General features: G+C 47.1%; 42 protein-coding genes, 2 tRNA genes and 1 pseudogene (2 of these 45 running past the window's edge). 23 read left to right on the forward strand and 22 right to left on the reverse strand.

What is annotated here, in order from left to right; all coding sequences use genetic code 11:
* Positions 1–7,918 carry the 5' portion of a hypothetical protein gene (locus K2Y22_00925; GenBank protein MBX9876997.1) on the reverse strand. The gene continues 986 nt to the left of window position 1, outside the view, so the window shows 7,918 of its 8,904 coding nt (coding positions 1–7,918); it begins with the start codon at positions 7,916–7,918; its stop codon lies beyond the left edge, outside the window.
* A 336-nt stretch (positions 7,919–8,254) separates the two neighbouring features.
* The gene (locus tag K2Y22_00930; GenBank protein MBX9876998.1) at positions 8,255–11,296 is read right to left on the reverse strand and encodes a hypothetical protein; all 3,042 of its coding nucleotides are present in this window, start codon (positions 11,294–11,296) and stop codon (positions 8,255–8,257) included.
* 696 nt (positions 11,297–11,992) lie between these two features.
* On the opposite strand from K2Y22_00930, the gene K2Y22_00935 reads away from it, so the two are divergent.
* The 4 genes from K2Y22_00935 to K2Y22_00950 all read left to right on the forward strand — a co-directional run bounded on the left by K2Y22_00935 (position 11,993) and on the right by K2Y22_00950 (position 15,908).
* Entirely contained in the window at positions 11,993–12,586 is a 594-nt protein-coding gene (locus tag K2Y22_00935) for a tyrosine-protein phosphatase (protein ID MBX9876999.1), read from the forward strand.
* A 92-nt stretch (positions 12,587–12,678) separates the two neighbouring features.
* Entirely contained in the window at positions 12,679–13,284 is a 606-nt protein-coding gene (locus K2Y22_00940) for a tyrosine-protein phosphatase (GenBank protein ID MBX9877000.1), read from the forward strand.
* A gap of 41 nt (positions 13,285–13,325) precedes the next feature.
* Positions 13,326–14,303: an ABC transporter ATP-binding protein gene (locus K2Y22_00945; protein ID MBX9877001.1), complete on the forward strand. Its 978-nt coding sequence runs from the start codon at positions 13,326–13,328 to the stop codon at positions 14,301–14,303.
* Positions 14,304–15,908: an NAD(P)H-hydrate dehydratase gene (locus K2Y22_00950; GenBank protein MBX9877002.1), complete on the forward strand. Its 1,605-nt coding sequence runs from the start codon at positions 14,304–14,306 to the stop codon at positions 15,906–15,908.
* Here K2Y22_00950 and K2Y22_00955 read toward each other — a convergent pair.
* The 4 genes from K2Y22_00955 to K2Y22_00970 all read right to left on the reverse strand — a co-directional run bounded on the left by K2Y22_00955 (position 15,905) and on the right by K2Y22_00970 (position 19,473).
* Complete coding sequence (locus K2Y22_00955) at positions 15,905–16,360, reverse strand: universal stress protein (protein ID MBX9877003.1); 456 nt, start codon at positions 16,358–16,360, stop codon at positions 15,905–15,907. The two genes, K2Y22_00950 and K2Y22_00955, sit on opposite strands and share 4 nt — an antisense overlap.
* Positions 16,361–16,369: 9 nt before the next feature.
* Positions 16,370–17,416, reverse strand: a complete 1,047-nt coding sequence (locus K2Y22_00960; protein MBX9877004.1) for an inorganic phosphate transporter — start codon at positions 17,414–17,416, stop codon at positions 16,370–16,372.
* A 114-nt stretch (positions 17,417–17,530) separates the two neighbouring features.
* Positions 17,531–18,493 (reverse strand): LD-carboxypeptidase, encoded by a 963-nt coding sequence (locus K2Y22_00965; protein MBX9877005.1) that lies wholly within the window; start codon positions 18,491–18,493, stop codon positions 17,531–17,533.
* A complete protein-coding gene (locus K2Y22_00970) occupies positions 18,490–19,473 on the reverse strand; it encodes an LD-carboxypeptidase (GenBank protein MBX9877006.1) in 984 nt (327 codons plus the stop codon). Before K2Y22_00970 ends, K2Y22_00965 begins: the two co-directional genes overlap by 4 nt.
* 124 nt (positions 19,474–19,597) lie before the next feature.
* Between K2Y22_00970 and K2Y22_00975 the strand changes: the two genes are divergently transcribed.
* The 6 genes from K2Y22_00975 (at position 19,598) to K2Y22_01000 (ending at position 26,363) form a co-directional block, all read left to right on the forward strand.
* A complete protein-coding gene (locus K2Y22_00975) occupies positions 19,598–20,797 on the forward strand; it encodes an acyl-CoA dehydrogenase family protein (protein ID MBX9877007.1) in 1,200 nt (399 codons plus the stop codon).
* 3 nt (positions 20,798–20,800) lie between these two features.
* A complete protein-coding gene (locus K2Y22_00980; GenBank protein MBX9877008.1) occupies positions 20,801–21,208 on the forward strand; it encodes a hypothetical protein in 408 nt (135 codons plus the stop codon).
* Positions 21,209–21,253: 45 nt separating this feature from the next.
* On the forward strand, positions 21,254–22,174 hold the full coding sequence (locus K2Y22_00985; protein MBX9877009.1) for a polyprenyl synthetase family protein: 921 nt from the start codon (positions 21,254–21,256) through the stop codon (positions 22,172–22,174).
* Between the two features lie 16 nt (positions 22,175–22,190).
* Entirely contained in the window at positions 22,191–22,733 is a 543-nt protein-coding gene (locus tag K2Y22_00990) for a divergent PAP2 family protein (GenBank protein MBX9877010.1), read from the forward strand.
* A 291-nt stretch (positions 22,734–23,024) separates the two neighbouring features.
* A complete protein-coding gene (locus K2Y22_00995; protein MBX9877011.1) occupies positions 23,025–23,570 on the forward strand; it encodes a hypothetical protein in 546 nt (181 codons plus the stop codon).
* A gap of 228 nt (positions 23,571–23,798) precedes the next feature.
* The gene (locus tag K2Y22_01000) at positions 23,799–26,363 is read left to right on the forward strand and encodes a hypothetical protein (protein ID MBX9877012.1); all 2,565 of its coding nucleotides are present in this window, start codon (positions 23,799–23,801) and stop codon (positions 26,361–26,363) included.
* A gap of 8 nt (positions 26,364–26,371) precedes the next feature.
* On the opposite strand, the gene K2Y22_01005 is transcribed toward K2Y22_01000, so the two are convergent.
* The 3 genes from K2Y22_01005 to smpB all read right to left on the reverse strand — a co-directional run bounded on the left by K2Y22_01005 (position 26,372) and on the right by smpB (position 31,182).
* Entirely contained in the window at positions 26,372–28,087 is a 1,716-nt protein-coding gene (locus K2Y22_01005) for a hypothetical protein (protein MBX9877013.1), read from the reverse strand.
* Positions 28,088–28,191: 104 nt separating this feature from the next.
* A complete protein-coding gene (locus K2Y22_01010; protein MBX9877014.1) occupies positions 28,192–30,633 on the reverse strand; it encodes a family 10 glycosylhydrolase in 2,442 nt (813 codons plus the stop codon).
* Between the two features lie 27 nt (positions 30,634–30,660).
* Positions 30,661–31,182, reverse strand: coding sequence for an SsrA-binding protein SmpB (smpB, locus tag K2Y22_01015; protein ID MBX9877015.1), 522 nt, complete (start codon positions 31,180–31,182; stop codon positions 30,661–30,663).
* A gap of 155 nt (positions 31,183–31,337) precedes the next feature.
* On the opposite strand from smpB, the gene K2Y22_01020 reads away from it, so the two are divergent.
* The 5 genes from K2Y22_01020 (at position 31,338) to K2Y22_01040 (ending at position 36,343) form a co-directional block, all read left to right on the forward strand.
* The gene (locus tag K2Y22_01020) at positions 31,338–32,372 is read left to right on the forward strand and encodes a GNAT family N-acetyltransferase (GenBank protein MBX9877016.1); all 1,035 of its coding nucleotides are present in this window, start codon (positions 31,338–31,340) and stop codon (positions 32,370–32,372) included.
* Positions 32,373–32,567: 195 nt separating this feature from the next.
* Positions 32,568–32,957, forward strand: coding sequence for a 30S ribosomal protein S12 (rpsL, locus tag K2Y22_01025; GenBank protein MBX9877017.1), 390 nt, complete (start codon positions 32,568–32,570; stop codon positions 32,955–32,957).
* Positions 32,958–32,981: 24 nt separating this feature from the next.
* Positions 32,982–33,452, forward strand: a complete 471-nt coding sequence (gene rpsG / locus K2Y22_01030) for a 30S ribosomal protein S7 (protein ID MBX9877018.1) — start codon at positions 32,982–32,984, stop codon at positions 33,450–33,452.
* Between the two features lie 230 nt (positions 33,453–33,682).
* On the forward strand, positions 33,683–35,758 hold the full coding sequence (gene fusA, locus K2Y22_01035; protein ID MBX9877019.1) for an elongation factor G: 2,076 nt from the start codon (positions 33,683–33,685) through the stop codon (positions 35,756–35,758).
* Between the two features lie 171 nt (positions 35,759–35,929).
* On the forward strand, positions 35,930–36,343 hold the full coding sequence (locus K2Y22_01040; GenBank protein ID MBX9877020.1) for a hypothetical protein: 414 nt from the start codon (positions 35,930–35,932) through the stop codon (positions 36,341–36,343).
* Here K2Y22_01040 and K2Y22_01045 read toward each other — a convergent pair.
* The 6 genes and pseudogenes from K2Y22_01045 to K2Y22_01070 form a co-directional block, all read right to left on the reverse strand.
* Complete coding sequence (locus K2Y22_01045; protein MBX9877021.1) at positions 36,340–37,245, reverse strand: hypothetical protein; 906 nt, start codon at positions 37,243–37,245, stop codon at positions 36,340–36,342. The two genes, K2Y22_01040 and K2Y22_01045, sit on opposite strands and share 4 nt — an antisense overlap.
* A 16-nt stretch (positions 37,246–37,261) precedes the next feature.
* Positions 37,262–38,443: a DUF1501 domain-containing protein gene (locus K2Y22_01050; GenBank protein MBX9877022.1), complete on the reverse strand. Its 1,182-nt coding sequence runs from the start codon at positions 38,441–38,443 to the stop codon at positions 37,262–37,264.
* Positions 38,441–38,521, reverse strand: a pseudogene (locus tag K2Y22_01055) (twin-arginine translocation signal domain-containing protein). The gene K2Y22_01050 and the pseudogene K2Y22_01055 overlap by 3 nt, the downstream one beginning before the upstream one ends.
* Before the next feature lie 13 nt (positions 38,522–38,534).
* Positions 38,535–39,863, reverse strand: coding sequence for a DUF1800 domain-containing protein (locus K2Y22_01060; protein MBX9877023.1), 1,329 nt, complete (start codon positions 39,861–39,863; stop codon positions 38,535–38,537).
* Between the two features lie 59 nt (positions 39,864–39,922).
* Positions 39,923–40,519: a hypothetical protein gene (locus tag K2Y22_01065; GenBank protein MBX9877024.1), complete on the reverse strand. Its 597-nt coding sequence runs from the start codon at positions 40,517–40,519 to the stop codon at positions 39,923–39,925.
* Positions 40,520–40,609: 90 nt separating this feature from the next.
* Positions 40,610–41,086, reverse strand: a complete 477-nt coding sequence (locus K2Y22_01070) for a hypothetical protein (protein ID MBX9877025.1) — start codon at positions 41,084–41,086, stop codon at positions 40,610–40,612.
* 193 nt (positions 41,087–41,279) lie between these two features.
* Here K2Y22_01070 and K2Y22_01075 point away from each other — a divergent pair, with 193 nt between their 5' ends.
* From K2Y22_01075 to K2Y22_01085, 3 genes are all read left to right on the forward strand, one after another.
* Positions 41,280–44,162: a hypothetical protein gene (locus tag K2Y22_01075; GenBank protein MBX9877026.1), complete on the forward strand. Its 2,883-nt coding sequence runs from the start codon at positions 41,280–41,282 to the stop codon at positions 44,160–44,162.
* 26 nt (positions 44,163–44,188) lie between these two features.
* On the forward strand, positions 44,189–47,101 hold the full coding sequence (locus K2Y22_01080; GenBank protein ID MBX9877027.1) for a hypothetical protein: 2,913 nt from the start codon (positions 44,189–44,191) through the stop codon (positions 47,099–47,101).
* Between the two features lie 93 nt (positions 47,102–47,194).
* The gene (locus K2Y22_01085; protein MBX9877028.1) at positions 47,195–48,382 is read left to right on the forward strand and encodes a M23 family metallopeptidase; all 1,188 of its coding nucleotides are present in this window, start codon (positions 47,195–47,197) and stop codon (positions 48,380–48,382) included.
* A gap of 5 nt (positions 48,383–48,387) precedes the next feature.
* Here the strand turns inward: K2Y22_01085 and K2Y22_01090 are convergent.
* Positions 48,388–48,460 (reverse strand) — tRNA-Val (locus K2Y22_01090).
* Positions 48,461–48,610: 150 nt separating this feature from the next.
* Positions 48,611–48,682: transfer RNA gene (locus tag K2Y22_01095), tRNA-Cys, on the reverse strand.
* A gap of 127 nt (positions 48,683–48,809) precedes the next feature.
* Between K2Y22_01095 and K2Y22_01100 the strand changes: the two genes are divergently transcribed.
* On the forward strand, positions 48,810–49,808 hold the full coding sequence (locus tag K2Y22_01100) for an ABC transporter permease (GenBank protein MBX9877029.1): 999 nt from the start codon (positions 48,810–48,812) through the stop codon (positions 49,806–49,808).
* On the forward strand, positions 49,795–50,712 hold the full coding sequence (locus K2Y22_01105) for an ABC transporter permease (protein MBX9877030.1): 918 nt from the start codon (positions 49,795–49,797) through the stop codon (positions 50,710–50,712). The genes K2Y22_01100 and K2Y22_01105 overlap by 14 nt, the downstream gene beginning before the upstream one ends.
* On the opposite strand, the gene K2Y22_01110 is transcribed toward K2Y22_01105, so the two are convergent.
* A complete protein-coding gene (locus tag K2Y22_01110) occupies positions 50,666–51,808 on the reverse strand; it encodes a trypsin-like peptidase domain-containing protein (protein ID MBX9877031.1) in 1,143 nt (380 codons plus the stop codon). The genes K2Y22_01105 and K2Y22_01110 overlap by 47 nt on opposite strands.
* 117 nt (positions 51,809–51,925) lie before the next feature.
* Here K2Y22_01110 and K2Y22_01115 point away from each other — a divergent pair, with 117 nt between their 5' ends.
* From K2Y22_01115 to K2Y22_01125, 3 genes are all read left to right on the forward strand, one after another.
* Positions 51,926–52,411, forward strand: a complete 486-nt coding sequence (locus tag K2Y22_01115) for a hypothetical protein (GenBank protein MBX9877032.1) — start codon at positions 51,926–51,928, stop codon at positions 52,409–52,411.
* A gap of 89 nt (positions 52,412–52,500) precedes the next feature.
* A complete protein-coding gene (locus tag K2Y22_01120) occupies positions 52,501–53,100 on the forward strand; it encodes a hypothetical protein (GenBank protein MBX9877033.1) in 600 nt (199 codons plus the stop codon).
* 119 nt (positions 53,101–53,219) lie between these two features.
* Complete coding sequence (locus tag K2Y22_01125; protein ID MBX9877034.1) at positions 53,220–53,930, forward strand: hypothetical protein; 711 nt, start codon at positions 53,220–53,222, stop codon at positions 53,928–53,930.
* Positions 53,931–53,936: 6 nt separating this feature from the next.
* Here the strand turns inward: K2Y22_01125 and nuoB are convergent, their stop codons facing one another.
* The 4 genes from nuoB to K2Y22_01145 all read right to left on the reverse strand — a co-directional run.
* Positions 53,937–54,644, reverse strand: a complete 708-nt coding sequence (gene nuoB, locus K2Y22_01130) for an NADH-quinone oxidoreductase subunit NuoB (protein ID MBX9877035.1) — start codon at positions 54,642–54,644, stop codon at positions 53,937–53,939.
* Positions 54,645–54,717: 73 nt separating this feature from the next.
* The gene (locus tag K2Y22_01135) at positions 54,718–56,202 is read right to left on the reverse strand and encodes an NADH-quinone oxidoreductase subunit C (protein MBX9877036.1); all 1,485 of its coding nucleotides are present in this window, start codon (positions 56,200–56,202) and stop codon (positions 54,718–54,720) included.
* A complete protein-coding gene (locus K2Y22_01140; GenBank protein ID MBX9877037.1) occupies positions 56,199–57,620 on the reverse strand; it encodes a hypothetical protein in 1,422 nt (473 codons plus the stop codon). Before K2Y22_01140 ends, K2Y22_01135 begins: the two co-directional genes overlap by 4 nt.
* Positions 57,617–57,671 carry the 3' end of a hypothetical protein gene (locus tag K2Y22_01145; GenBank protein MBX9877038.1) on the reverse strand. 596 nt of this gene lie beyond the right edge of the window, so only the last 55 of its 651 coding nucleotides appear in the window; its start codon lies beyond the right edge, outside the window; the stop codon is at positions 57,617–57,619. The genes K2Y22_01140 and K2Y22_01145 overlap by 4 nt, the downstream gene beginning before the upstream one ends.

Below are 57,671 nucleotides of genomic sequence, written 5' to 3' on the forward strand. Positions count from 1 at the left end.
CGTTGTTAACAACAGCAAGTGATCCTGTACCGGGAGTGCAAGTCTCCAGCAAGATCATGCCACCGGTACCGGTGCCGCCGTTAGCGGCAACTGTCTGCCCGGCATTTACTTGCTGTCCGCCACCATTTTGCAAATTTATTCTGCCGCCGTTTACTGCTCCATTGGCAAGGATGCCGCCTAAAGACACATTGGTGCCCACTGCCGTGCCAATTACGAAAACATCGCTGCAGCATGTTTTAACAGTAACCGTGCCACCACTGCCGATCGTGTTTGAAGCATCAATACTGCTACCATTACCGTTGAGCCCCAGAAAGCGACCAAAATTAGTGGTAATAGTTATTGAGGCACCGTTTCCAACATTGGTGCTAGTGGCACTAACCTCATCAGTTTGAACAACATTACCGGCAGTCAGGTCCACGTTGCCACCGACAGCACCACCAGAACCGTTTGAGACAATTGATCCGGTTGTAATACTGGTTAGAGCATTCATAGACACTGAACCTCCGGCGTTACCGGCGCCGCTACCATTGCTGGTAATATCAAGAGTGGTTATTGAGCCGGCAAGAGCGCTTAAGACAATATCACCACCATTGGCAGCACCCGAGGAAAGATCAATATTTACTGTTGCAGCTAAATTTCCAGCCGTGCTGGTCAGAGTTAAAAGAGTTGCCGCCGCCGCCGAACTTAGAGTCAGGTCATTCTGAGCAGTAATTGTTAGAGTATTACCGGCGACGGCCCCGGTAACATTTATAGCACCACTTGCTTGCACAGTGACATCACCTGCTGCACCAGCCGAGCTCACGCTTAGATTGGTAGCCGTTACAAGAATAGGGCTGGCACCTGTGCCAATGTCACCTGAACCGGAAGTTAGATTAACAGTTGTTGCCGTAAGCGTCGACGCTCCTGATCTTGTTATAGTGCCGGAACCATTTGCCGATAAGGTAATTGTTGTAGCTGATGCATTCGCCCCGATAGTAATCGCTCCATTAGCAGCAGTTGTCTGCAATTGAAGCGTCCCACCAACTAATGACGAACCCAAGGTAATTCCATTGGGTTCATTCACAAAGGCACTACCGGTTGTATTCATCGTTACGATACTGGCCGAAGTCTGCAATGGAGTCACACTGGAACCAATGTCACCAGAACCTGATACCAAATTCACAGTGGTCGCCGTCAGTGTGAAGGCTCCAGAACGATCAATAACACCTGCGCCGTTTGCAGTAAGGTTCATAGTGGTCGCGGATGAATTTGCACCAACTGTGATTGAACCATTGCTTGCCGTGACCAGCTGCAGTGTCCCTGTTATCGTTGACGCTCCCAATATCACACTGTTTGCTTCGTTGACAAATGCTCCACCAGTAGAACTTACAGTCAGCGTTCCGGCTGCTGTCTGAATTGGTGTTCCTGAAGAACCAATTGCTCCCGATGTGGATACTAAACTTACGGTTGAACCGGTAAGTGTGAAATTACCTGTCCGACTTATCGTCCCTGTGCCTGCCGCAGTCAACGTCAACGTCCCTGTCGCGCCGGCATTCGCCTCAATCGATATGGCACTGTTGGTCGTTGTGGACAACGACAGCGTCCCTGTTGTCAGAATCCCGCCTATGGTGACGGTGCCTGCTGCCGCAGTCGTCAACGACAGCGTGCCTGTCACATTTGATGTGCCGACTGTTATAGCATTAGATTCATTTAGAAACGCGCTGCCGCCGGTATTTGCCGTCACTGTCCCGGCTGTTATCTGAATCCGCGTTGCCCCTGAGCCAATATCTCCTGTCCCAGATGTTAGATTTACCGTCGCTGCCGTCAGCCTTACTGCTGCTCCACTTCTCGTTATTGTCCCTGTGCCATCGGCCGTTAAATTCATCGTGCCGGCCGATGAGTTGGCATTGTAAATAATGCCGCCATTACTACCAGCTGCCGTCGCCAGCTGCAATGTCCCTGTTACAGTCGAAGCTCCTAATGTAACACCATCAGCTTCGTTTACGTAGGCGCTACCACCGCTGTTCAAAACTAATGTCCCCGCCGCTGTCTGCATCGGTGTTGCTAACGAACCAACTTCCCCGGTGCCGGCTGTTAACGTAATAGTACCTGTCGAATTCAAAGCAAAATTACCAGACCGACTAATTCCTCCGACTCCACTTGTCGATAACGTTATCCCTCCATTTCCGGTGAGGTTAGCCGCTACCGTGATATTGCTGCCACTATTGGTTGTCACTGACAATGCCCCAGTTCCTGTGTTGACTGCATTTATTTGAATACTTCCTGTCTGTGTTAAGGTAACCGCCCCATTTCCTGTTGTTGCCGTCAACTGCCCAACGGCTGTATTAATGGTCGAAGCACCAGTCCCAGCATTTATCGTAAGCAAACCAGTGCAATTAAGTGATCCAGCGCCACTAATTGTGCCAGCCCCTGCCGTCGTCAGTGTGATACCACCATTGGCTGTCACTGACCCGGTTACCGAAATATTACTGCCGCTCACTGCCGACACCGTTAACGTATTTGCTGATATTGGTCCCCCTAACGTTATTGTCCCTGCTCCTGTCGTGACAAGCGACAAAGCCCCGCCCACTGTCGACGATCCTAAAGTTATCGCGCTTGCCTCACTGGCATAGGCGCTTCCTGTCGTATTCATCGTCAATGTCGTAACTGAAGTGAGCATCGGTGTCCCAGATGAGCCAAAATCTCCAGACGCCGACACTAAATTCACCGTCGTTGCCGTTAGTGTAAATGCTCCTGATCTGTCAATTACTCCACTACCATCCGCTGTTAAATTCATCGTCGTTGCCGATGCATTGCCTCCTACTGTAATAGAGCCATTGCTTCCAGTAGCTGTCACCAACTGCAACGTCCCTGTTATAGTCGACGCTCCTAAAATTACGCTATCTGTTTCGTTGATAAATGCTCCACCGGTTGAACTGGCAGTAATTGTCCCTGCCGTTGTCTGAATTGGCGTGCCTGATGAACCAATAGCTCCTGATGTGGACACCAAACTTACTGTTGATCCGGTCAATGTAAAATTACCAGTCCGGCTTACAGTCCCACTACCTGCTGCCGTCAAAGTCAGAGTTCCAGTAGCACTGGCATTGGCTTCAATTGAAATGGCGCTGTTGGTGGTTGTGGATAGCGATAACGTCCCTGTCGTCAAAACTCCGCCTATCGTCACAGTGCCCGCTGCGTTGGTTGTTAAATTCAACGTCCCTGTCACATTGGATGTTCCAACTGTTATCGCATCAGCCTCATTTAAAAAAGCGCTGCCGCCCGTGTTGGCTGTTACCGTCCCAGCGGTTATCTGTATTCTTGTACCAACCAGTCCAATATCACCTGAGCCGGAAGCTAAATTAACCGTTGTTGCCGTTAAGCGCACATTGTTGGTACGAGTAATTGTGCCGGATCCATCGGCAGTTAAATTCATTATGCCGGCACTGGATGCCACAGCGTAGTTTATGCCGCCGTTACTGCCTGTGGCAGTCACCAATTGCAAGGTGCCTGTAACTGTCGACGCTCCTAAAATAACGCTATCCGCTTCCGTCACATAGGCGCTGCCGCCACTGTTCATGGCTACCGTAGCAGCTGCGGTCAGCATAGGCGTTGCCAGTGATCCAACTTCACCTGTGCCGGCTGTTAAGGTGACAGTTCCTGTGGAAGTCAGCGTGAATGCCCCGGACCGGCTTATGCCGCCGGTACCACTTGTCGATAGCGTTATGCCACCATTAGCTGTCACACTGTCTGCTACCGTTATATTACTGCCACTAACGGTTGTCACCGACAATGCCCCAGTTCCAGTGTTAACGGCATTCAGTTGAATACTTCCTGTCTGCGTTAGCGTTATACCGCCGTTGGCAGTTGTCCCTGTCAATTGCGCCACTGCCGTTGTTAAGGTAGATGCCCCTGTGCCGGAGTTAATCGTCAACAACCCAGTTGAACTTATTAGCCCAGCGCCTGTTTTTGTCCCTCCTGCCGCCGTCGTTAACGTAATGCCACCATTAGCAGTCACCGAACCTGTAACTGATATACTGCTACCGCTGACCGGTGCTACAGTCAACGTATTTGCCACAACTGGTCCTGCCAATGTAATTGTGCCGGCCGCTGTATTTACCAATGATAAATCCCCACCAACGGTCGATGCTCCCAGAGAAAATGCATTTGCCTCACTGGCATAAGCATTGCCGCTTGTGTTCAACGTCAAGTTTGTAACTGACGTTAACATTGGTGTACCGGAAGTACCAAAGTCTCCGGATCCCGATACCAAATTCACGGTCGTTGCCGTCAGGGTGAATGCTCCCGATCTGTCAATAACACCTGTGCCATCCGCGGTAAGGTTCATAGTAGTAGCTGATGAACTTGCACCTATTGTGATTGAGCCGTTGCTTCCAGCGGCCGTCACCAACTGCAATGTTCCCGTTATCGTTGATGCTCCCAAAATCACGCTATCTGTTTCGTTGATAAATGCCCCACCTGTGGAACCGGCCGTAACCGTCCCTGCTGTTGTCTGAATTGGCGTACCCGAAGAACCAATTGCCCCAGATGTGGATGCCAAGCTCACAGTTGATCCCGTCAGTGTAAAATTACCTGTCCGGCTAACTGTCCCTGAGCCGGCTGCCGTCAAAGTCAATGTACCTGTTGCGCTGGCATTAGCTTCAATTGATATGGCGCTGTTTGTGGTTGTGGAAAGCGATAGCGTACCTGTCGTCAACACACCGCCTATTGTTACGGTGCCTGCTCCCACTGTCGTCAACGACAACGTCCCTGTCACCGTCGATGTTCCGACTGTTATCGCATCCGTCTCATTTAAAAACGCGCTGCCACCCGTATTTGCCGTCACTGTCCCCGCCGTTATCTGTATACGCGTGGCGGCTGCTCCAATATCTCCTGTCCCTGATGTTAAATTTACCGTCGTTGCCGTTAGTCTAACGGCTGCACCACTGCGAGTTATTGTCCCTGTGCCGTCTGCAGTTAAATTCATCGTGCCAGCCGATGAATTCGCATTGTAAATAATGCCGCCATTGCTGCCTGTTGCCGTCGTAAGCTGTAAGGTGCCTGTCACAGTTGAAGCTGCTAATGTGACACCGTCAGCTTCACCAACATATGCGCTGCCACCACTGTTTAAAACCAGCGTCCCTGCCGCTGTCTGCATCGGTGTTGCCAACGATCCCACTTCACCTGTGCCGGCTGTTAAATTAACCGTCCCTGTCGAATTCAAGGAGAAATTACCTGTGCGGCTTATTCCACCGGCACCGCTTGTCGATAACGTTATCCCTCCATTGCTTGTTATATTCGCTGCTACGGTAATATTGCTGCCGCTACTCGCCGTTACCGATAACGCACCGGTTCCTGTGTTGACTGCATTTATCTGAATACTTCCTGTCTGTGTTAGCGTTATTGCCCCATTGGCTGTCGTCCCTGTCAATTGCCCAACCGCTGTTGTTAACGTTGACACCCCGGTTCCTGAATTTATCGTAAGCAAACCTGTTGAACTTATTAGCCCAGCGCCTGTTTTGGTGCCTGCACCAGCTGTGGTCAATGCCACGCCACCATTTGCCGTCACTGACCCTGTTATCGAAATATTGCTACCACTCACTGCCGACACTGTTAGCGTATTTGCCGAAACAGGACCAGCTAACGTTATTGTTCCTGCCCCTGTCGTCACAAGCGATAGAGTCCCACCCACAGTTGAGGCGTCAAGACTGACAGCACTGGCTTCGCTGACGTAGGCACTGCCTGTCGTGTTTAAGGTCAAGTTTGCCGCACTGGTTAAAACTGCAGCGCCGGAGGCACCGATATCTCCCGAGCCTGAGATCAGGTTGACCGCCCCTGACGTCAATGTACCGGCTGAGCGCGTAATTGTCGCGCTGCCTGTAGCTGTCAGAGTTATACTGCCGGTACTGCCGGTGCCGTTGGAACTTACACTATTGGCGATGGCAATACCACCAGTACCATAATTGGTTATCGATACAGTGCCGCCGCTACCGGCACCTGTGGCTGTGGCGGTTATGGATCCGGCAACACCATTCACGGCCGCTGATCCTATGTTGAAAGCAGTCGAACTGTTAGTAATAATACTGACAGTGCCGGCATTGTTACCCGCGGCAGGGCCGTTATTGCTAATAACTACTCCTGCGCTGCCGATTCTAGCGGTGCTGCCCGTGAAAATCTCAACCGTCGAGGCACGAGCAGTTATGTTCCGAGTTGAAATTTCACCTGCTTGAGTGACTACATCCGATCCCGAACGCGTGGCATCAAAGGCACCGGAATCAGCTTGCACTAATCCTGTTGTCGAATCAAATTTGATACATGGCGAGCAAGATGCCGCGCTTGTTGAAATAGTCGGCGTGGAAGAATAAAGTTTCACGTTGCCGGTGTTGGCAGCACCAGCGGCATTACTTATTACACCAATATTAATCCCAACACCACTTGTTGCTCCTGCAACCATCAAAATGTCGCCATTGGTGCCGGCGCCACTTCCTGCTGAAGATATAGTCACTCCAACAGGCGTGCTTATCGTACCGCTGCCAGCAAGCGAACCCTCATAAGCAACCAGGGTGATTTTGCCGCCGTTGGCACCGGCAAGGGTGGTAGCTGTGGATAGCGAGGTTATAGGCGTTCCTGTCACCAAATCAATTTTGCCACCGAAAGTTGACGGCCCTGTAATTTCGTAATTGCTGCCGTTCAGGCTGACATTAGCTCCTGCCACCATAAGCAAGTCACCGCCAGGGTTTGTTGCGTTGCCTGTGGTAATAGCTCCGGCACCGGCTGCTGTAACTATGTTCTTTTGAGCAACAATTGTCAGAGGCTGTCCCGGCGCCGTGTTATAAGCAACGCTGATAGTTGCATCACCGGCCGTATTTACAAGCAGCGGATCACCTGTCACTACCATATGACCAATGCGTAAATTGTCCGTTGCTGCAACTACATAAGCCGAGCCTCCATAAATACTGGTTAGGGCGGTCAGCTGTTTTACATTTACACTGGCTGCACCATCGCCGGAATACAAATTCAGTTCTTTGGCAAAAACGTCACCACCGGTAAGCGCTGTACTTACTTTTGCTGTATTCAATATATTGCCGATATTGATGCTACCGTTCAGCGCTGATAGAACTCCGCTGGCATTATTGACGGCCAAATTAGATGCCATCTGTGAAGCAATATTGATATTGCCTGTCAATGCGGAAATTATTCCGCTATTTACAATATTGGCTGCATTCAAATTAACGCTCGTCGCCGCCTGCATCATAGCCGGCAGCGAACTTATTGTTGTCGCATTGACAATTGATCCGCCAGCTGACATGGACAGAGCAGCCGAACTTGAAATGACGCCATTATTTACTATGTTGTTAATGGCATTTATTGAAAGATTCAAACCAGGCATACCGGACATGATGCTGGTAATAGTGGCGCCGGTCTGATTGTAGACATTCAACGCATTAATAACACCTGTTGCTACTTGCGGGTTGCTTGTGAATGCACTTAGAGTTCCTGCATTGGTTAACGAGCCGGCAAGATTGAGAGAACTAATATTGCCGAAGTCATGCATCATTTGCACATTTGCCGGCACGACTAAATTATTGAGCATCGAGGCCATATTTTGCGTGAGCGAAAAGCCACCGCCTGTTGCTGCCCCCAACGCACTTAATTGTAGGTTTTGCGTGCCGCTTGTCACCATCTGAGACACAGCGACAAGCTCAGCAGCTGTGACTAAATCCGTAGCCTGCACCATACGACTGGCGTCCCCGGCCATAATACTCACTGCTTGCGTCACACCCATAGCAGCAGGTGTGAATTGAGCTTGCGTTGATGTTAGGTCAAGGTTCATCGCTCCTGCCGCCGCCACCGGCGCGGCAACAGGTATTGCCGCTGCTGAAGCAGCAGCTTCGGCGCCACCAGCACTCTCGGCAGGTATGGACTCTTGGGCTTGTGCCACATTAAAGAAGCCTGAGATTATAAGACTCAGAAAGATGACAAATGCAGATTTGAGTGGTCGTGACACCAAGAGGTAACCTCTGCTCTGTATGCAAGTAGGTAGGGGATCAGAGTCAGACTGTATTCAATTAATCGACAATCGCCAGATCGTCTCAGGTAACTTATCAGGAAAGATCTATCACCCAAATATGATTATAGGTTCCATCCGTGTAGGATTTGTGAAATACAAAGCCTACACTTCACTATATACTTTAATTCCTCTTGCCAATGTCAAACATAAGCAAACCGGGACCACCGTGAGCGGTCCCGATGAACATGGGGTTACTTGTACGTCAGCTTAGCCGCACTTGGAATAGCCGCAGCCCTGGCATACCTGGCAACCATCTATTTTCAGCCAATCTTGCGTACCGCACTTACTGCAAGCAGCAATGCGGCTGGCAGTCTGGCTTGTAGCTGGAGCATCAGCATCAGGTGCCGTCTGGATCTCTACCTTTGCCATGGTCTTAAGCAAAACATTGAAGTTTTCCTTTGAGGTACTGAAATTGCGGCGATAGCGCTGAATGGCTTTAGCCAGTCCATCGCAAGGCGATTGCACAACAACTGCCTTTTCTTCATCGGCAAACTTATGGAATGCCGGGTAGCCGGATTGAATATTCACAAGTTGTTTAACTATGGACTCTTCGGCCTTGGTTCTTTCTTCTTCGCCGAATTGAGCGGCATACTGCAAGAAGGCAGAAGCCAAACGACCGACAGCTTCAAATAGACCTGATTCGATGGCACCTGGTTTGCCCATGCGCGCATAGACTTCTATTAGTTCACCAGGATGGCTTGTCTCGTGATTCAAACTTACATGCAGGGTCGAACCACCTGATTCGGAACCAACACGCACTTTGTAATTTAGACCGTTTGTTTCTTCCGTATTGATGTTGCGCTTTTCCTGGTGTCCAATCAAACTCAAAATATCGGAATCTTGAGCGTAATCTTCTTTGGCAATCTTCTCTACAGGTTGGCTTAATCGACTGCCATCCGGATAGAAGGTAATGTCCTTAACACCCAATTCCCAGGCGAGCATTGCAGCATCATAAACTGCTTGCTCACTGCTATCGAGAGGTATAGAACAAGTATTTGACACAGAGTTAAATGCTTCCGGACAAGACGCTGCACCTTTGTGAATAGCAGCGAGGTGACGGATATAAGCTTCCGGTTCAACTTCTACTCTTACAGGGAATGCCTTCTGCACAGCTTCCGGAACTTCAGCAATTCCACGGCACGATTTGTGGTTGGCACGAATCTTTTGCATCAGAGCATTTTGCTCTTCTTCAGAAGCCGGCCAGGCATTGTGCTTCTGCATCAGTTCTCTGAAGCCTGGGGCAACAAAGTCAACATAGCGCGAACGCACTTTGCGCGAGAAGACGATACCGTTGTGCGGATCAACTCCCCAACTTGTTTGCAGAGCTTGAGCAAGCGTACCTGTCGGAGCATTATTGGTCATGCAGGAGTTGCGTACTTTTAAGCCTTTTTTGGCAAAGCGGCTACCTTCCCACAGTGGATAAACCCCACGCTCTTCCGCTAAGGCTTGAGAGGCTTGCACAGAAGCTTTCGTGTAGTTTGCGAATAATTCGCATGTGGCATCCAATGCCTCCGCACTGCCAAATTCCAACTCAAGACGAGAAAGGAATTCAGCGATACCGGCAAATCCACCACCATTACGACGTTCAAGACGCGCAGTCATGTTTTGAGCAACAATTGGATACCAGCTCACGTCAGTGACGTTGTCCATGAAGCGCTGCTGCACTTTGACAGCATCCATCATTGCTTCATAGTTGTATGTGCCGTCAGCAAAGAAGAAGTCAGCGTGCGCTGCATGCAGTGAAGACAAATTGCAATTGCCCATGTAGGTGCGACCATCTTTGCCTGGACCTGCGGGCAAGAATTGCTCACCACATGGATTGCATGTATTCAAGTCATAAGCATGTGGGTTGGCATTGCCTTCATTGACTGCTTCATAAAATGCTAGTCCGGGCTCACCTGAATCACGCATACCTTCAACGATTCTCTGGAATACATCCGGTGCGTAAAAATAGCCTTTGACACGAACTTGTCTGTCGGTTAGATGTACTACTGCATTTTCCATAGAGCGCGCAGCATTAATTGATTCAGGATACTTATCTAAATCAACAGCATATTCTTCAAAGATAGACTCTTTGGTCAATCTGTTGACCTTGGGCATTCCGGTTTTCTCGTCCATCACAACACGACGTGGATCATAGAGAGCACCGGTCCAGGCTTTATTGCTGAAAGTCGCTTGATAGAAGCGCTTCTCTTTAACAGCTTCCATAAAGCCCGGCATAGCCAAGACTGTAACGTTGGTATTTTTCAGGTAGTTCTGACGATCTATATATTGAGCATAAAGTTGACCGTAGCGCTTTTCTGATTCGGCAATTGTCTGACGCTTGTAATCAAAAGCGCTTTGACCTGGCTTTTGACGAATTTCTTTTACTACTTGTTTGTAGATTTGCGAAAGCGATGGAGGTGGAATGAGTTTTTTCTTGTCGATAAAGAAAAGAATGTCCGGGTGATCGGAATTACGCAATTCAATAAGGGCGCCACCACGGCGTCCACCTTGCGCAACTGCTTCTACTGCTTTGGCAATTGTCTTTTCATAGAATCTATCCGGTCCTGATGCTGCTGCACCATTGCTTATTACAGATGACCAAGGGCGCAGTGTAGATGTATTCAACCCCATGCCCATAGCAGCTTTGGCTGCTAATGCTTCAATTTTTGCAGCTTCCTGAATGCCTTCCAAAGTATCGGTTACATAAGCAACACCACAGGCAGCCAAACAGCCTTTGCCGCGCAAGTTGTCCGCTAACTGTCCCATTGCCGCTTCGTGCTTGGAGAGACCTTCTGTCTTGCGCTCGGTATAAGCCTTGCGCAAAGCATCCGCCTTAAGCCAAATATCTTCTTCGGCAAGTCCAGCTAATGTTCCATGTGCCCAATATTGCAAGACCATCAAAGAGACTTCGCGATCAGCATTTATATTGGCCGGTGTATTTGCCCAAAATTTTTGCTTACCTATATGCTCAGCAAAAATTTCCGCCCATTCAATTACTTTTGGATGATCAAGAGCCTTATCCAATGTCAACGAAATAATTTCGCTTGGCTTGAGAACATACTTAAGTTCAGCTAAGGCAATTGATTCGGCCACACGATGAATGATGTCATTGACGGTTTCAATTGGTTGTCCCGTTGATGAGTCACGGTTGCCATAGAGACCAACTAGGGTATCTTGGGTCGATTCCCAATATCTTTCTGAATAGTCCTTGCGATTTTTTGTGTCAATTGGCTTTGCGGCAATATCGGTATTAATGGTGACCATGATCCGTACCTTTTGGGGACAAAGGAGTAACTAACGCCAAATTGTTTGGACTCCAGAGCAAAGGAGCACGAGCTCCTACGCCCAATTCGTTCAAAAAATATGATGCGATTAAGTTACTACTCCCTGGGGGTATCGATCAATATGGCCAATTAGGGCAATAAATCTCAGATCAAGCCTAACTCAAGGCCACGTAAGGCTTTGCGAGAAAGATAAAATCCATTCGGAACGATCACTTTTAATGCAAAAAAGACATCTCTTGTTAAGGGATAGAAAATTTACACTTATCAAGCGGTGCAAATCCTGACCAGATGGGCGTTTTCAACCACAAAGCAAAGAGCGTATATGCCACCAATTATGATGGCACATATCAATCGGATCGGATGTATATAACAAACATATCGTCAGTGATCAAACACTCAAAATAAGCGGAAAACAGAGGATATGACTTCGATATCGAATGATCTTTTTAGTACTAGTCTCTATCGTTTGCTATCGTAAGTATTCTTTCCGAATTCAATTTTCAAAAACACTTCCCTCTTGGAAAGAAACATTTAACCAAGCCTATTCGCATCTTCTCAACGCTTGACAGCGTGAGACTTTCATCAAATCAGATTTTCACGAATTATCATGGCGCAATTGTTCAAAACTCTCAGCCCATGCTATTCTCATGCCGCCTGACATGGAGATGCGTTGCACATGTCCTCTCAATTCTTGTCTAACTTACAAGTGATACCACTTGCCGCACTTCTATTTATATCTTTTGCCGCTCCAGCTTCGGCAGATATCGATACAAGAGGTGCCATTTCCAATTTTGAAAATTTTGCCCCCAATCTTTATAGGGGTTCTCAACCAAGCTTTGAAGCTTTAAAGGAGTTGCGAGCTAAAGGCGTCAAAACAATCATCAACTTGCGTTTAGACAGGGAAGAAGCAGCTCAAGAAAAAGCCTGGTGCGCAAAGCACGGCATAAATTATGTAGGTATGCCTATGGGCTTTAAGACCCCCAAGCAGAAAGAAGTTTTGTCCTTCCTAGGAATTGTCACCGACCCGAAGATGCAGCCTGTTTATTTGCATTGCCGCTACGGCTCTGACCGAACCGGCACAATGGTTGGACTCTATCGAGTAATTGTGCAGAATTGGTCATTTGATAAAGCCTATGCCGAAATGCGCAAACATCATTTCAAGCCTTTTTTGAGTGCCCTAAAGCATTCCGTCCGCGACTATTCATTGAGCAAACCGGCTGATAAAGAGCAACTGCTGGCTAATTCCCGCCGCAGCGGACAAGTTCAATAAGCACATTAAATCGAGCACATTCCAGCTTCTTAACGTACCGCTTAATTTCCCAGCCTAAGGGCATATTGTTCGTGAGTATCCGAGGTAGGGATATGCTCAAAGCTAATAAGCTCTTTGCCGGACTTTTAAGTCTTGCCTTAGTCCTAAGTGCAAGTCCGTCTTTTAGCCAGGGTGTCAAAAAGCACTTATTCGCTCGTGAATTTTACAAAGTTTCCGACACGCTTTATTGCGGAAGCGAACCTACTGCCAAAGAAAAAATGCAGATGCTCAAAGATTTGCACATCAAAACCATCATTGATTTGCGCTGGTTCACAGGCGTAAAGGAAGAAGAATCCTGGGCCAAAGAATACGGCATTGATTACTTCCATATATCAACAGGCATTCTGCAACCTGATGCGGCAAAAATCAAAACAGTGATGTCCATGGTGGAAGATCCCAAGTATCAACCTCTTTATGTTCACTGCCGCACTGGCTGTGATCGCACGGGAGTAATTGCCGGTTTATATAGAGTATGTAATCAGGGTTGGACAAAAGAACAAGCTTACAAGGAGATGCGAGATCATCATTTCCGTCCAGTGTTCATGGGTATTAAGCGCAGCTTTGACGACTTCTTAGCCGATCCGGCAGTAGCAAAACCAAAGGTTCCCGTTACTGCGGAAACTACAAGCTGGGTCACGCAACCTGACTCGCGCGACTAAAACTGATACATTTATTAGTTGTCGGTTATGTGGCAGGGCTAATGGCACTACTAGATATACAAGGACTATCTACCGTTTTTGACACTGAGGGTGGCACAGCTAAAGCTGTGGACAACCTGAGCTTCTCTTTAAAGAAGGGCTCAGTATTAGGGATTGTCGGAGAATCAGGTTGTGGTAAGTCAATTACTTCCTTATCGATCTTGCGTCTTGTGCCGCCTCCGGGAAGAATCGTGTCCGGCAAAGTGCTTTTCGACGGGCAAGATCTTCTAAGTCTTTCTGAAACGAAGATGCAAGAAATTCGCGGAGACAGGATTGCGCTAATTCCGCAAGATCCAATGACCTCGCTCAATCCTGTCTACACTATTGGCGAACAAATTATTGAAGCAATTGAATTGCACCAAAACGTGTCCAAAAAAGAAGCACGCAAAAGAGCAATTGAAGTTTTAGATCAGGTGCGTATTCCGGAAGCTGCCAACCGCATTGATGATTATCCACATCAATTCTCCGGCGGCATGCGACAGCGTGTAATGATCGCCATGGCACTATCATGCAAGCCGGATTTACTTATAGCTGACGAACCGACAACAGCACTAGATGTAACTGTACAGGCACAAATTCTTGATCTCCTGCGCAGCATCCAAAAAGAAGAGGGCATGTCCATTCTTCTTATTACGCACGATCTTGGCGTAGTAGCCGAAATGTGCGATGACGTAGCAATTATGTACGCGGGCTCAATAGTTGAACATGCACCGGTTGTCGACTTGTTTAAACGACCAAAGCATCCTTATACAGTTGGTCTTTTGAACTCCATTCCACGTCCGGGCAGTACTCGTCTGACACCAATCGATGGTCAACCGCCCAGCCTAATAAACTTACCTGCCGGTTGCCGCTTTGCCAATCGTTGTCCAATGGTTGAGCCAAGATGTTTGGAAGCTTTGCCGGCACTGGAAGAAAAACTTCCCGGACACACAGCACGTTGTGTTGTAGTGCCAAGTGAAACAGCCGCAGCAAAATCATAAATGAATCACGCTCTACAAATCCCCACGACTGCCGAGCTTCGCGAGTTGGAAGCAAAATGGATAGAAGCATGTCATGCCAACTGGGGCTTGGTGCTCATGGAATTAGCAGGCAAGCGTGCCGCAGAAATTGCTCGTGAAATGTGGCAGAAAAACAAAGGTGACGTCGTAATTTTCTGCGGTAGCGGTAATAACGGCGGCGATGGTTTGGTTGTTGCCCGCTATTTTTCCATGTGGGAAATACCTGTGTCTGTTTTTATGGTTGACGGAAAACAAAAAGCCTCGCAAAACCGCTCTGAAAGTCTTATCAACAAAGAAGCCCTGGAAAAACTTGGTATTAACATCAAGAAGGTCTCATCAGATGATGTTGCTGCAATTAGCCAACAAGTGAGAAACGCAGGCATTATTGTCGATGCACTTTTGGGCACTGGGCTTTCTCGAGACGTCGAGGGAATCTACAAACAATTAGTAGACTTGATTAATGAATGTTCCGACAACAACATTCCTGTCCTAGCCATAGACATCCCATCAGGTGTAAATTCGGACAACGGTCAAATAATGGGATCAGCCGTCAAAGCGACAAACACTGTTACTTTTGGTTATTTAAAATCCGGTCTACTTTTGTATCCAGGGGCGGATTTGGCAGGCAAACTTTCGCTGATAGATATTGGCTTACCTGAATTTCACGGTCAAAGCAAACAATGGCTAACGACTATTGATCACGTACGCAAACTATTACCTGTGAGAAAAGCCGATTCGCATAAAGGCACTTTCGGCTCAGTTTTGAGTATTGCCGGCTGCACAAACTACAGAGGAGCCGCAACGCTAGCCAGCCTGACTGCCTTACGTACAGGAGCCGGATTGTCGGTATTGGCTACAGCAAAATCAGTGATACCTGAACAAAATATCCTTGAAGTCATTTACAAAGCATTGAAAGAAACTGACACCGGCAATATTGCCTCTGATGCTCTTGATGAAGTACTCCTAGAAATCCCCAAACACACGGCAACAATTGTTGGTCCCGGCTTAGGGGACCATGAGGAAACTATTGCCTTTGTGCAAAACCTTTTGCCGTTCCTGGAAAAGCCAACAATCATAGACGCCGATGGACTCAATGCCATCGCCAAAAATACATCTCTTTTCCCACGCAACAAGAAATTTGTACTGACTCCTCATCCAAAAGAATTTTCCCGCCTAACAGGATTGTCCACGCAAGAGATTCACGAAAATAGAATTGAATCGGCTCTCAAAGGCGCGAAAGAATTTGATACCGTCGTTGTTCTTAAGGGCGCACATTCGGTAATTGCCGCGCAGACCGGCGAAGTCTTCATCAATCCTACAGGCAATTCAGGCATGGCGACTGCCGGAGCAGGCGATGTCTTATCAGGAATAATTGGCGGGCTTTTAGCTCAGGGATTGACTCCCTTGGATGCTGCGGTTGCCGGCACATACATACATGGACTTGCTGGTGACATTGCCCAGAGCCAAATTGGAGAAGTGGGATTTCTTGCAGGCGACATAGCAAATGCTGTGCCCCATGCACTGACATCAATTCACGATGTTAAATTCCAAGGCTCTTCTTTGGAAATGAGTTTATCGATTAATTAGTCAACAGATGTCCAGCTATCAGGATCACCGTCTTGATCACGCGCCACGTAGAGATTAATTGGACAGCGATCAAGCAAGAAATGCAAGATAGGATCCTGAATGGAAATACCAAAAGCGCGCTGCTTTATCGGGCCGCTACCAACATAGACTGTATCGACGCCCAGTTCAGAAGCTGTACTTACGAGCGTCTCTGCAACTGGTCCTATTTTGAGCATGCCTGACGCATTAACGCCTTTGTCCTGCAGTTCAGCAACGACCATATCAATTTGATTTTGGGCGGTTTCTTTAGGCGCATCTGTGGAGATCAACTCCGCAATCACGCCTAATTTTGCCGGATCGGCAATTACCCGCACTAAGACTAGCTCGGCATCCATGGCCTTAGCATGAGCAGCAGCAATACGCACAATCTTGCGACTGCGCTTGGGGCTAGCAAATGCGACCATTAATTTCATCAAGCCCTCCTAATGCCAGAACAAGCGTAACACAAAATAACAAGATGCCGACAAGGTCGCAGCCACAGGCAATGTCAAAACCCAGGCTAAAACTATTAGCCAGAGCGTTTTCACATTGAGCTTTTTGATGCCGTAAACAGGCACTGTGCCTCCGGCAACGGCAGAGCTAAGAGTATGGGTCGTACTTATTGGTGCTCCAATGGACGAAGCCGTCAAAATAATTGCTGCCGTCGACATCGATGCACCAAATCCCTGCGCATGACTCAAACGTTCCTTACTTATTTTGGTGCCGACTGTGCGAATTACTCGCCAACCGCCGACGACAGTACCAAGAGCAATAGCTGTGGCAGCAGCTAGCATTACCCACCAGGGTACTTGATCGTACCGAAAGCCGAAAGAGGCAAAATGAGATGCCAAAATCAAAGTAATAATACCCATGGTCTTTTGTCCGTCATTGCTGCCATGACTAAAGCTGACGCAACCACTGGATAAAACGTGCAGCCAACGCATTGCCGGGTGTTGATCTTTTTTCTTCTCACCCTCAGCCAATACTTCCTTGGCTTGTTTAGCCTCTCCTGAGACAACAAATGCCACCCAAGTGACTAGCGCTCCAGCCACAAAGCCAACTAGCGGTGAAACAAGCAAAGCACCAAAGACCTTTTCTAATTCATGCCAATGCACACCATTCAAGCCATTAGCTGCTACGCCTGCACCAAATAAACTACCAATCAAGCAATGGGAAGAACTTACAGGCAGTCCATACCACCAGGTAATTAGATTCCAGATAACAGCCGCTAAAAGCACGGCAACGATAAGAGGCAAACTAATGAGTTCCTGCGGAATTATCTTAGTTATAACAAGAGCCACAGCAGTGCCTACAAAAACAGCACCCATAAAGTTCAAAATACCGCTCATCACAATTGCTACACCAGGTCTCAATGCCTTGGTATAGATGACAGTGGCTACGGCATTAGCCGTGTCATGAAAGCCATTTACAAAATCAAAGCCTAAGGCTAGAAGGACGGCAAGAACAGCAACGATGCTTTCCCAATTCATGCCACTTTATCCATTCGCGGTAAACCTAGACGTGTCTATTTTACCAATCGGCAATATCAGTTGCTCACTGTGTAAAAAACGCGTTACCAGTTATGACGCTGATAACTTTACAACCTAGTTAACAGCCGAGTCAAGAAAGGAGAGTTGCCCTTTTTTTGTATCAAGACTGGCAATTACACCAATAGGAATCGTGTACGAGTCCTCAGCTTGTCCAAAAGGGAAACCAAAGCAAGAGGTTTTCTGTAGTTCTTGCAAGCGCTGACCAAACAAATCTTCAATGGAAAGCATATTAGAAGAACCCTTGCGACCACAATTAACGAAATCGCCTAAAGCTACACCAGAGACTTTGCCTAAGTCGCCTGAAACATAGAAAGTTGAAAACCATCTATCAAGCATATCGTTTCGTTCGTTCTTGTCCTCTAAAAATAAAATGCTGTTTTCAAATTGTGGTTGAAACGGTGTACCCATAAGCGAACCGATTGCCGTAAGATTGCCGCCCATGAGACGCCCGGATACAACTCCTTGCACAGGGGCATAGTGCGCGCTGCCAAAAGCTATTTTGCCTATGCGCACATTCAACGGTTTCAATAGTTTCTTTTGTCCAATAGCGTGCTGTAAGTCTTCAAAACTAGCCGGTGAATTTAATTGATCAAGATTAGGACCATGGAATACAACCATGTTGGTGCGCTTATTTATAGCTAATAAGAGCGCCGTATTATCGTCCGAACCAACAATTACTTTCGGGTGTTCAGCAATTAAATTGTAATCGAGCCTATCCAATAACCTAAGCGATCCATAACCACCGCTCAGACAAAAAATTCCTTTTACTGAATCGTCTTTAAAAAAGGTCATTAAGTCGGCAAGTCTTTCCGAATCCGACCCTGCCAGAAATCCTTGCATATTGAGGGCATTTTCACCGACGACAGGCTTAAAGCCCATCCACTCCATAACTTTTACTGCCTTGGCAATAACTGCCGGACCATCAGGACGAGAAGCCGGTGAGACTAGACCAACTTTGTCACCGCGCTTTAGAGCATGCGGCTTAACGAGCTTCAGAGTGGTATCACTTCCGGTCATGGCATGACCCCGCTTTCATCAATGCGGAAAAGCACTTTATCCTTACTTGCCTCAAGTGTTGCTTGAACACCTATAGGCAAAGTCACTTTGTCTTTTGTGTGGCCGAAACGAACTCCGTAAATTACTGGAATTCCTAATTCCCCAAGTCTATCTTTCAAAACATGTTCGATGCTGTAGTTGTAATTGAGCACATTGCGCCTGCTGTCACCTGGACGGCAATCTATACATTCACCGACAACAATGCCGGCAGCATCTTTCAACTTGCCTGCCAACAATAGTTGCGTAAGCATCCTATCAATACTGTGGGGTTCTTCTTGCAAGTCCTCCAGGAAAACGATGCAATTACGCGTATCAATTTCAAATTCCGTGCCCATAAGTTGTCTTAGAAGTGTCAGACAACCGCCAATCAATTTCCCTTTACCTTTTCCTTCAGCAAGAACTACATCCGGCGGCGGGTAATTCTCATCCCAGGCTGATTGAGGCGGGTGGACAACTTCGCCTACAGGCGAATTTTCCATAACAGCCTTTACAAAATGATCGTAGGTATATTGGCTATGACGAACATTGCCGGCAGTAGGTCCATGAAAAGTTATGAGCCCTGTCTTTTGATGGATAGGAATAAGCAGTCCTGTTATGTCTGAATAACCAACGAAGGGCTTGGGATTCTTCTTCACCAAATCAAAATCAAGCTTAGGCAAAAGTCTAACCGTGCCATTGCCGCCACGCAGAGGAATTATTGCCGATACTTCTTTATCAGCAAAGTGCTCATGCAAATCCTCAAGCCGGGCTTCATCGGTCCCTGCGTAGGTACCGTAACTATCAAGAATGTGTTTGCCTAATTTGACCTTAAGTCCAAGCGTAGACAACCACTTAACTGCCTTATCAACCTGTCCCGGCTCAAGTGGCGGCGAAGCCGGTGCAATCACGCCGACGGTGTCACCTGATTTGAGTTTTTTAGGTTTAATAACTGAACTCGACATAGGTCTCCATTTTAAACCCAACTAAGGGAAGGAGCTCATACAGAAAGATATCAAGCACCGCATCTTCTCAAACACAAGCTAAACTGAACAAGTAGAGAGAAGTCCAGCAAACTGGACAAGCCGGATGGCAAGCGAACAAATAATGACCACACCAACAACTGAAAGAACCGTGAACCCACAAACTGGAAAAAGGGCTTTATACAACGAAAGCCAACTTGGTTGGCTGACAAAGGCAATGTCCTTTGCCGAAAAAATCCCTTTGGCTGACAAAATTAAGTCGGATACGGAAAATAGTTTCCGTCGAGATTTATTTGAAGCTGCCTGTAAGGAGGGTTTCGGTAGTCTGCCGTTTCCTAAAACTTACGGCGGCTCAGGTGGCGACTATGTCAGCTTTTGTTTATTGAATGAAGAATTCGGCAGAACAGTTGTGCCTATTATGAGTTCTCTAGGCGTACATATTCTCTGTCAGGAACCGGTCTACAAATTCGGCAACGAAGAACAGAAAAAGAAATATCTGCCACCATCGTCCACCGGTGAATATTTAGCAGCGTTTGGACTAACTGAACCAAATGCCGGATCAGATACAGCCGCCATTCAGACAACGGCAAAACTTGTTGGCGATGAATACATCCTTAACGGCACAAAGACATTTATCACATCAGGCGCTGCAGCTGACTATTACATCGTGATGGCCAAACTTATCGATGATAAAAATCCCGATGCAGTCAAATCGCCAAAATCAATTACCGCCTTTATCGTCGAGCGTAATTTCCCTGGATTTGCCGTCGGTCAAAAGTTCAACATGCTCGGCATGCGTGGCTATGCGACATGCGAAATTGTTTTCAACGACTGCCGTGTGCCCAAAAAGAATTTGCTTGGCGAACACGGACAAGGCCGCCAGGTGGCATTAGGTAGTCTTGCTAAAGGGCGAGTAACAATTGCCGCCCAAGCAACCGGTTGGGCACAAGGTGCTCTAGAAGGCATCATCAGCCATTTAAACTCAAACAGAGAAAAGCTCAATGAGATTGCTTATCTTGTAGGCGAACTGGCAATGCAAGTCGAATCAGCACGAGCCCTTACCTATCAGGCTGCTTACGCAATAGACCGTGGTGAAGGCGATGCTGTGCTAGCGGGCATGGCAAAAATCCAAGCAACGGATGCTGCTATGAAAGTAGCTACCGAAGCAATTTCCATTGTTGGAGAAGAAGCGACAGAACCAAAACTTTTGCTCGAACGCATCTTTCGTGACGCCAAAGCCGGACAAATATATGAAGGCACCAACCAAATTCAACGATCTCTTATTGCACGCAACTTATTGAAGTAAAAGATGGAATTCATAACCAACTACATTCATCCATGGGCAATGCCCGCTGCCAAGATAGTCTTTTCTATGATGATGCTTTTCTTGAGCTTTGCCGGGGTACTTTTGCTTGTCAACTATCAGCGTTTGATGCGCGGCTTGCAGGAAATGGAGATTTCCGCCAATCAGGAAAGAGATAACGTAATGTTTAACTTCACGGTTGCTCGCGCCAATTTGAATCAACTGAAAGAACGGTTTTCCATTCCTTTATTGCAAGAAGCAGCTCCCTCGCTAAATGACCTGCTTAGTCATGTTGGTTCGCTTGCCTTTCTTGTCATGCGACGTGATCCAAACCTACTTAAATGGGGCGGCACGATAATGAACTTGGCAAAGTCCGCCTATGGTTATTTCAAGGGCAAGCAATATAATATGTAGCTCTTCCCTTTAAGACGACTCATCTGTCGCAGGAAGTGTTCGTTGATGGTTGCTACAACCAAATTTGATTTTGAGGAATTTGTCGCAAGCAAGCGCATGCTTGTAGACGCTCATCTAGCCGAGTATTTGGCAACCGGAACTCCGGAAGTCCTCTACGAGTCAATGCGTTATTCAGTTTTGTCACCAGGCAAACGCATAAGAGCCTTACTTTGTCTGGCGGCCGCACAAGCTATAAATGAAGATGCGCACCGAGTGGCACTACCTTGCGCCTGTGCAATTGAGATGATTCACGCGATGAGCTTGATTCACGATGACTTGCCGGCGCTTGATAACGATGATATTCGTCGCGGTAAGCCAACCAATCACAAAGTTTTCGGCGAAGCTATAGCGCTTTTAGCAGGCGACGCATTATTGATGCTGGCTATGGAAACAATTGCCAATCACATTCCTGCATCTATAGAAAGATCTATTGTCGTCAAAGTCCTGAGTGAATTAGCTAAAGCAACAGGGGCTCCAGGCATGGTCGGGGGACAAGTAGATGATATTGCTTTCACTGGAGGCAAGCTGCCGTCTGACAAATTAGCCATGCTCAATTCCATTCACCTGCGCAAAACCGGATCACTTATTCGTTTTTCTACGTGGTCCGGAGCGACACTGGCTGGAGCCAACCAAGAACAACAAAATCACTTCGCTACTTTTGGCGAAATCCTTGGTCTGGCATTTCAAATAACAGACGACCTCTTAGATGTAACAGGCAGTGCTGAAACCCTGGGTAAAACTCCCGGCAAAGATGCCGAAGCAAACAAACTTACCTTTGTTGCCATTGAGGGTATCGACAAATCAAAAGCCAAGCTACTAGATCTACAGCGTGAAGCAGAAACTGCTCTTACCAAGACTGGTGTAAGCAAACAATCACTTATTTATCTGGAATCACTTCTACAAATGGCGATTAATCGCGTAAGCTAAAACAAAAGATGAACTAATGCAAATCAATCCCACAGCATTTATGCCAAATCTCTTCGCCTTCGAACTGTTTTTTCCGCCAGTATCGGAAACGATGATAAACGGTTCATATCAACGGGGCTGGCAAGTCCTTTTAGCCTTTGCCGTTGCACTTTCCGTTGCCCAATGGATAAAGATCTTCCACAAACTGATTAAAACCCGCCGTTTTGACTTACGTCTTTTGGCCAAAACTGGAGGCATGCCCTCAAGCCACAGCTCAAGCACAGTTGCTATGGCCGGAACGGTTGGACTAATTGAAGGGTTTAACTCCGTCTCTTTTTCTATCGCACTTTGCTTAGCCCTGGTTGTCATGTATGACGCCGCCGGCGTCAGGCGAACCGTAGGTTTACAAGCGCAAGTTGTGAACCAAATGCTTGAAGAACTCTTTTCCAATCACCCAACTATCTCTGGACAACGCATTAAAGAATTCCTAGGACACACTCCTAAGGAGGTTCTGGTGGGTGCAGTTCTTGGTGGTTTGATTGCCTGGTTATGTAACCAATGGGTCACCAGCTGGGTCTGATAAGCATGGAGTGCTTTTGTCAACAGAACGCTTAGCTGCAAAGCATGAAAAGACTGTAATACCTGACTACTGCTAATTGTTTCGCGATTGCTATATAATCTGGAGCTTGGAAAGGGTTCCACAAAAGCCCTCTAACACAGGAAGGGTGAGGCATTCACCTGACAACTACTCAAGGAAACACCTTGATTATCAAGTTGGATCCCGTTCTATTGAAAAGGAGGTAAGGCGGAAAAATCACAAAGAGACTGTTGGCAACAACAGCAATCCAAGTGGACAACTGCCGAATACTAAATGAACACAACGGTCCCAACAACCACCACTACCACCCAAGCCAAAACGACGTCCCCACGTCGCTCAAGATTCCCAGGCAAGGAATCAGGTTCGGTGTCCTTCAATTTGACGGCTTTAGGTCGCCAATTGCTGAAGGAACAAGCCGCTAAGGCTGGCGTGTCCAACGGCGATTACGTCGAAATGCTCATTCGTGAGCGTGCTGGACAACCTCCTCTGCGCTTGCCGGCATCTGCCAAGCAAACAGGACCGAAGGGTGGCGCCAAGTCTTACTTCTTCGGCAAAAACAGAGGCACAACAACCGCTGTCTGCGTGACACCAATGGCACACAGACTGTTGGATGAACAAGTTGCTGCTTCCCGTATGAGCCGTGGAGACTATATCGAATATCTTCTGCGCGAGAAGTCTGGTGTGCTCGATGAGCACCTGAAAGCAGCGGCAGCCGCTCCTGCTCCAGCCCAACCAGCAACCTCAGCTCAGCCTCAAGTTGAGATTGTTAACCCGGTGGTACCTCCAGTAACCACCTCCAACTTCGGGTCATTCAGCTAGTAGCCAATTAGGTGCCATAAACACCCGATTGCCACACTAGTTGTGGCTGAAGTCTCATCCTCCTGTAAAAAGCCCCTGGCGCACGCCGGGGGCTTTTTGTTGCCCGATTTCTTTTAATCCGAGTTTTAATCCTTAGCTGTCGAATTAACCCAGCCAACGCATATACCCAATTTACGCGGGGGTATATAGACAGTGCCTGCCGGATTTAACGGCTACGAGGGAATTTGTATGGCCAAACCTGATACTGCAGGTGAGGGCAAAGATAAGCTTCAGAAGCCTTCTGATTCGCAGCAGAAATCATCTCCTTTTAGCGGCGAAAAGCATCCTCTCACTGATAAAGATGCACAAAAAATCCTGCAAAAGCATGACGCAAATCCTGTCGAACAGTTTTTTCAAACAGCACAGAAAGTCACAAAAGCCGCTCAAGATGCGATTGGAGTTGCTGTTGATACTACTAAGCAAGTCACTCACGATGTATCCGAAACCATTCGCACAGGCGGAGACGTAGGCAAACAATTAGAGAAGTCCTCCGATACTATTGTTGCTAAAGCATTAACAGAGACAGGCAAAATTGAAAAAGCACTAGGCAAAAGTAATGACGAAATAAGCTCCGAAAGAAAGGTGGCAAACTCTCTCTACGAGTTAAAAAAACATGACGCCAAAGAGGCCGCCAAAGCCGTTTCAGCTTTTGTAGATGGAAGCGACAAATCGCAAAAGCAAGTAATTGAAGCAGCAACTCACAGTGGCGATGTGACAAAAGCTATGGAAAGCCATGGTAACCAAATAATCGATCGACTTCTACAGGCAAAAGCAAAAGTTGATGTACTACTCGGCAAAGATCCCTATCAATCGCAGAAAGAAAATTTCGTGATAAGTGCTGGATACGGAATTGATAAGTCACTCGTAAAAGGAGTGACCGGGCTTGTTTCGATGCTTGATCGTCCACAGGATAAGGACGTGCAATTACTAAATCGTTTTGCGCCAATTTCCGGGGCGACCCTAGCCCTAACACGCAATCTTGCCGACGCTACAGGTCACATCTGGAATGCCGGCGGAAAATATATTGATCACGTCAATAGAATCGGCATCCAGGCTGCAGGCGAAGAAACTTGGAAATCCACTCAAAATTGGATGATGCATGCCAAACCTTATGATTGGTCGGAAAAGGCAACCGACACGGCGATGCTTGTCACTGGTGGCATAGGTTTAGCAAAGACCGGACTATCGGTGTTGGGGAAAATCAAGATGGCCCAGGCTGTTGTTGCAACCGAAACAGTAGCAACAGGAACATCTATAGCCGCTGGTGAAACAGCAATTGTAGATGCCGGTGCAGCAAAAGCCGGGGCATCTGTTGCCGCTGACGTTAATACGGCAAAAGCAGGAGCATCGGTAAGTGACTCCGCTGCGGCAAAAGCCGAAGCTTCAGTTGCAGGAGATTCGGCTGCAGCAATCCATGAAAGACCGGGTGCAGTAAAGCCTGAAGAGCAGATTGCTAAACCTACTGAAGCCAAAGACGCTCCGAAAGCTGAGGTAAAAGCAGAAGGTGGTTTTTCTCAAAAAGCTGAACAGGCAGCAGCCGATCTCGCTAACAAGGTATTTGATTCAAAAGAGCCCATACAGACGGAATTCAGGAATTTGCTGCACGAAAGCGACAAAATGATCGAAGAAGCTATTGGTGACTTAAAGTCAAAACCGGTTGAGTCTCTAACCAAGAAGCAAAAATCACAATTAAATGTACTCGAGAAAGAATGGTCTTCATTTAAACAATGTTTGACCAAATTGAAAGATGATCACTTGGGTTTTGATGAGTTTCAGTCAGAACTAAGCAAGGCAAGAAATAGCGCGAAGAAACTCGATAGTATCAATGATAGCTTGGGCGGCAAAAAATTACCCCTAAACAAACAAGTAATGGAAAAAATAGAGGCGGCGACTAACTCTCTTAAGGTTCAAATTGAGGCAATTACAGGGCAGGACATGAAGTTGCTTAACGCCTATAGAGCGGCCGTAGATGCAGCAGCAGAAGGTGCGCAACCTGGAGCAATTGAAGGTGAAATCCTAAGCAATTTAAAAGGGTCACCTAAGCCTTCCTCTGAATTGCTTACCTTGCGACAGATGTGTCGGGATTTGCATCCGGAACACGCAGGAGCCATCGAACACGTAATAGATCAGGTAATTGCCCGCCGACAGATAGACCTACCAGGAGCAACCAAACTTCGAGGACCGGAACTAATCGGAGTTAACGAAGGAAACATTGGAGAAACCTTCATAAACTCCGCACGGCAGAACAGCGTTTTTGAAAGCATGTCAAAAGAATCGCAATCTGTTGCCGAAACATTTTTGAATGAGACCGCCTCTAATAAATCGTATTCCTACAAAGTGGACAAGCTACCAGGCTATGATCACTTTTTAGTTACTGTCGTGGATGTTGCAGACAACAATGGCGCCATCAAGATGTATCAACAGGAGATAAAAGCCGGCCAAGACGTTTTTGGAGTTAGGCACATATTAGCAACAAAACACCCTTCGGGCGTCATAGAAGAACTTCCCTATCTCAAGGTTATCGACATTAAGAGCGAAGGTAAAGCAGGCATAGCCGGAGTAGAAGGTGGTGGCGAAGCCGATCCTCATTTGATAGGCAAATTGCAGAAAGTAGATAAAAAGAACAAATATCAAATCTTCGGCAACAAAACTCCGGTAAATTTCAAATTTGCACCGGATAGCTTCTTCCAACACGTGCATCAATACCGCGACTACTTAGAAGAACTACTAAGCAGCGCTAGTTTCCCTAAATGACACTAGCTTCAGTTTTCCAGAAAATCTATTAACTTCTTAACGGCGTCTGACTTGCCTTCAGTATTCATATCGTAAAGCTTGTCCAAAACAACCGCTTTTAAATTTTGATTCGCCGATTGGATCAATGTACGAGCCTGAGAAGTATAAGTACTTTCGGATTTGGGCAAAATTTTCGACAAGCACTCCAGAGCAGTCACTGCTTGAATTGGTGCCTTGCCGATTGCATCTGTTGCTACCAGTGGATGCGCGCCAAGCAAATTATCACCCAGCAAAACGGAGGCTGAGTATTCATGAGGATGCGTACAACCGTGATGCTGAAAGCCACAGTTGCCCTCAATCTCATTGGCTAGTTTGGTCATAGAAAAAATATCTTTGTATTTTTTCTCCGCCACGTGAACATACTCATGCAAATAAGTTTTAAGCATCTCCTCTTGTGTCTGTGGTTTAAATAAGCGCATTTCATAGTCATTTAACTTACTGTTAAACCTGTGCTCACCATATATTCTTTCATTGGGTTTAAGAAGTTTGTTCTGCGTAAACCAAACAGAATCAGGCGCTTCAGAATTAACGAGAATAATTCTTTTGACCAATCCAGAATCTGGCGATTGATCCAATATCTTGACCATTTGTTCCATAGTTGGCAACTGTTTTGCATTGTCCAGCGCAATCAAATCCGTTTCAGCTACTAATACATGCACATCTTTATGTCCAGCTACTTCATAGACATTCATTGGAGTGTATTTACTACCAACACCCCGCAATAGAAAATCACCGTAGTTTTTAAACGGCCCCTTTTCCGGACGGCCAACATGAACACCTACTTCTTCAGAGCCAACAATCTCAATACGCTTTTTTAGTATCGATGAATCCAAAGATTTTGATGAATCAGCCATGCAATCTTTCGCTCTTTCTGCCTCAAGCCCAACAGAGTCGAGATTAGCAGGTTCTTTCACCTTTAGATTGTTTTTTAATGCTCTTGATACAGATGGTAGCCCCAACGCGGAATTTATTGTGCCGCCGATTAGAGCGGCTGTCGCTAATTCCTTGTTCGATAATTCACGACCGGCAAATTGTCCTGATGTATAGCTTTGAACTGCTCCTCCGGCACCACCAATTAAGGCACGGCGTAGTCCATAGGAAGCAATATTGGCTAAGCTGCCTGGACCCAATTTACAGAAGTAATTGCCCGCTTCGAAAACTGTAAATCCGGCAGCGGTACCGGCAAAGTTTCCTTGCCGTGTTTCACCTTCGCGAGTTTCTCTAAGTCCATCATATGCACCGGCACCAGCAATGAGTGAGGCTTGCTTGCTTATAAGAACCTTTTCCAAGCCTGTTGTGATTTGACATGCCAATGGTCGTGCTTTGAGCAACTGAGCAACAGATCCTGCGCCACAGCTAATTAAACGTAGCGGTTTAGCAGCTAGGCGGTCAGACAACGAGTACAAGCCTGCCATTGTTATCCCAGAGGCAATATTGTCCGTCAGCCACTGCCGGGAAAACAATTCAGACTCATTTTTCTCGACATGCCAATGAAGATCAGTCTTGTTACCGGAAACCTTTTCAGCAATTAATTCTGCCGGACGTGCCACAAACGAGTTAAATGGCTCGGATAAGGCTTGAGCCATTGCCTTTACAGTGCTGTTATCCGCCCATGCCGCCTCAGAAAGCCCATCTTCCCGAGAAGTCGGCTTCTGCTGGTCTCTAAAATGTGCGGATTCGCCCATGCATGTCCATGGTTGGAGTTCACGGCTTCAATATAATTCTTTGGTACTTAGCTATAAATGGGGGAATTCCCATTAATTCTGGGACTTCCACCAAGGCTTAAATCCTAGTGCCCACCTGCCAGAAGCTGGCTCATCGTCTTAGCCCGGTGAGCGGCATAGGATAAGATTGCTTCTACTTGTGCCAAATAACTGGCTATGTATTGTGCACGGAATCCACGTTGTATAAAGGCTTCCAGCCTGAGCCAATCTTGCGTATTAGCATGCAGGGTACGAATTGCCTTGTCCACTTTGGTAATCTCGTCTGCAGAGGCCTTATCCGGCAAATCGTGTACTGCTTGCTGTACAGTTTCAATTTCCGAGAGAATTTCATTGGTGCTTGATTGATCGGACAAGATGCGTTTTTTGGGATCTTGCAAATAACGATTTACCATCGCTGCAAAATCATCAACGAGAATTCGCGATGCACTAATTGGCTCTGATTGCGGAGTCAGAAGCGGTTGCTTTCTGTAGGGACCAACACGCAACACATTTTGCTTTTTGTCATCCAATTGAGCCATAGCAAACATTGTTGTACCAAGCGTACCGATTACTCTTGAGGTATCTAGTTGCTCAATAAGTCCAGCTGTGTCCAATTGACGAATGGAAAGTCCTGGATAAACAAGGGCTCTATCCTGACACTCTTCGCGCACATAGCCTGCAACAATAGAAAGATCTTTTGCTGTCTGCACATAACTCATTGGATTGAGCGTGTCTATCCAACCATTCTGCACCCAAGTCTCCCACTCCTGTTGAATGGCATTCAGACGCAAGCGATGCGGCATTGCATAGACGGCGGCAGAAAGACGGAAGCCTGGCTTCATAGACTTAAGAGTTTTGGAAATGTCTTCAACAAAACTGCTTACTTGTTGAATCTTCCAAGCTTGCCAAAGAAGTCTTGTCGTTTCATCGAGATTGTCTAACGACAATCCTGTTTCTTGCTCAAATCGACGTCTGCCGACCCAGTCATAACCCATTTCCGTGCCCTTGTTGTTGAAGGGATAGCGGATGTAATCGAGCTGCAAACCATCGACATTGTAGTTGGAGACAATCTCAGTGAAGAGGTTCTTTAGATATTGGCGAGCCTCAGGATTGGCCGGGTCCAACCAAAATTCCGGTTGGTTATTCGGCAAGAGTGAACCATTGGAGCGAGCCAACGCCAGGCTGAATCCATATTTGGTTAAGACAGGACCTGGATAGTCAGGGTCTTTTCCGATGATTGGGTTGTGACGCAAATTACCGACAGCAAAGACCCAGCACCAACTGTGCAATTCCATGCCGCGCTTATGTGCTTCAGCAACAGCTACCGCAAGTGGATCCCAACCCACCATGTCTGGATTTTGTACGCCTACTTTTGTCGGATACATACAGAAGCCGGCATTGTTAGTCTCAAAATAGACAACGTTTATTCCTGCTGCCTTCAATTTGTCGAAAAGTGCAGAGAGACCCTTTTCGTTTTTAGTCGCGACAATAGTTCCGCGATCCAGCCAAATCGAACGAGCCTCTACCGGACGTACAGGCATTGATTGAGCAAAAGCTAGAGCAAAGTCATGACGAGCCTTTTGTAATTCTTCATCAGCCGAATAGAAATGTCTTTGCTTGTAAGCCTCATCGAAAGCCCTTACGTGCGCCTGGGCAGATTCAAAACTTTGTTGAATCGTCCGGAATGGCACTGCCAAATCGGCTTGCTTGGCAGTCTTGATGGCTTCATCTGTACGCTTAGTCAGATATGCCAATTCTTGACCAATTGTTTGATAGTCGGCAAAACTAATTTGAATAGCTGCTTGTTGTGTTATTCCGTTCGACAAATCTTCAAAGGCAAGAGTCATCAAATAAGCATTCGTTGTAATTTCGCCCTGCAGACCAGGAGCCCAAGAGAAGTAAATTGCCGAAGGACCTTTAGCAATTGCCACACCTGACTGATTGCCACTGCCGTCAGACCATCTAGCTACAGCGTTTCCCTGTCCTTGCACGGAAACATCAGCCATAAGTGTGCCTACAGCAAAATCCTGACGAACAGGAATTGGATCACGCTGCCAAACAAGAGTGCGACCATCAGGAGCACTCAAATGTTTTTGCACGGAAGCACCGGCTAGATCGGCTACGGCTTGAGCAGCTTGAGAAAGATTGCCACCACCATCTGTAATTAAGATCTTGCCGCCGCCTTTAACGTATTCGTTGAGAGCAAATACTGCTTCCGGTGAAAGATCAAGCAAAAGAGGAACAACTACCAACTTATAAGGCTGCAACTTAGCGCCGCTACTGGTCAAATCTCCATCCGTCAACAAGTCATAGCGAACATTGGCAGCCTCAAGCGTTTGTTTGAAAGCAAGCCATGCTTCTTCCCAGTTGCCTAGATGCTGCTCACCGTAAGCTTGTGCATTGCGCTCAGACGAAATTACCGCCAGAGGTGATTGAGCAAAAGCTGCTGTCTGCGCTAAGACTAACCAACAGAGCGTTACGAACAATACTGAAAGCGATCTGACAACCATGTCCATTGACTTTGACAAGAGCTACTACCTCTAGTTTATAGTGTCCTATTTGAATTTCCTTACAACTCGGTCTAATTGCCTCTGCGAATCACGCTTGGCTATAGATTGACGTTTGTCATATAGCTGCTTACCACGCACAAGAGCCAGGTTCACTTTAACCCAATTCCTCTTGAAATAGATCTTCAAAGGGACAAGAGTTAACCCCTTTTCTTGCACCTTGCCCTTTAGCTTCTGAATTTCACGGCCATGCAAGAGCAGCCTACGCTTGCGCAAAGGCTCGTGATTGAAACGATTACCATGGTCATATGGCGACACGTGGCAGTTGTAAAGCCATACTTGATCGTCTTCAATGCGAGCAAAAGCGTCTTGTAAGGTAACTTTGCCCTGACGCATGGATTTCACTTCCGTCCCGGAAAGCTCAATGCCACATTCCATCGATTCAATAACTTCATACTCAAAGCGCGCACGACGATTATCGGAGATGGTTTTAAAAACCGGCTCCTTCGGTGCGTCCGCCTTGGGCTTCTGAGCAGGCGCCGTAACGTGAGTTTTACCCTTCTTAGCCATAAGCTACATAGTATATCCTCCATAACGTTCCGGCTGCGTTACCACTTCGCCTCCACTTACCGTCCGGCAGCATGCGTTCGCTTTGCAGCGACCTGCTCATCGCAGCTCTTGCTCCGCTTCAAGGTTATAATGGCGTTTAGAATAGAGGGTAAGTCGTGATAAAAATCGAACCATTGTTAGCAACAGATTACGCGCAAATGCGTGCACTTTTGCGTCACCAACCGGAAGATGCCTTTTCTGGAGCCGACTGCAAGGATAGTCGCACGCAGTATCGTGGACTGACATTTTGGCAACATTGGCTGCCGGTCCAGGCTCACGTCGGCCCATCTGTGTATGTCGCAAAAGAAGATGGCGTTATTCTTGGATTGATTTCAATTCGTGCTCGCGGCAAATCCAAAGAATGCTGGGAAATAGAGGATTTAGTCGTTCATCCCCACCATCGCGGGCGTGGTATTGCGCAAGAATTATTGCGTTATGTATTTGCTCTCTTTGGCGGTCAAGGCGTCAATCATTTCGTGGCAGAGTTGTCTGAGAAAAATGATGCTGCTTTAGCCTTGTTTGCCGCTTGTGGTTTTAGACGGGCAACAAGAGTTATTCGTTACGAAAAAGAATTCAACGGAAAAAGCGTCGAAGACTTTGATGAGAAGCCACCATTTCGACTTGCGTTAACAGGCGATCGCCGAGCATTGTTTGACTTGAATCAAGATGTTTTGCCGCCGGAAATTCGCATGATTTTGTCTCAGTCTCCAGATGATTTTCGCGTGTTTGAACTGCCCAATCAAAAAGTAGAAAAATTACGCAATAAGATAACCGGTCATAAGGCTTGGTACTGGGTGTCTGAAGACAGCGAACGCAAAGTTTTGACCAGTGCTGTCAAAGTAACCAGCCATCACCTGGAAGATTTCCATCTGGAATTTGCGGTTCATCCAGGCTGGTCGGACTTGGCTCCGGAGCTTGTTACGTTTGCTCTCAATAATTTAAATACTTTAAGCCGCAAAGCGGTGGTTACCGCCAAAGCATTTGAGTTTCAGGACAAAGTCATTGAGTCTTTGGAGAAGGACGGCTTTAAAAAGGTGGGCAGTTACTGTCTTCTAGCCCGCGAGCATTGGATTAGAGCGCGTGAACCTAAGCGCCAATTAGAAGGTCCAAGGGTAGTCCCGGTGCTGCCCAATCCTTTGATGGATACGTAAATAACATAAAGTAATAAGAAAGGTTCGTGGACTTACCAAGCTAGTTCTTGGTAAGATTAGCAATCGTCTTTATGCTTTGAATTTCACCAAAGCGAAGCGAGGCAAAGGTGCAGTGAGCACGCAGCCGAGCGTTGAAGGAATGCCGGAAGGCAAGCGAAGGCGTTAGCCGGAGCGATTAGATAAGGAAATTTGCTGGTGCCAACCATCAACCAATTGATTCGTCGCGAACGATCCAAGGTAACTTACAAAACCAAGTCGCCGGCATTGAAGTCATGCCCGCAGCGTCGTGGCGTTTGCACCCAGGTGAAAACCACCACCCCAAAGAAACCAAATTCCGCCCTGCGTAAGATAGCCCGTGTGCGCTTGACCAACAGCATGGAAGTGACAGCCTACATTCCAGGCGTCGGACACAACCTGCAAGAGCACTCTGTCGTGTTGGTACGCGGTGGCCGTGTCAAAGATTTGCCAGGCGTTCGCTACCACATCGTGCGTGGAGCACTGGACACCGCTGGTGTTAAGGACAGAATGCAATCCCGCTCCAAGTACGGCGCCAAGAAGCCTAAAGCCGGCGCAGCCAAGAAGTAATTTCAATAACTAAGGTAGAAAAAAATGCCAAGAAGAGCAGTAATCGAAAAAAGAGTTCCATCGCCGGACGGTGTTTTTAACAGCCAACTGGTCCAGCGCTTTGTGCACCGCATGATGCAGCGCGGTAAAAAGAGCACCGCTCAACGTGCTTTATATGATGCTCTTGATTTGATCAAAGAAAGAACCAAACAAGAATCCTTGGATGTCTTCAATAAAGCTGTCAAGAATGTGACACCTTTGGTAGAAGTAAAAGCCCGCCGTGTTGGTGGTTCTACCTATCAAGTACCTGTAGAAGTGAAGCAACAGCGTGGTGTAGCTCTAGCTACTGCTTGGCTCATTGCCAACAGCCGCAAGCGCGCCGGACGCAGCTTTGCTGAGCGTCTTTCCGGTGAACTCATCGATGCCTCCAACGGCACCGGTGCTTCAGTCCGCAAGAAGGACGAGACCCACAAGATGGCTGAAGCCAACAAGGCTTTTGCCCATTACCGCTACTAAAGTAAGGGCGCATTGAATGCGCCCTTACTTTCGATCCATAAAAGAGCAGTAGCAGGTCTGAAATACTTCAGAGCTGCTACACTTGTCAAGAAGTATTAATCAATTCTTGATTTTGTCCGAAATCCCTCTTAAAACCGCGATGATATGCGGATAGCGCCCAACTCACACTGAGTCCCTCAGAAAGGAACCAAGCCGTGCCTAGAACGAAAGATCTCAAAGACATACGGAACATGGGTATTGCAGCCCACATCGACGCTGGCAAGACCACTTGCACCGAGCGTATTTTGTTCTATTCCGGTCTTATCCACCGCATGGGTGAAGTACACGAAGGGACATCGGTAACCGACTGGATGGCTCAAGAAAAAGAGCGCGGCATCACAATTACCGCTGCTGCCATCACCAGCAAATGGAAAGATAAGCAAATCAACCTTATTGACACACCAGGGCACGTCGACTTCACCGTAGAAGTTGAGCGCTCCATGCGCGTGTTGGACGGCGTAATTATCGTTCTTTGCGCCGTAGCCGGTGTACAACCACAAACCAACACAGTTTGGAAGCAAGCTAACAGATACGAAGTACCGCGCATGGTGCTGGTCAACAAAATGGACCGCTCCGGTGCTGACTTCTATCGCGTAGTCAAACAAATCAAAGAAGGCTTGGCTGGAATGCACTCCACCTGGGCCAATGCCCACCCAATTCAACTGCCGATAGGCGCCGAAGCCGGCTTCACTGGCGTTATCGATCTGATTGGCGAAAAAGCCTACCTCTACGAGGAAGATGATCCGCTAGGTCGCAAGATTCAAGAAGTACCTATCCCGGATGATTTGAAGGAAAAGGCTGCTGAATATCGCCATACATTGGAAGAAGCAATTATCGAAACCGATGATGCTCTAATGGAGAAATATCTCGGTGGTGAAAAGCCAACCCTTGATGAATTGAAAGCGGCCTTGCGCAGAGCAGTTTGCGGCAATAAGTTGATTCCAATTCTTTGCGGCTCTGCATTTAAGAACAAAGGCATTCAGCTATTGCTCGATGCAGTTGTCGACTATTTGCCGTCTCCAGTTGATGTAGCTTCCGTAAAAGGCATTTTGCCGAGTGGCGAAGAAGCTACCCGTAAACCTACTGATGATGAACCGTTTTCTGCTCTAGCCTTTAAGGTTATGACCGACCCATTTGTTGGCAAACTTACGTTCTTGCGCATCTATAGCGGTAAGCTCACAGCCGGCTCATATGTAGCCAACGCCACCAAAGACAAGCGCGAGCGCATAAGCCGTCTCGTGCAATTGCAAGCTGATCAACGTACAGACGTGCAAGAAGCATACTGCGGTGACATTGTTGCCGCCGTTGGCTTGAAAGACACTACGACTGGTGACACGCTCTGCGCAGACAATGCTCCAATTATTCTGGAATCCATGAAATTCCCAGAACCGGTTATCTCGGTTGCTATCGAACCAAAGACAAAAGCAGACTCCGACAAACTTGGTATCTCGCTTGGACGTTTGGCAGAAGAAGATCCAACCTTCAAAGTCAAAGTCGATCCGGAAACCAACCAGACAATCATTGCCGGTATGGGCGAATTGCACCTGGAAATCATTGTCGACCGTTTGTTGCGTGAATTCAAAGTAGAAGCCAACGTCGGTAAACCACAAGTTGCCTATCGTGAAACGATCAAGCAACACGTTAAGCAAGAAGGCAAATTCATCCGTCAGTCAGGCGGTCGTGGTCAATACGGACATTGCGTTATCGAAATTGAACCATTGGAAGCAGGTAAAGGCTTCGAATTCGTCAACAAGATTGTCGGCGGCGTAATTCCAAAAGAATACATCCCAGCAATCGAGCACGGTATTGTCGATGCCATGGCATCCGGTATCTTGGCTGGTTATCCAGTAATAGATATGCGCGCCACACTCGTATTCGGTTCGTACCACGAAGTGGACTCGTCAGAAATGGCATTCCGCGCCGCTGGTTCTATCGCCTTCAAAGAAGGTTTCATGAAAGCCAAGCCAATTCTGCTTGAGCCTGTAATGAAGGTAGAAGTAGAAGTGCCTGAGGAATACATGGGCGATGTAATTGGCGACTTGTCCAGCCGTCGCGGACGCGTAGAAGGCATGGACACCGTTGACAAACAGTCCAAGGTGAAAGCCTCGGTTCCTCTAGGCGAAATGTTCGGTTATGCCACAGACGTGCGCAACAAGACACGTGGACAAGGCACATTCGTAATGGAATTCAGCCACTACGAAGAAGTACCGGGCAACTTGGCCGAAGGAATCATCACCCACAACAAGACAGCTGCCGCCAGCAAGTAGTCTTGGTGAACGGTAATTCGAAAAGGGCGGCTTACGAGCCGTCCTTTTTCTTTGCTTGAACAGCTAATATTATCGGCTTCATCTTGAAAGACACTGGTTAACATTGCGTTGAATAACGAACCTTGCCGGGTAGAAAGACGATACACAATGTCCTTTACTAAGGCAGGTAGCATGAAGTACCTACACAGCGGCTACATCCTCTTCTCCAACCAGGCAGAGCATAGCGAAGACGGCCACATCGACTGCCAGGGTCTATTCGACTTGTTTGTCGGCAAAGAGCTGCCAATGAAGATGAATTGCGCCTGCGTAGTGGGCTTTGGCACCCCTTATGAGCGCCGCCAATACAAGGGGCTCTTCGTCATAGAAGATCCCGATGGCAAGGAAGTTCTAAGCCACGAGTTTAACGCCAACGACCCCAATGATCTATTCAAAGGGCACTATATTTTCCGTCCGGACTTGAAGCTCAACAAAGAAGGTACCTGGATTGCCCGCGTCTATCTAAGAAACTGGAAGGGAGAGGCTGTTTGGGATATCGCCAGACAGTTCTGGGTCATGGTTGAGGGCGATTCGCCACCTGATCCCTAATTGCCCTGCGCATCTAGTTGTGCTCTTATCTCTTTCATAGCTGCTAGAAGCGGCATAACGTCGTGTTCAACCGTATTCCAGATTGCTTGCCAATCGAGATCGCTGCCGCTCACTTCAATAATGCAAGCCATTTCAATAAGCACATCCCACGGTATATCAGGGGTCGCCTTGCGTAATTGCGGTGACAGGGATCGACAAGCATCTCCTGCCACAGTTAAATGATGTGCCAACCACGAGCGAATTAACTCATCTTGTTGCGTCTCTTCCGGAGGGCGTCCTACATGTTTTTCCAAAAGCTCCAGAGCAAATATCATTGTATTGAAAAGCATCAAGTCTTTGTCGCGCCCTGAGGGGACATTATCGACAAGTTCACGACCTTTGTAGAGGGGAATTTCCTCAAGTGGTACCAGATTCTCCCAATCGATCTCATCGGCTTCTTCTTTCATGTCCTCTGAAATTCGATTGCTTAAAACATGGACAATCTGCAATTGATGCACAACAAAAGTCTGCACAAGTTCATTCTGCTCAAATATTTCGCGACCGAGTGATTTGTACTTTTCCGCTTTTTCTATAGCAGTCTGAATGCCACCTAAGTTGTACTCATCATCATGAGTTAGAGGCACACCACTTTCAAGAAGATTACCTAAGACATCTTCAGTTAATGCCGACTGGGAAAACACTTCAACATTGTGTCCAAAAATGTTTTTCATGCTAAGAGACAAGCTTGCTTGATCAAGAAGCGTGCATTCAGGGACAAACTCAGCAAGAACAAAAATACTGCCGTCAGGCTTGTCACTATCCCACTCAAGCTTGCCAAAAAAGCGCACGGCTTTCGCACCATGCTCGCCGGCAGCCCGGCGAATCTTATCTCCCTCAGCTTTTACCAACTCGTCAAGACGCATGGGCTAATTATACTAGCTAGACAAAAGGAAGCTGGTCAAATTTGCTGCCGAGAATGGCTTGGCTATCAGCCTTCAGCCAACGGTCGAGTACACTGGCATACACTGACCGGAAGTCTACCTTGTGCCTCAAATCACCATTATCAAGATTGGATAGGCTTGGGTGATCGCCATAAATCCCGCCATGTACGCCATTGCCAAGTACAAACATCGGCTCAGCTGTTCCGTGGTCAGTGCCCCGACCATTGTTTTCAGCAACACGCCTACCGAATTCAGAAAACACCATTACAAGTACGTCATCAGCAACACCATGAGCTTCTATGTCAGCCTGGAATGAAGTAAGTCCCTCAGACAGATTCTTCAAGAGTCTAGCTTGAGTGCGCGCCTGATTGACGTGCGTATCAAATCCATTGAGGCTTATGTTGTAAATTTTTGAATTTACGCCACCTGTAATCATCTGCGAAATGAATTTCAAACCGCGCGCAAACTCAGTTTCCGGATAATCAACAGGACTTCTGTAGTTCTTTGTCATCGCCAACAAATTATCCGAGGCCTTATTTGCTTCCAGTCCAACCTTGCGCAACAGATCAACATACGGTCTTTTTAAGTTGAAGTTTGCATAGATGTCCTCAAACGCCGATATTTGTGCACCTCTATCTTGCGGGTAATCCGGGTCAACCTTGAAGCGGAAGTCATTGACACTGGCTACCGAAGGCACAATGACTTTGTTGGCGGACAATGTTTTCGGCAATACCGGATCTACATTCACCGCAGCCAATAAGTTGTCGGCAAAGTTATTGCCGCTGGATGAAAGATCAAGATAACGACCTAACCAGCCTGTGTCGCGAATTTTATCGGGGCAACCTGTCTGCCAAATCTCAATTGAACGAAAATGTGACCTATTCGCATTTGGGTAGCCGACACCTTGAATTACTGCCAGTTTGCCTTTCTTGAATAGCTGAGCCATGCCGGCCATATTTGGGTTTAAACCAAGTTGACCATTAAGAGACAATACTTCATTTGGCTTAATGCCTATCTGTGGTCGTGCGTCATAGTAAGAGCCAAGTCCGTACGGTACAACGGTATTGAGACCATCGTTGCCACCACTGAGCTGCACAACAACAAGTATCTTGTCTTTACCCGGTATGCGTTTAACAGTGGCAGCTTGGGCTGCAAGCGCAAATAATTTGCTATGCGACATCCAAAGCCCAGCTACGCCCAAGCCCTTCAGGAAATTCCTGCGGGTTACATTGCTACTATCATTGCCGGAATTATTCATAGATTCCTCGATTTCAGGCTAATTGGTAAGCGGGACTTGTCATGATCAAATGGACCAACCCCCTCAATTTAGCATCTAAAGTGCGATCATCGGCTAAAGCTGATACTTGTTTGCCGGTTAAATCTGAGGAAACGTAAGTTATTAAACGCCGGCGAGTCTCCGGCGGCACGTCTCCTTCTACTAGCAAATTAAGAAAGTAATCTACTAATTGGCCGGCATTTCGTATGTTTTGTTTGTAGACAAGCTCAGATGGACTTGCGTAATAGTGCAACTCATCGAATTTCTGGGCTGTGGCCCGCGCAGCAAAATTAAAGCGTTCCATCATGCTGTCTGTCGAGACCCAGGCAGCACCACCATCCCAACCTTTCACAGACGGTGGATTGAAAATATTTTGTCCCATTCTGGACATTATCGTAGGCAGATCTGCATCTAAGTTTTGCATTTCCAAATGCTTTAGCGTGCCGACTACAAGTTCGACAGGAGACTTCACTTTGGCATGGTATGCCTTTTCACTTAAGAAAGTCGGGTGCTTAAAAATAGCCTTGAGCATGGGCTTTATCTTGAATTTGTTGGTCACATAAACAGAAGCAATTTCTTCGACAACCTGCGGATCAGGATTGTCGTATGCAAAAAACGTAATTAATTTCTTTGCAATATATCGTGCCGTGCTGGGTCGAGCAGCAAGTAATCTCACGACATCGCTGCCATCTAAATCACCATGCACGCCAAGGACATTTTTATCTCCGTAGTCGTGTTGTCTTGTATTGAAGAAAAAGCTTGCTTGTCTTGTATGCCAGCCGGTGAAAGCTCGCGCTGCTTCCTTAACATCACGCTCACTGTAATTGCCTATGCCCATCGTGAAAAGTTCCATCACTTCTCGAGCATAATTCTCATTGGGTTTACCACGCCGATTTTGTTGATTGTCCAAATAAACAATCATTGCCGGATCACGAGTAATTCCCATTAGTAAGTCTTGAAAATTACCAAGCGCATGTTTCCTCAAAAGCAAATTCTGCAAATACATATTGTAGGCGTTACGCACTTTGTTATCGCCTGTGGCAAAATGACCATGCCAGAAAAGTGTCATTTTTTCCTCTAACGGCCTTTTTGTAAAGGTCATGCGGTAAAGCCACCAGCGGCGCAAATCGTCAATTTGCGTGAAGTCGAACTCCTGTGAACTAATAACCCTATCCAAAGCTGAATTGTCTACGGCATCCGGATAGATGAGTTCGTCTACAACTGCTTCATAGCCAAGTTTTGAGTAGTGAGCAAGTTCTTTCGGCGTGCATCCAAATCCTGCGCGGCGTAAAAGATGGCTTATCCAAATATTTTTTGTCACCATGACACCACAAGCACTTCAGGGCTTCGCCTCACGTTAAGGCGAAGCCCTGCCCGTCAATACTATCCGGAGTCTCTTAAACCTGGCGGCTTAAGATCTCCAGCACGCATTTTGTCCAACTCGTCCAATTGTTGTGTAGTGAGTTTTCCTTTCACTTGCTGCCAGACGCTTTCACGCTTTGCCTGCAAGCGTGTCTTAATGGCCGAGAACTTTTCTTTGTTCTCAGCGCTTAGTCCAGATGGACCACTTCCTTTAAATTGATCCCTCATAGTTTTTATTTGCTGAACATCTGGTTGAATGTCGGCTTTCGCTTGTTGATAGATGTCCTTAATTTCCTTGCGCTGATTAGGGCTTAAGGACGGCAACATCTGAATCTGATGCCAGCCGACATGATTACCACGAGCACCTTTGCCTCCATGCCGGAAACCACCTTTCCCATTTTTGTGAAAACCTGGTTCTTTGGCAAATCCAGGGGCAGATCCCGGAGCAAATCTCGGTTCTTGTGTCGTTACTGACGAAGGCGGCGTAAAGATACTGCCCTCACCAGTTTGCGCATCCTCGGCATAGGCGACACCAGCAACAGTCCCCAAAGCGGCAACTGCGACAAGGGTTTTAAATCCCAATGTCTTGCTAAAGACAAATAGACGATAGATATCCATAGATTCATTGCTCTCCTCAAAAAAAAGAATACTTACGCCGGGGTTATATTCTTAAGACGGAAAAGAGCCCAAAAAGTTCAATTTCAAAAATTAATTGTTCTGAAGTTCACTAACTTGCTCAGGTGTCAACACATTTTGAATTTGTAACCAGAGTGCTTTGCGCTTCTCTTTCACTTGTTCTTTCAATTCGATGGCATGCCCGAGCCCTTTTGACTCAGCCAGTGAGGCGTTTGGTAATGTACCTGACTCAAGGTATTGAGACGCTTCCTGAATTTGCTCAGGTGTCAGCGAACCACCTTGCAGCATACTTGAACTAATCGATTGAGCCTCTTGCGTAATTGGCGCGACTTCCTGCTCATAGTTGACCATCAATCCCTTTATTTTCTCGCGCTGCTGGTCTGAGAGCGAAGGCAGGTCAATTATCGTTTGAAAATCCGGCATGTCATTGCCCATTACAGTGCGTGTCAGTTCTTTATTTGAGTCACTGTTGTCCCCCTGCTGATCGTCAGCATAAGCCGCCATACCGGAAAACAGGGCTAAGGCAAGCAATAATTGAATCAAGCGCATTTTAGACCCCTTTTTTACCAATCTATAAATATGATGCCCAACTGCTCAAGAAACTTATTGCTGATAAATAGGCTGGCAGTAATCAAAAAGTTTGACATTTAACCTCCGCATTTATTAAACCTGTTTCATTAAATCCATTTCAGGGAATAAAGCTCTTTGGGGAATCCCACGTCCCATGAGGCAAGGACAACGGATGGTAAGCAAGGAAAGGGGCAATACTCTCGCCTTGGTTGTGGCCGCAATCGGCATAACCATTGTCCTCATAGGTTTTGTTGTCCTCACCTACAACCAATTTTTCAGCGCTCACAAAGAAGCGGTCACCGCAATTGATTCAGCGGCACTGCAGGCGGCCAAGGACATGTCGCGCATCACTGTCGACAGTCCGTTAGGCAAGATTGCCCTTGTCGATGATCCGGCTCCGTCTAGGGGCAATAAATATCCTGTTACAGGCGTCAATACCTTGGTGGCAACCTTGCGTCTGGATGCGCTGATCGCCACGCAACTGGAAAACAAAACAATGCTCTTTTTGGTCAACGAAGATGCCAAAAGAGCAGTTCCTGTTTTGAAAGAATTGAAACAACGCATTGAAGCATCAAAGCGAGGAGAAGATTCAGCTTTCGACAAAAATGGCACAAGCATCAATATGCTTGCCGGTGCGCAATCTGTCTACAACAATAATGCCTTGCGTGCCGGACTCAAACGAACTGCCGGCGGCATCACACAAGTTAGTTTGCTCATTGGTTCACTGAGCCAAGGCTCAAGCAACACAAACGTTCCCACGCCATCGCAACCAGGAGCTTCAGTCAACGATCCGGGCATCACCGGGGCAAATTCCTTTATCAACAACAACACTCGTTTTTATAAAGCCGACACAGACATTGCAATTCCAGGACTGCCCTCTCAAAATGTCCGCTTTTTAAATTTGGCCGAACAAGTATCGTTAGTGGACAATACGCAGTTTCAAGGCAGCAACAACACTCAAGCTAACGACTTAGCTTCCGCCATTGCCGGACTGCCTACCTGTGTTCAGGCAAGTGCGGGTGAAACTATACGACCAATTGAAAGCAAAGCCGGCGAGTCGCAAACCTTACAAGTGATTGCTACAGCAATTGTCGGCGGGCAGCGAATGTCTTCTCAAACCGGCACACTTGCCGTCAGTTTCCCGCAAGGTTTTCCGGCAAATCCGACTGGCACCAAAGGTGATTCAACACCCCTTACATTTAATAGCGTCAAATCAATGATGAATGCCGCTCAATTTACCAACCCTGATACTGCCACACCAACAGTCACAGCGTCCGATGACGCAACCTGGAACGGCGGCTCCAAAGGAGTCTGGTTGGAAGCCAACGGCAATCATTTTCCTGCTTCCGGTTCCCTCAACAAACATCCTTTTAAAGGAATAAACGGGCGTGAATTTGATAATCCCAGCGTTGCTCTTTCGTTTATGGTTTATGACTGGCTGAGAAGTTTGCAATTGCGTCCGAATGCTAAATCCGTGGTCGATGCCTTAAGTTTCGACTTAAGAACATATGCCAACGGCAGCGCCCAACCAAAATCATTTCCAATTAGTCGCGGCAGCGAATTATTTCCTGCTGCTTATGCTGCAGGAAATGATCAGGGCATTCTGACGGCTCTTTTACGCCTGAATGACGACATGGGCGATCCTCGTGATCTGACGCGCTGGGATCAAGACGCTGCCGCTTATTCAAGACAGGAAGTGAGAATGTGGGGATATTTGCCGGCTGATTCAGTATTGCCTGCTGGTGCTTCTGTAGCACTTATTGCCAATGGCGATGTCACGACAACCGATGGCAATCCTGTTAAGGATATTACCGATTTCCAAACAGCAGTTCTAGTCACCAATAACTATGCTTACGAAACAAATATTGCCGTCACGCAAGCTTTAGCCAGACTGGCTAATCAACACTTGCATACAAGCATTGATGTGAATCATCCGGAGACCATGTCTGAATCGGACAAGAAAAAGCTCAATGGCCCGGACGGAGCAAAACTTGAGCAGTTCATAAGCAAAAATCATCCGGGCTTAGATTATGCCTGGCGCAATGCCGCGTATTGCATGCAAGTAACTGAAGGAATTAAGAACAACCTGAAGACACTTACAGGCGGTGGCGTTAAGAAACTAAGCAACTCACATTATGTAGTTATGGGCACCGACTTTTATCCGGCAGACAGACCGGCTAGTGAATCGCAAATTCTTGCCAATAAAGCCCCAACTGGACAAGACGGCAAAGCGCCATTTAGAGATTGGTGCGCGCCAATGACAAAACAAGCTGATGGTAACTATCACAGCCAACTGGTCTTTTTTAAACGCACGGAAGCACCTGTAATTGGTGAAAGATCTCCGCATGACGGTTGGCTACCACCGGCTCTGGCGCAAGGAGCAATTCCAGCCAACAACATGCTGAAATTTATGTTCCACTTGGGAGATCCGGGCAGTCCGCAGGCGTCGGTTGTCTTTTTACATCCAAGTCCAAATTCTCCGTTTGCTGATGTCCCGACAGGCAATAAGCAAACTGAATATCAGTGCACGCAGGCTATAAAGGTGCCGTCTACTTCCGATCCAAACGTCAAAGTAACCTGGCAGGTTCGTGCGCGCGATCAGCACAGCAATCATTATCCGGGGCAATCAAATCCATCAGGCCCACCTGATCCAAATTCAGCCGCCAAATATTTTACCGACTTCCCTGGGGCAAAAAATGTTGTTCGCCACAAAGAGTCTTGGATGCCTTCTGCATTTGCCGCCAATGGTTATAACGATCAGTGGTGCTCTCCTGATAATCAGCAAGGCTGCCAGGCTCTGGCTGCCGAATTTGCCGTAACCTGTCCTGTGGTGGAGAATCCGCCGCCTGGTGAAACCCCTGATCCAAAACCAAATCCACAACCAAAACCAAATCCGCCGGTCTGGTCGCCACCACCGCCACCGCCGTGCTGGGCCACGTCTTATTTTAGAGTCGAACCAGCCTTTGCCACACCAGGCACCATCTGGGCTCTGCTCTACACCTCGTGCCGTTATTACAACGGCTGCGGTCAACTTATAAATGCAACTCACTCATAGTCCTATTTAAACAAGAGGAATCAATCATGAAAGCTCAACATAGGAAGGAAGCCAAAGGAAATACTCTGGTCATGATGGTGACCTTATTTCTCTTTGTCACCTTCATGATCGGCATGGTGATGATGGTCTACAACCAGTATCTAGGTGGACACAAGCAGGCAACTACTGCTATTGACGCAGCCGCCTTGCAAGCCGCCAAAGATATGACGCTCATTACCGTCGATGGCCCGCTTGGAAAAATAGGTCTTGTGGATAATCCGGCGCCAACCGGCAATAAGTATCCAGTAATTGGCGTCAACACTCTAGTCGGAACATTACGTCTTGATGCCCTTATTGCCAGTCAATTAGGCAACAAGAATATTTTGTATCTGGTGGCACAAGACAGCGCACGAGCAGTTACCGCAATCAATCAATTGCGCCAGCGCATTGAGCTTTCTCGCACCGGTCAAGCTGGTGCCTTTGACCGTGACGGCAATGCAGTAAATATCAAAAAAAACGCCCAGGATACTTATACTGCCAATGCAGTTAGATTAGGTAATAAAAAAAGTGGTGATGCTTCAACGACTATTGATATTCAAATAGGAACAATGACAGTTGATTCAAGTACCGGACAAACAAATATACCTACGCCCAGTCAGCCTGGATCTGCAGCCACTGATGCTGACATCAATGGCTCCAATTCCTACATTGCCAACGGCATGCGCTTCTACAAACCAAACGTCAACATTGCCATGCCAGGACTAAGTGGTATGAATATTCGACTACTTTCACTGGCTGATTCAGTTTCTCTGATTGATAAAGCATATTTCAGCCAGGTAACAGGCGCAGGCTCAGGCACTGATCTGTCGACAGCAATGTCCCAATTGCCTTCATGCGTGCAAGTAACAGCTAACGAACAAGTAAACTCTATAGTATCGCCGGGTGGAACTCCTGTGAACAAAGCTGTTCAGGTGATTTCTACAGCCACGGCCGGCGGTCAGCGCATGACTGCAGCCACCGGCACACTCGCCGTTAGTTTCCCACAAGGATTTCCCGGCAATCCAGCAGCTGCAGCTAACGACAGCACACCACTTACTTTTAATAGCGTCAAATCAATTATGAACGCTGTGCAGTATTCCGACGCCAAGGCTGCAACACCAAGTGTCGATGCAACAGATGAGTCACAGACTTGGAATGGCGGCGCCAAAGGTGTTTGGTTGAAAGCCAATGGAAGCAATTTCCCTTCATCGGGATCACTGGACAAACTCAACTTCAAAGGTCTGCCGGGAAGAGACTCCGACAATCCTAGCGTGTCTTTGTCGTTTATGGTTTATGACTGGTTGCGCAGTATGGGACTTCGACCAAATCCCAAGTCCGTTATCGATGCGTTGAGCTTTGATTTAAAGACTTACGTTAACGGCAACTCTCAACCGAAGTCATTTCCAATTACACAAGGAGCAAGTTATCTTGAACCGGTCTATGCTCAAGAACAACAATTGCCGGGAATTCTAACGGCGATAATGGTGCTCAATGACGGCAACGGTGATCCGCGTGACTTAACTCGTTGGTCTCAAGATCCTTCTGCTTATTCCCGACAGGAAGTAAGAATGTGGGGTTATATACCGGCCGATCCTGTGTTGCCGACAGGAGCCTCTGTTGCTCTCATCACTCCTGAAGGAGATGTAAAAACAACAGACGGCAATCCAATTAAGGATTTGACGGATTTTGAAAATTCCCTATCTACAACCAACAACTTTGCTTTCGAGACCAACTTGGCAGTAGTAAAAGCTTTAGCCCAGTTGTGCAATCAAAATCTTGGCACAAATATCAGTATCGAACACCCCGAACAGATGTCCGATGGTGATAAGACCAAATTGCAAGGGCCGGAAGGCGCCGCCTTCGCCAAGAAAATTGGTGAAAAATATCCAGGACTGGATAGCGCCTGGCGCAATGCTGCCTATTGCATGCAAGTAACTGATTCCATTCAAAAGAATCTTAAGACATTGACAGGTGGCGGGGTGAAAAGAATAAGTTCTGATCACTTTGTAGTGATGGGCACCGATTTCTATCCAGCCATGCGTGCAGCAACCGAGAAAGAGGTTCTAGCAAGTTTGGCATCAACCGGACAAAACTCTAAGGCACCAGTGCGCAACTGGTGCGCACCGATGACCAAGGGCGCCGATGGCAATCTAGTAAGCCAATTGGTTTTTTACAAGCGCACGGATTCACCTGTAATCGGCAAAAGAGAAGGTCATCCTGGCTGGTTGCCACCGGCCCTTGCCCAAGGTTCGATACCGGCAAACAACATGCTTAAATTCATGTTCCACTTGGGCGATCCCAACACACCACAAGCCTCAGTTGTGATCTTACATCCGAGTCCTACTTCACCGTTTTCCAATGTGCCGACAGGCAACAAGCAAGCGGAATACCAGTGCACCCAAGCTATAAAAGTCAAATCAACTTCTGATCCAAACGTAGAAGTAATTTGGCAAGCGCGGGCCAGAGACCAGCACTGCAATCACTACGAACAAGGTGGAGCAAATGATACCAGTGCACCAAATCCCAACTCGGCAGCGAAGCACTTCACCGCCTATCAGTTACCTGAACACAGGAAGGAAGGATTCTCCTTAATTCCGCCTGCTATGGCAGGACCAAATTACAGCGATCAATGGTGTGCGCCGGATAACACACAAGGCTGTCAGGCACTCGCATCCGAGTGGGCCATGACTTGCCCCGTGGTTCAAAAGCCACCACCGCCGCCATCACCCACACCGCCACCGGCACCGCCTGTCTATTACCCACCGCCGTGGTCACCACCACCACCGCCACCATGCTGGACGACCAGTTACTTTAGGGTTGAGCCACCATGGGCAGCGCCGGGCACCATCTATGCTCTGCTCTACGTATCATGCCGTTATTACAACGGCTGCGGACAACTCATCAACGCCACACACTCCTAGAACACACTAATAGGTAGGTTGTCCACACGAAACACATTGACGTGAAACCCATGTCAATGTGTTTCAATTTGCACAGGTAAAGAGGAGTCGGTCATGTTCGGTCAACAAAGCAATAGAAACGCCGCCACTGCCATAGCCACAACTTTTTTCTTGGCGGCACTTCAATCACCTATAAACGCCGCAGTAAATCCAGCAACAGAACCGGCCAACTGGACGCCTATTCTCATGAAATCTGTTACACCACCAAGACCCTTTGTCGGCATCGACGGGCTAACCAATCTTGTTTATGAAGTTGTTCTGACAAATTTTGGCCGTCAACCTGTAAAACTAATTGAAATTCAAGCTCTAGATAAAAACGGACAGGTTCTGCTTAGCCTGTCCAAGCAAAAGCTAGCTGACAATCTCACAGAAGTCGGCAAAACAGAGTCAGCCGATACTCTCTTGCAACCAGGTGAAACAGGTATTGCCTGGATGAACATTTCCTTTCCGGCAGGCACGTCATTACCGTCGGATATTCGCCATAAAGTAACTTACAAAACTTTCAATGAGAGAGAAGAGAAAAGCGATGTCGGTGCCCTCACATCAATTGATACCAAGAAACCAATTCGTATAGGTCCGCCATTAAAAGGCAGTGGCTGGATAGCTAATAACTGCTATGACGGAATTCCTCACAGACGTGCGTTATTTCCAGTAAGCAATGATCTCTACAGCTCGCAGCGCTATGCCATTGACTGGACCAAGCTTAATACGCAAGGTCAAGCTCTTACAGGCAATCCACTGAAAGTAAATTCCTACCCTGCTTATGATGAACCGATTATTGCTGTTGCTGATGGCACCATACTAGGTGTCGTCAATGAATTTCCCGATCAAGTACCTGGTACGGCTTCTAAAAACAAGTTCTATCCAGGCGGCAACACAATAATCATGTCCTTACCGGAAGAAGGCGCATTTGCCTTTTACGCCCACATCAAACCTGGAACGATAGCGGTAAAGGAAGGCGACAAGGTAACGCGCGGCCAAGTAATTGGTCACGTCGGCAATGTCGGTAACTCATCTGAACCGCACTTACATTTCCACGTTACAGACAAACCAACAATTTTTGCCGCCAACAGCATTCCCTATGCAATCGACAATTTCACCGTCGAGGGCAAAATTGACGAGCACAAATTTGATCAAGAAAAACTGAGCAGAAAAAAGGTCACCCTGGAAAAACCGAGCTACGTTGGACCTCATCAGGGACAAATGCCTAAGGAAGGTTCAGTAATTACTTTCGGCCAATAAAAAATTGGGCAGTGCGGGATTCGAACCCACGACCCCCACTATGTCAAAGTGGTGCGCTACCAACTGCGCCAACTGCCCTTTTTGTAACGCTCCGGTTTCGCTATCGCTACGCCGCGCATTGCTCATCGCCACGCTTGCTTCGCTTCTCGCCGTGCTTGCCTATTCTAGCGCGTCTTTCGGCAATTTGTGCCGGCAGGGACGCCCGAGCCTCTTGACAAGGGGAAAATTAGGCGGCACCCAGATTTGAACTGGGGGATAAAGGTTTTGCAGACCTCTGCCTTACCACTTGGCTATGCCGCCATGGCCCCTTACAAGTAGGCTAAGAGCAATCCTATTAGGTAGAGCATTTGTTTGTCAACGAAGCCATGAAGTATCCTAAATGACGCTAAGCTAATGCTGGCAGTCCTGCGAGGATTTGACGACGTTCATGATTATCAAAAGACTGCTGAGCGCCATTCCGCTACTCCTAATACTGTCGCTCTTTTGTTTTGCCATTGTCAGACAAATTCCAGGCGATCCTGTCGATGTTCTTTTAGGAAATAGCCAGAAAGACATACCGGCCGAAGAGTTAACTTCCCTGAGAAAAGAATTTGGTTTGGATGAGCCTTGGCCCAAACAGTATTTTGTCTGGCTGGGTGGCTTTGTCGGCAAAGGCGAACTTGGTCGCTCTTATCGAGATGGCAAACCCGTTCTAACAGTTATCGGCGAACGTATTGGTCCAACAGCGGCGCTGACAGGCACCGCCCTTATCTTCACCTTTGTTGGCGGCATTGCATTTGGATTATTCATGAGTTATTTGTCCGTTCTGAAATTTCAACTGCCTTGTCGCGTGGCCTACCTAGCCACACTATTAGTTTATTCAACACCAAGTTTTTACCTGGCTCTAATTGCTTTGTTCGTTTTTACTCAATGGACTCAAGCAGCTCCCGTTTTAGCTTTCAACAATCCCGGACAAGCTAATACTCCTTTTACGTTTTTAAGCCATGTCTGGTTGCCGGCACTAGTTCTTGCCATACGCCGAGGCGCCAAAGTAGCGCTTTTTATAAAATCGTCCATAACTGAAGAGTTATCCAAACAGTATGTAATTGCCGCGCTGAGCAAAGGCTTAAGCTATAAAGCAGTTATTATCAAACACGTTTTCAAAAACAGTTTAATGCCGGTAATTAGCCTCTTGGGACTTTCATTGCCGTCACTCCTGGGTGGATCAGTGCTTGTTGAAACAATTTTTGCCTGGCCGGGGCTGGGCAGACTTACAGTTGAGGCGACATTTGGGCGGAATTATCCCGTCCTTGTGGCGCTGACTGTTATCTACGGCGTTTTGGTCGTGTTGGCTAATTTGCTGGCTGACATAATTTCTCAATCGGTCGATCCGCGTCTCAAGAATTCTCGACAAAGCGCCACCAGTAAAGCCTATGCAAAAAGTTGATATAAGCACCATATGCGGTATCGTCATTTTCCTGCTGCTAATCAGCATGGCCATTTTTGCGCCACTTATTGCTCCAATCACAGGTTCAATTAGTCCTTTAGCCATCAATCTGGCGGAGCGCAATCTGCCGCTTTTCAGCGCCGGACATTTTTTAGGCACGGATCATTTAGGCAGAGACGTGTTTTCACAAGCAGTATGGGGTGCTCGCGCTTCTTTATTTGTAGGCATTGCTGCAGCTTGTTTGGCTTCAGCATTCGGCAGTTTCTGGGGTGGACTGAGCGCACTTTTGGGCGGCAAAGTTGATTTAGTGATGATGCGTTTTGTCGATGGCATGCTGGCCGTTCCAGGCATTGTTCTAATTCTTTTATTTCAGTCCCTTATATCTACTCCCAATCTTGTCCGTGACCTACCGCATCCAATTGCTCAACTATTACATGTGAGCAATTATAGTTATGGATATTTGCCCGTTGCTGTTGTAGTCATAATCATTGCTGCTACCAGCTGGTTGGAAGCAGCAAGACTAACAAGAGCGCAGGTATTATCCGTAATGAGTGAAGACTTCATAGAAGCAGCTACTGCCACCGGATTGGGACATGCACAAATGTTATTTCACCATCTGATGCCCAACGCGGCAACGGTAATAGTTGCAGAAACAACACTTTTGGTATCGGATGCCGTACTGATGGAAGCCGGTCTTGGTTTTCTCGGTTTAGGACTTGGTCCGGACACACCAAGTTGGGGACACATGTTAGGCACAGCGCAAGCAGGGCTCATTGAAAGCAACTGGTGGTCTGCCAGTGTGCCGGGCCTTTTAATTGCCGCGCTTGTTCTATCCGTGAATCTAATCGGTCAAAAATCTACTGGTATTCGGAACCGGAAGGCAATTGCTCAACCTTCACTGTAATGGTGCGCAATTGTCCCTGCCGTTTGATTATCAAACTCAAGTAATCACCGATGTCAGCCTTGCGTACTATTTCACTGACTTCACCGGGACGGGCAACCTGCTTCTCCTCAATTTCCGTAATTATGTCACCGGGCATTAGTCCGGCTTTGGCAGCTGGACTATTCGGACTTACCGTTCTTACTTCCACGCCTTGATTTACTTTTCTCCCATCTGATACCAGTTCATTGTCATCTCTTTCTTCCATAACAATACCGATGAAAGGATGCGGAATGGGTTGCTGGCGCATAAGTGTATTCGCCACTTCGGCAACAATGTCCGACGGAATGGCAAAACCAATATTTTGCGCATCACCGCGAATGAAAGTGTTAAGTCCTACAACTTCACCTTTTAAATTTACCAACGGACCTCCGGAATTACCCGGATTGATAGCAGCATCCGTCTGAATGAAACGCACGGCCCCTGAGCGCGCACCAAAACTATCCAGCCCTTTTGCTTCACGTCCAAGAGCACTGACGATACCTAAAGTGACGGTGTGGTCCAAACCAAGCGGGCTTCCTATTGCTAATACCCAATCACCAGGTCTTACTGTTTTAGCAGTACCAAAGCGAATTGTCGGCAGGTTAGTCGCTTCAATTTTCAAAACCGCCAGATCGGAAAACGGATCAGAACCAAGCACGCGAGCAAGAAAAGTTCTACCGTCATGAAGCGTCACCTTTATCCTGTCGGAGCGCTCAATTACGTGATTGCTCGTCATAATAATGCCGTCGGGCTTTAGTATCACTCCCGAGCCTGTCGTACGAGCAGGACTCTGCGCCGGTGGTTCCACACCATAGTATCGATAAAATTTATCGGATTGCTTCAGCGGTTGTCTACCGTACTGACCATATGGCGACACATCAATATTCACAACAGACGGTGCTACGTTTTCTGCCAAATCAGCCAGCGTATCGGGACCAAGCGCTGTCAGACCACCCCAGCGACTTTGCACCTTAACTGTAATATCAGCAGGTTTTTCATCATTGGAAAAAGCTGCTTTCGGCAAGGCGAGAAGCAACGAAAGCAGGACAAAATACTGAAAATACTTGCTCTTGTACATGTCGCCTTAACCTGACAACTGGGTCAGAACGCTTTTAGTCGTCTATCCACACAATACAATAATTCCCCTCGAGAGGTAAAATATAGCCTCCGGTAAAGTTTTTCCGAGTAAAACCAAATGATGAAATGTCTTATCTGTATCTTTGCCGTCCTGGCATTGTCTTCATGCGCAGCTCAGGACCAGGTCAGCTTCAATTCAGGGGGAGTTAAACAGACCATCACTGAAGGACATAAGGCATTAAACGGCAGCTTTCCGCTGCCCGTTTATCCAGGCGCCAAACCTGCAGGTTCTGTTGCCGGAGAAACAGAGGGGGCAGACAGTTCAGAATTTGTCATGGTTCTAACCAATGATGATGTCGATAAGGTCAGCCTCTACTACCGCAGCGAGCTAAAAAAGCAAGGTTGGCTTATGGACCGCATTGACACCATCGGTCAGACGGTCAATTTTGCCTGCCATAAGGACAGAACCGAAGGTTCTGTGATGGTTTCAGGCGACGGCAAACAGACAACTATTACTCTTCAGGTCGGACGTCTCATGGGTGAAATAAGTCCGCCCAAGGATGAAAACTACGTTCCAGACAAATTAATCCCGCCGACAGACTAACGCACGATATTCTTGGCAATCACCAGGAACAAGAAAGCACACAGTCCGTCATTTTAAGCACGGTGTGCGTGCCTATTAGGAGGCTAATTATGATCTCAAGGAAACTTGCTGCCGACCTGACCTTGGTTTGCGCTGTTTTTCTGGCAACTGCCGGAATAGTCGAAGCGCAAAGAACTTATAACAGTTACCTCGACCCTGCTTTTATAGACTTCCAGCTACGCAGCCAAACTCTGGCTACAAGGATAGAAGACGGCATCAAATCAGGCAGCCTGAAAACAGACGCCGGCGCTACGCTTATGGCCCAACTAAAGTCTATCAACACCGTCCCTGAGGACGGCAAGTTTAACGGACAATTTAATGCCCGCTTGCATGCTCAACTAGACAAATTATCGAGCAGCATTGATTTGCAAATGTCCGACAGGAAAACTAAGTCGTCAGCCATAGCAGACATAGTTGCCAAAAAAGCACGCATCGAAGCCGAACTATCGGCGCAACCACTTTCACCAATTCAGTCGATAGTCTTGCAGAAAAAGCTTTCCCGCATCAGCGCCTTTGAATTGCACTTGCTCTCAAAGCGTGGCGGTTTAAGCTACTGGCAGCGTCGTAAGATAATGGCCGATCTCGATTTATTGGAAAGCCAAATATCCCTTTCCAGACGCGAACTATCCACAAGATCTTCCTCTATGTAATTAGAGCCGGTTTTAGCCGAAAAAGGAAATGCCCGCTACCTGCAGTGGGTATTTCTTATTGAGGCAAATTTATGGGTGAATCCAGGCTAGAATAGTTACCGGTAGGCAGGGGACAGCAAATGGAAAAGACGTTGATGAAAGTCTTGGCAATAGGTTTTGGCTTAGCGCTGATTCTCGGCAGTTCAGCTCCTGTGAATGCCGATATTGATGACGACTTTGGCGACGATTCGCCGGCTCCTACTACAACACAACAGTCCATGACCACAGGGCGCAGAGGCGAATCGCCTGTCTTGCAAGAGGCAGACGCCATGATGGCCAAGCAGGTTCGCGAAGTTGCTTCCTGGATGCAAAACTACTGCTCAAGCAACGTGTATTTTCCCAACCACGGTGATGAACAAACCTGGGTTAAGGCACAGCTTACTGAGCTTATACCTTTCAATCCATATGATCCTAACTCTATCAACCAGGCTGAATCAGGCGTACCGATAGCTGCACCTCTTGTAGGCTCAGGTCCCGGCGGTGAAATTTTTAGTTACGACGAACAAACCAACGAGCAAATTGCTCAGCAAGACGACCGTATTCACATTCAAGTCGAATACGGCATGACTCTGGAACAAGCAAAAGAATGGCAGACTAATCCACCAGAAGAATGGCAAGCTGATGCGGGCACAATCACAATCCTCAGTACAAATCAGGGCATAAACCAGAATTCTCCATACGATTTCTTTCTAGTCTGGGGAGCCGGCGCCGACGGCAAACCAATACGTGATCCATTCACCAAACGAGTAGTTATGGTGCAGGGTCGTTGGACACAAATTCTCGGCAAATAAATACTTTCAGCGCTTCTTGCCCATAGCCTTAAGCACGCCGTCTATGATACTCCAGGGATGCGGCGGACAGCCGGGGATGTATACATCAACAGGCAAAACAGAATCCACTCCATTAGCTTCTGTATAAGAACCTTTATGCACGCCACCGGAAATTGCACAGGTTCCTACTGCCACCACCGACTTCGGCTCGGTCATCGCTTCATAGCAGCGCTTAAGGGGCATCTGCATTCCTTTGCCCACCGGCCCTGTCACAAGCAGCGCATCGGCATGCCGTGGTGATGCCACCACACGCACTCCGAATCTTTCCATATCAAATATAGGATTACCGGCCGCTCCAATTTCCAAATCACAAGCACTGCAGCCGGTCGATACAACGCGTGCACTAAGCGACATGCCGAACGGGTTTGTTTTAGGACTCTCCTCTTCTTTTGAAAACTCTTTTTCAACGGCATGGTCATTTATCAACAACAAGTGCTCACGCCTTCTCACTGCCAGTTCGGTCGAACGGTTTTCCCTTATAGTCTCTGTCGGGCAATTATCAATGCACAATGAACAACCAATACAAGAACCAAGATCAAGCGCAACTTTAGTAGTATCACCTGAGCCAAATACATTTATGGCATTGGTTGGACAGATTTCAGCACACCTATTACAGCTTGTGCCCCGGCAAGGACTGTCCGTCAACTTCGGTAAGCCTCTAGCCGTACTTTCCAACGGCGCGCATATATTCCTGGTCGTTTTTAGACCCTGTGTAATCAGGTAGGTAAAAGTCCTTATCATAGATTCCTCAAAGATCATTACCGCCATATGAGAGAGAAAAACTCTTATTGCAGAGTGGAAAGTCGGCTATCAAATTATTTCTGATAGCAATAGACAATGCCGTCCAGTTGTTCTGACTGGGATCTTTTATGGCATAGCGTTTGATTTTGCCGGAACTATCTGTGCACATCAAGTGAATGAGTTCGCCACGAAACGCCTCCACCACGCCCAGTCCTACCATATCTGCTCTCAACTTTTTCGGCAATTCAACCGAGCATGAATTCCCGTCTAAGCTATCAAGCACCCTATCAATTACTTTTATGCTGGTGTCAATTTCGCCCATTCGCACAAGTGTCCTGGCGAGAATGTCCCCACTGTCTGCCACAGTCACATTCGGAGCGAACTCTGGATAGAGTCCTTGCCGAAAATACTGCCTTGTGTCATATGCAACATCTGTAGCTCTTGCAGCAACACCGACTATACCAAAGTCCTCAACTAATGCCTTGGAAATAACACCAATAGATGCCATTCGCTCAATGGCCGTTTGATTTTCCCGAAACAAATTAAGCACCGGCTTTAATTCATTTGCCAACTCCTTAAGATTCGCTCTTATACCGCCAATTTCCTCTGCTCTATATAAACTGACACCTCCAGGTGTTACAAAACCGCGCATAAAGCGATTCCCGGAAAGCGCTTGTGCAATTTCTAATGACTTTCCTCTCAGTCTGCTCATGGATGAAGAGACACCAAGAAAACCAATATCGGCAGCCATGCCACCAACATCTATAATGTGCATGGAAAGTCTTTCCAATTCAAGAGCTATTGTTCTCAATGCATCTGCTAACGGCGGCACATCAATTTCACAAATCGACTCGACTGCTATGGCGTGAGCAAGAGCATTGGCAACTGCAGTATCAGACGCGGCCGCCTCAGCGACAAAGCGTGCTTTTTTCCAGTCTACTTCAGTTAATTTCTTTTCAATCCCCCGGTGCAAATAACCGAGCCTGATTTCCAGATTCAAAATATTTTCGCCAAAGCAACTGAAACGAAAGTGTCCCGGTTCAATAATTCCTGCATGGATAGGGCCAACAGGAATTTCGTAGACACCTTCACCCTTCACTTCCAAAAATTTGTAGCAGCGATCATTTTCAGTTGCCTGGCAAAGCAAATCATTTGCTCTTAACGGATAGTAGTTTGCCTCATAAGACTCATGCAAAAGAAGATGTTTCAAACGTGGATGACCAATAGGTTCAAGTCCAAACATATCCCAGACTGCTCGCTCAAACCAGTGGCAAGATGCAAAAGAAAGAGTCAAAGATTTATAGCTGTTGCCTTTTAGAGGCGTAAACCACAACTCTGCCGCTCCTGAAAGTGGATCCAAAAGTAATACAGCCAACTGCTTACCATCAAGCGACGTAACAAAAGTAAGTCGCCTTAACTGCCCTCCAGCAAGCCAGTCCTTGATGGAAGAGACTAAATTGTCTTCGCTTACTTCTTTAACAAGAGGGATCATTTCAAAACCACCCATGACTGCAAACGAAACATGACGCCTAAGACAAACGAGCTTAAGACAAGTACTGCCGGCACAACATTGGCTGCCACAGACGGCGAAAAACTCTTCTTGGCAGAGCCTACAAGAATGCGCCCGACATGGGTAGAAATTGCCACAAATGCTACTGTAATTGAAAGTATAAGTACTGCAACACAGACCCAGTTTCCAACCTGCGCATTAGCGGTCAAAATGGACATCTCACTGATAAAAGCACCAAATGGCGGCATACCCGTAACAGCCATCGAAGAAAGAACCAATAAAAAAGCCCAAATTGGGCATGCTTTAAAAATCCCTTTTAATTCGCTCAACTTCTTACTGCCGAAAGCTTGAACTATATTGCCGGATAAAAGAAACAAAGCCACCTTGGCCACGCTGTGATTGATTGCTTGCAAAAGAAACAGAGATCCCGACCCTAGACCAATAGCAATTAACATCAAACCGACATTTTCAATACTTGAATATGCCCACATTCTCTTGAAACTGTGTTGATGAATTAGGAAAAAACTGCCGGCAGCCACAGTCACCGTTCCTAAAATCACAAGCATCTGAGAACTGAGAGTTGCATGACCGGCAGCAATCATAATTTGGCTAACGCGAAATATGCCATAAAGAGCACAGTTCACAAACGCCCCGGATAACATTGCCGAAGCTGGTGCTGGTGCCTCTGAATAGGCATCGGGAAGCCAACTATGCAATGGAAAAATTCCTGCCTTGGTTCCATAGCCCAGCACAGAAAAGATGAAACCCAATCGCAGCAGGGAAAAATCAAGATCATGAGCGTTACTAACAAGAGCACTGATACTAAGAGAACCCTGTCTGTCCAGTCCATGTTGCCCTGCAGCATAGATAAAAACCGTGCCTAAAAGAGCAAATGCTATGCCTACTGAACAAATAATTACATATTTCCATGTAGCTTCCAAAGCATTCTTCGTTCTTTCGAAATATACAAGCGGTGCCGATGACAGTGTCGTTGCTTCCAAACTAATCCATAGAAACCCTAAATTGTCGCAAAGGAATATGAAGGTCATAGCCAAAAGAAAGGCATTTACGCAGAAGTAAAATAGACGCTCATGACCCGATTCGCCTGACTTATCTTTTTCAACCGCAAAGTAGTAATTCAAATGCGTACTGGCACAAGCAACTACAAATGTAGTTAATAGAACAAACCCTGCACCAATTGCATCCAAGGAAAATTCCGGACCCAATGAAAGCTCGCTTTTTGCTCCCGATAAAAGCGGTGCCGACAAATTCACAAGAACAAATAATTGCAGCCAGTGCCCAATAGAAACTAACAATCTCGTTAATTTCGGCTTCGGCAAAAGAAGAGACACAACGCAAAGTGTCAAGGGAATTACACAAAGTCCAAACAGTTGATTCATATGTCGCGCAACTCCGTTAACTGAGTGACATCAATATGTTCAAAGCTTTTC

The sequence above is a fragment of the Candidatus Obscuribacterales bacterium genome (assembly GCA_019744775.1).
In the GTDB taxonomy this organism is placed as follows: domain Bacteria; phylum Cyanobacteriota; class Vampirovibrionia; order Obscuribacterales; family Obscuribacteraceae; genus SBAT01.

Bases quoted from the DNA above. Each gene is read 5' to 3' on its own strand.
- K2Y22_00930 (MBX9876998.1), bottom strand. From the start codon at position 11,296: ATGGTCACCATTAATACCGATATTGCCGCAAAGCCAATTGACACAAAA.
- K2Y22_00935 (MBX9876999.1), top strand. From the start codon at position 11,993: ATGTCCTCTCAATTCTTGTCTAACTTACAAGTGATACCACTTGCCGCA.
- K2Y22_00940 (MBX9877000.1), top strand. From the start codon at position 12,679: ATGCTCAAAGCTAATAAGCTCTTTGCCGGACTTTTAAGTCTTGCCTTA.
- K2Y22_00945 (MBX9877001.1), top strand. From the start codon at position 13,326: ATGGCACTACTAGATATACAAGGACTATCTACCGTTTTTGACACTGAG.
- K2Y22_00950 (MBX9877002.1), top strand. From the start codon at position 14,304: ATGAATCACGCTCTACAAATCCCCACGACTGCCGAGCTTCGCGAGTTG.
- K2Y22_00955 (MBX9877003.1), bottom strand. From the start codon at position 16,360: ATGAAATTAATGGTCGCATTTGCTAGCCCCAAGCGCAGTCGCAAGATT.
- K2Y22_00960 (MBX9877004.1), bottom strand. From the start codon at position 17,416: ATGAATTGGGAAAGCATCGTTGCTGTTCTTGCCGTCCTTCTAGCCTTA.
- K2Y22_00965 (MBX9877005.1), bottom strand. From the start codon at position 18,493: ATGACCGGAAGTGATACCACTCTGAAGCTCGTTAAGCCGCATGCTCTA.
- K2Y22_00970 (MBX9877006.1), bottom strand. From the start codon at position 19,473: ATGTCGAGTTCAGTTATTAAACCTAAAAAACTCAAATCAGGTGACACC.
- K2Y22_00975 (MBX9877007.1), top strand. From the start codon at position 19,598: ATGGCAAGCGAACAAATAATGACCACACCAACAACTGAAAGAACCGTG.
- K2Y22_00980 (MBX9877008.1), top strand. From the start codon at position 20,801: ATGGAATTCATAACCAACTACATTCATCCATGGGCAATGCCCGCTGCC.
- K2Y22_00985 (MBX9877009.1), top strand. From the start codon at position 21,254: ATGGTTGCTACAACCAAATTTGATTTTGAGGAATTTGTCGCAAGCAAG.
- K2Y22_00990 (MBX9877010.1), top strand. From the start codon at position 22,191: ATGCAAATCAATCCCACAGCATTTATGCCAAATCTCTTCGCCTTCGAA.
- K2Y22_00995 (MBX9877011.1), top strand. From the start codon at position 23,025: ATGAACACAACGGTCCCAACAACCACCACTACCACCCAAGCCAAAACG.
- K2Y22_01000 (MBX9877012.1), top strand. From the start codon at position 23,799: ATGGCCAAACCTGATACTGCAGGTGAGGGCAAAGATAAGCTTCAGAAG.
- K2Y22_01005 (MBX9877013.1), bottom strand. From the start codon at position 28,087: ATGGGCGAATCCGCACATTTTAGAGACCAGCAGAAGCCGACTTCTCGG.
- smpB (MBX9877015.1), bottom strand. From the start codon at position 31,182: ATGGCTAAGAAGGGTAAAACTCACGTTACGGCGCCTGCTCAGAAGCCC.
- rpsG (MBX9877018.1), top strand. From the start codon at position 32,982: ATGCCAAGAAGAGCAGTAATCGAAAAAAGAGTTCCATCGCCGGACGGT.
- fusA (MBX9877019.1), top strand. From the start codon at position 33,683: ATGGGTATTGCAGCCCACATCGACGCTGGCAAGACCACTTGCACCGAG.
- K2Y22_01040 (MBX9877020.1), top strand. From the start codon at position 35,930: ATGAAGTACCTACACAGCGGCTACATCCTCTTCTCCAACCAGGCAGAG.
- K2Y22_01045 (MBX9877021.1), bottom strand. From the start codon at position 37,245: ATGCGTCTTGACGAGTTGGTAAAAGCTGAGGGAGATAAGATTCGCCGG.
- K2Y22_01050 (MBX9877022.1), bottom strand. From the start codon at position 38,443: ATGTCGCATAGCAAATTATTTGCGCTTGCAGCCCAAGCTGCCACTGTT.
- K2Y22_01060 (MBX9877023.1), bottom strand. From the start codon at position 39,863: ATGGTGACAAAAAATATTTGGATAAGCCATCTTTTACGCCGCGCAGGA.
- K2Y22_01065 (MBX9877024.1), bottom strand. From the start codon at position 40,519: ATGGATATCTATCGTCTATTTGTCTTTAGCAAGACATTGGGATTTAAA.
- K2Y22_01070 (MBX9877025.1), bottom strand. From the start codon at position 41,086: ATGCGCTTGATTCAATTATTGCTTGCCTTAGCCCTGTTTTCCGGTATG.
- K2Y22_01075 (MBX9877026.1), top strand. From the start codon at position 41,280: ATGGTAAGCAAGGAAAGGGGCAATACTCTCGCCTTGGTTGTGGCCGCA.
- K2Y22_01080 (MBX9877027.1), top strand. From the start codon at position 44,189: ATGAAAGCTCAACATAGGAAGGAAGCCAAAGGAAATACTCTGGTCATG.
- K2Y22_01085 (MBX9877028.1), top strand. From the start codon at position 47,195: ATGTTCGGTCAACAAAGCAATAGAAACGCCGCCACTGCCATAGCCACA.
- K2Y22_01100 (MBX9877029.1), top strand. From the start codon at position 48,810: ATGATTATCAAAAGACTGCTGAGCGCCATTCCGCTACTCCTAATACTG.
- K2Y22_01105 (MBX9877030.1), top strand. From the start codon at position 49,795: ATGCAAAAAGTTGATATAAGCACCATATGCGGTATCGTCATTTTCCTG.
- K2Y22_01110 (MBX9877031.1), bottom strand. From the start codon at position 51,808: ATGTACAAGAGCAAGTATTTTCAGTATTTTGTCCTGCTTTCGTTGCTT.
- K2Y22_01115 (MBX9877032.1), top strand. From the start codon at position 51,926: ATGATGAAATGTCTTATCTGTATCTTTGCCGTCCTGGCATTGTCTTCA.
- K2Y22_01120 (MBX9877033.1), top strand. From the start codon at position 52,501: ATGATCTCAAGGAAACTTGCTGCCGACCTGACCTTGGTTTGCGCTGTT.
- K2Y22_01125 (MBX9877034.1), top strand. From the start codon at position 53,220: ATGGAAAAGACGTTGATGAAAGTCTTGGCAATAGGTTTTGGCTTAGCG.
- K2Y22_01135 (MBX9877036.1), bottom strand. From the start codon at position 56,202: ATGATCCCTCTTGTTAAAGAAGTAAGCGAAGACAATTTAGTCTCTTCC.
- K2Y22_01140 (MBX9877037.1), bottom strand. From the start codon at position 57,620: ATGAATCAACTGTTTGGACTTTGTGTAATTCCCTTGACACTTTGCGTT.